Raw genomic sequence first — 57,671 nt, 5'->3', positions numbered from 1 at the left:
CCGGCCTCGCCGCCGAACTCGCCACCGAACTCGGCATCAGCGTCCACGCCTCCCTGTACGAGCGCGCCGAGGACGGCGGCCTCGGCTACAACACGGCCATCTGCGTGGACCGCGACGGCACCCTCGTCGCCAGGACCCGGAAGAACCACATCCCGGCCTTCCCCGGCTACCGCGAGGACCTGTGCTTCCGCCCCGGCGACAGCGGGTTCCCCGTCCTGGCCCACCAGGGCGCCGCCTTCGGCTTCCCCACCTGCTGGGACGAGTGGTTCCCCGAACTCGCCCGCGCCTACGCGCTCGGCGGCGCCGAAGTCCTCGTCCACCCCACCGCCATCGGCTCCGAGGTGGACCTCCCGGACTTCGACACCCGGCCCATGTGGGAGCACGCCATCAGCGCCAACGGCCTCGCCAACGCGCTGTTCATGATCGTGCCCAACCGGATCGGGACGGAGGGCCGGTCCACCTTCTACGGCTCGTCGTTCATCTCCGACCCGTACGGCCGGATCCTGCTCCGCGCCCCGCGCGACCGGGCCGCCGTCCTGGTCGCCGACCTCGACCTCGACCAGTGCCGGGACTGGCGGGAGTTCGGCCTCCTGCGCACCCGCCGCCCCGAGCTGTACGCCCCGCTGACCGCGGCGAGCCGCACCGACGCCTGACCGGACGCCCCGGCGCACCCCCGCCGGGGCGTCCCACCGCCCCGGCGGGGGTCTGCGAGTCGGCACTCGCGACACACCGGAGGTCGGACGCGCGCCGGGACTGACGTCAACTACCTGGCTCAGTAGCGAAGTTGACGCACCCGCCGCGCCGACCTCAGCCGGTGGCCGCCGGAGTGGGCGAAGCCGCGCCGGTGGGCGGGGCCTGGCAGGGCAGGACGACCATCACACTCACACCCTGGCCGGGCTTCGACGCACCCGCCGAAACGGTGTAGCCGTCGGGCTCGTGGACGGCATCGAACTCCCAGGTGGGCGCGGTGGACTGAGCGTCCGAACCGGACGCCGAGGAGGTGATCCTGAAGCCCTCGCCCGCGAGCTTCTCCCGCAGCGCCCGCAGCACCTCGGGACGCTGGTCGTCCGTGGCCTTCAGCAGGACCCCCGAGTTGAGCTGGTACGCCTCGCCCTCGTCGGCGATACCCAACCCCCGCCCCGGGCACCTGTAGTAGCCGATGAGCTTGCTCCACGGATCCCGCTCAAGGCCCGTCAGCTCGCGCACGTGGTCGTGGACCCGATCCGTCCGGGCCAGCGCTTCATCCCGGGACTCGACACGTGTGGGCGCGCTCGGCGTTTGCCGTCCTCCGCCCGGCGACCCCACGGACGAACACGAGCCGAGCACCAGGGCGCCCGACACCATCAACACGGCCGCGCGGGCCGCCCGTGCGGCCGCCCCGGACGGCACGGCCGTCGATCTCTTCAACAAGTGCAGTACTCTCCCCCGCTGACAGGTGTGCGTTGTGCCATCCGGATGCTACGGCACCACCGAGCAGGCTCCGCAGGTGGTACTGAGCACCTCGACGTGGAGCCCGGCCGTCGAGCCCCATGAGCAGGATCGGCGAGCTGTTCCACCGCCGGCCGCGTGGCCGGCCGCAGGTGCGGCGAGGGCCAGGGCGAGCCCCGCGAGCGCGGCTGCCGCCACCGGGATCGGCCGAACGGGTGGGCACCAGCGGCGTCGACATCTTGTGCGCACACGAAGGCAAATCGCCGTGCGTAACTGTGCGCGGGTCCGGCGGCCACACGGTCCGCCGGACGAGCCGACGGCCGCAGCCCTCGCCGCCCCGCACCCCGAACGGAGTCGCCCCCCCCATGCGCACCCCCGCTCTCGCCGCCCTCTCGCTGGCGGTCGCCCTGCCCCTGACGGGGTTGGCCGCCACCGGCACCGCCGCCGCCCAGTCCTCCGCCTCCCGAGCGGTGCCGATCACGGAGTGCGAGGGCGTCCCCAAGGTCCGCGACGCCGGCGCCGAGAACTACCTCTGCACCCGGAAGGAACTCGGCCCGGTCACCCTGCCGACGGACCCCGTGCTGACCGAACTACTGAAGGGCTACGACCGGCTGGGCGGGGTCACACCGGTGCGCTTCCTGGACTGGTACCGGGACTGGAGGGGGTGGAAGTACCCGGACCACAACGGCTTCACCGACAACAACGGCACCCTCGACATGACCGTACAGAGCATGACGGAGCACCAGAAGCTGGACCGCTTCGGGAACAGCGCCTACGGCTCCTTCCTCGCCCCCGGCGGCACGCCGTTCCCCCGGCGCGCCCTTCCGCCGGACTCCCTCAACGGAGGCGAGGACAACTACCACTGCTTCGAGGTGCAGAGGCCGTTCGACGTCCAACAGGGCCACATCGCGGGCGCCTTCTCCCAGCCGGGCAACGGACTCCAGCAGTGGCTCGACCCGACCCTGAAGCCGGGCGACATCCCGGGCACGTACGACGTCGCCGCCCTCATCACCGCCGGATACCTGACCGAACACGCCGACAAGGACTTCTGCCTGCCGAGCCACAGCCACGCCTGACCCCCACGCGGCCGGACCTGACCCCGCACGCCCGGCAAACGGCAACCGCCCCGCCCGGCAACCCGCTCGGCGGGGCTAGTCGAAGGATGGGCTGACCGAATCGGAGAGTCCGACCGCATCGAGGTCCTTCGCCAGCCAGTTGTAGGCGAGAGCCGTAGCGGGACTGTCCCCGAACACCGACAGAACCTCACGGACGACGCTCCGGCTCGACCATGCGGCCGATTCGGGGCGGAGGTGGCGGAAGTCGGCCTGGCCGTCGACGGAACCGGACCACGGCCAGGAGTCGGGCTCGGCACGGACGTCTTCCACCCGTGTGACATCGACGTGCGACGAGGAACCGAGCGGCAACGGGACGACGACACGCGAGAACATGGGCCCGAAGTCCAAGCCCCGGTCGGTCCCGGCGGGGGGCCAGCTGATCTTGCAGGCGAACCGCACCGGCAGCGCACCACCGAGGAACAAGGTCCGCCGGACGGGAGACAGGTACTCCGCGACGATGTCCTCGTAGACGGAGAGGGCCCCGGAGTAGACCTGTCCGACCAGGTCGATCAGCACCTCCTTGCTGTACGCACTCGAAATGTCGCCCGTCATCTGCTCCAGCGGGACGTCCGGTACCGGATAGGGGCGGTGGATCAACCCGTCACGCGTGATCGGGAGGCTCTGTTCGACGCACTGGTCGCGGAGTCGCGCCAACTGCGACCGCGGCACGACCTCGCCGCGCCGGAACCGCAGCAGGACGGCGTCCGGCACCTGGCGGAAGATCTCGTCGATCGTGGAGACGACGTCAGGGATCGGAACGGGACGGTGCGGCCATGTGCCACTCTGGTCGGTCAGCAGCCGGGAGAGGCTCCAAGCCTCTTCGAGGCGCGCGGTCGGGTTGTCGGGCAGTGGAAAGGCCCTGTGTTCCAGCACCTGTGCCATGCTGCTCTTCACCCAGGACAGGGAGACCCGCCACGGCCAGGCGGGGACATCGGACGCGACGGACACCGAACGGACCGAGGTGATCCTCAGCCCGTCCACTTCGCCTCGTTTCAGGTCCGGTGGGGCAGTGGTCTCGAAGAAGCGCTCACGGCCGTCGAAGGCCGTGGGGTCGGCGAACACGAGGCCGAGGCTGCTGGAACTCTCGCTGCCCGATCCGACCCCGATGGGGATCCCTCGGCCGGTTCCGTCCGAACAACTGAGCAGAGCGCTCGCGCGGCCGACTCCGCCGAGCCAGGCGTCGAGCGTCCCGGACAGGCGCCGGGCGCATTCGAGGGCCTCGGGGTGCGCGACCGTCGATCCGCGGCCGAAGCTCGGGACGGCCTTCTCGGTGATCCATGCGGCCAATCCCGGGTCGACGGCCGTCAGATCGCCCAGCAGAGCCGTCACGCGGTCCCAGGGGCCGCTGGAGACGACGAAGGCCAGGGCGTCCCGCCACCGGTCCCGGCGCTGCGGGGAGAACTCCACGAGCTCCGGCAGTCCGTGGTCCAGGACGTACTGGCCTCCGAAGTACTGTCCCAGCACCGGGAGGGCGAAGGTGAGCGTGCGCTGCCGGTGGACGACCAGTCTGGTCCGGACGAGCCGGAGCTGTTCCTCCCTGGTCCCGGCCTCGCCTGCCGGGACGGCACCACCGGAGTCCAGGGCGAGCCGGCCGAGTCGGCCGAGCAGGGTGTACGTGTCGTCACCGAGTCCCGGGGCCCGCGCGAGCGCCCGTTCGACGAGGGCGGCGAGGAACTCCCCTCGTGACTGGGGTACATCGGAGCCGGCCTTCCGGCAGTCGGCGGCGATCAGCGCGAAGAGCGGCCGGTGCAGTGCGTCGCGGATCTCGGGGTTGGAGTGCCATGCCAGCGTCCGTGGTGCCCCCACCCTGTCGAGGAGGTCGCGGAGTTCGGTGTCCGAGAGTGCGGGCAGGGTGAGGCAGTCAGTGCTCTGGAGGAGGCTGTCGGGGCGGCTGGTGGCCAGGACCTTCCGGCCGGACCCGCCGTAGGCCCAGGCCCGGAGGTCGTCGAGGATCTCCGCCGAGCGCCCGGCACCGAACTCGTCCAGGCCGTCGAGGAAGACCGTCACCTGGTCGTGGCCGCCGGAGAACCGTGCGAGCTGTTCGTCGAGCGCTCCCAGCAGGTCTGACCCACTCGACTTCACGGTGAGGTGGACCGGCAGCGGCGCGCGGGGGTCGTCGACGGCCCGCAGCACCGACGCCCGGTACTCGCGTTCCAGGGCAACGGTCTTCCCCGAGCCGAAGTCGCCGGTCAGAACGGCGATCCTGCGTCCGCCGTGGAATCGCTCGAACTCCCGGCACACGCCGACGGCGCCGTCGTCGGCCAGCTCCTCCGCCTGTTCGGGTGCCAGCCCCACGGCGAGCCAGCGAGTCACCAGCCGTCCCCGGCTGGCGGACAGGCCGGCGAGGAGCGCGTCCCTCCTGGCCGACCCACGCGCCGTGTCGTCGCCGGAGGCCGCCCGCCGAACCTGGCGCGCAGCGGCCGCAGCCCTGTGACCGAGGCCGGTCGGGTGAGCGAACCCGTCCTCGGACGAGGGGAGTTCGGACCTGCCGTTCAGCTGTCCGATGACGTTCGTGTCGATGTAGTGACCGTTGAACTCGTAGTGGTCCCCCAGGACGATCGTTCCCCCCTGTCCGGGGGACGACAGGATGCCGACCAGTTCGTCGAGGGGAACTCCCGACCATCCGGCCGCGGCATAGCCGTTCTGTGCGGCGACGAGCGCGGACTTCAGACCCAGTCGCCAAGGGAATTCCGCGACCAGTGACTTCAGGACACGGAGCGCTTCCGGGGTGCATCTGCGCGTCAGCGTCCGGGGGATGGCGTCCCGCCACTCCACGACCTGCTGCTCGACACCGATGAAATGGGCTCCCACGAGGTAGGCGGCTTCGGTCTCGGCGGACAGGGAGTGCAGCCAGCGGTAGAGCTCGGCCAGTTCGGCCTCTGCCAGCGGTGCTTCGATCCGCTGCCGGGCCTCCTCCGCGGTACAGGCCTGCGCCAGGCCGCGGCTGAACGACTCCGATCTGCCGGTCAGCGTCCGAAGGCGCGGCCACGCCCCGGGGGAGTCCGTCGTCAGCAGCGCCTTGGCCGCCCGCACCGCCAGCTCCCGTCCAGCGGGCTCCTGGAAGTCCGCCACCCCCTTCAGCACCTCGGCCACGAGAGCGTGTGCCGGCTCGCTTCCCGCCGGCAGCAACGCTTCGAGCAGCACCGACCAGGTGTCCAACGCCGCCCTGTCGTCACCCGCTGACTGTCCGGTCCCCTCGACCACCGACCGGGCCAGGCCCTCCATCGCGCGTGCCAACGGCGCGGACCAGTGCGGTTCCAGGAGCCGCAGGTTCCACGGGTGCAGCCCGTGCTCCAGGTCCGCTCGAACACGTCGTTCGACGGTTTCGGCGAAATCGTCCGGAGCGTGCTCGGCGGCGAGGCGCAGGAGCGCCGCCTGCACTTCGCGAAGTGCCTCCTCAGGTGCGGTCGGCGGACTGCACGCGACTGCCGCTGTCCAACGGGACCAGATCTGTTCGGAAACCTCGCCGATTCGGCCGGCCCGGTGCAGGAGGACGAGCGCCTGATGGCCCGCCCAGGCTCGCAGGTCCTGCTTGTCCGTGCCGAGCCAGGAGTCACGGTGGTCGTGCTCGGCCCGGAGGTAGTGCAGCGCGCAGTCCGGAATTTCGGCGAGCTGCTCGGTGGAGAACAGCGCGGCGCCCGGCCAGTCCTTGATGTCACCGCTGTCGCACGCCTCGGTCCTGCCGCCTTCGGGAGGCACTTGGAGGTTCCACAGCAATTTCCAGAAGCTGTCGGTGTCACCGCTTCGGGCACCGGCGAGTGCCGCATGCTGAAAACCGGACAGTTCGGCGGATGCGCCGGCCGTCTCGGACGAATCGCGTTCGGCTTCGGAGTTCATGCGCAGGAAGTCCGCCTTCTCACCATCCAGCGGAACCCCCTCGAAGATCCACTTCAATCGCGCCCAGGTCGGATCCTCCCGCCGCTCCCAGAGGAGTTCGAAAGCCTTCCGGTCGTCGTGGCGGTAGAGGTGGAGCGCGAGGGTCGCGTAGGCTTCCGCGGCCTCCGGCTCGCCGGCCCGCACCGCCCTCTCCCCCTGGTCCAGGACCCACCCGAAGTCCTCCGCCCTCGCCAGGCTGCACAGGGACCCACGATCCGGTGCCGCCCACCGGGGGCGGGTGAGCTCCCACAGCACCACCACGGACGATCGACCGTCGCTGAGGCTCTCCCTGACCAACGCGTCCACGAACGCCAACCGGCGGGACCGGGCCGCGGCGGCATCGCAGACGCCCGGCCCGGTGTCGTCCATGCCGCTCGGACAGGAAACCCGCGCATGCCGCCGGAGGCGCCCGGCGACGATCACCGCCGCCTGCGGACAGAGCGCCGCGGCACGCTCGGAGCTCAGCACGCGATCGACGACCGCGTCGACGAACTGCTCCACCGCCGGATCGTCCGAACCGGGGAACCCGGAGTCCCGGGCGACCAGCCGGCGCAGCAGACCGGCCGCCTGCTCCTCGTCGCAGTCGGCCACCAGAACTCGGAGGAACGCGCGATAGCTGCCGTACAGCTGGGTGTTCCGCGGTGGTCGCAGCACCCTCAGCACCGCCGCGAGGTCGAGATGACCGGGCCAGAGTCCGGTCAGCAGGACGCCTCGGAGCTCATCGTCCGGATCGACGCGCGCGGCGTACTCGTCGTCCTCCAGGGAACCGAGCAGGGGCCGCAGTTCAGTCGCGGCCAGCTCGGGGGCGCAGGCGAACGCCGCGCTCATGGCGAGCCGGCGCTCGGTCGCCGGCCAACGGTCGTCGCGGCACAGCGCGAGCAACGGGACCACCAGGGCCGGCGCGGCGCAGCCCCGGGCGAGCTGCAGAGCCACCCGTACCCGCGCCCGCATCGGCCAGTCGTCGTCCAGCGCGGTCGGGTCGCCCACCAGGGCCGCCCGGAGTTGCTCCCCCAACCGTGGGTGCAGCAGGCTCCAGCGGGTGAGCTGCCACCGGTTGGGGCTCAACTCCACCTCGGCCGCGTCCTCCAGGAGCCGGGCCACGATCAGCTCGCGCATCGCATCGGACCGCACCAGCGAGCTGTGGACGGTCACGCTCTCGGGATCCGCGTCGGCCAGCCATCCGACGTGCTCCGGATCGAGGGCGACCAGCCAGGCCGCCGTCTCGCGCAGGGGCGGAGGGATGCGGGCCGCGCTCGCGCCCGGGATGTCGACCAGGAAGAGCGCCTTCAGCTGCCGGCGCGTCAACCGTCGACGCACCAGGTAGGAGGCGGCGAGATAGGCCGACAGCGACGAATGCCGGAACGCGCTGCGTTCACGGTTGGTCGCGGTGAACAGGGCGGTGTGAAGCACCTCCCGCACCGCCGGCGGGGTGACCTGGAAGCGGTCCCCCGGCGCGGTCTCCTCCTCTCCCCCGGCCACGTCGTCGATCTCCAGGTCGAGCCGGTGCAGCTGATCGCGGTGCGCGGGCTCGTGCCAGAGCGTCCGTCGTCCCGACAGCAGCATCCGGGCGGCGATCCGGCCGGCGATCTCCACGCGCTGCTTGGGCAACGTCTGCGGTGGGCCCGGGGTGTTGCGTCCGGGATCGTGTTCGGCGGCCAGCAGCCGGGCACCGCTCGCGAAGAGTCCGTGGGGATCGCCGCTCAGGCCGTCGTTCTCCCGGCAGGAACGGACGAGCAGTTCCAGCGTCAGCGGCGCGCTGGCCAGGGCGCCCGCGCCGACCGACACCGCGGCGGTCACGAGTTCCCCGCCGTCCGTACCGGTGCTGTCGACCAGGCGCACGGCCTCGGCACGGGACAGTGGCGCGAGGTCGACGAACAGGCAGTCGCTGAAGTGTTCGGTGAGTACGTCGGTCAGCCGCGGGGGCCAGTCGGCGGTTCGGCAGGCCAGCAGCAGCCGCAGGCCCGTGGTGTCCCTGCCGTTCAGCGACCTCGCCAGGGCGCCGTGCAGGGGGAGCAGCCGGGGGCTCTCGTCCAGTTGGTCCAGCACGATGGTCAGGCGGCGGGCGGCTGCCGTCCGTGATGCCGCCCGGGGCGGCTCCGACGCCGTACCGTCGCCGCTCCGGCGGGGCTTGCGGGGCAGGCCGTCCAGGAACCGTCCGACCAGCTGCTGGTAGGAGTACTCGGTCAGCTCGGAGCCGTCGACCCAGACGTAGCTGTCCGAGGCCTCCGGATCCGCCGGATCCGCCGGATCCAGCGGTGTCAGGTCCTCGACCAGCCGCCGCAGCACCGTCGTCTTCCCGCCTCCGGGCTCGCCCAGCAACACCATGGCCCCGGCTCCCGCCACTTCCTCCGGCCTCAGCAGGGCCCCCGGGAGCACTTGACCGTCCACCGGCCGATATCCCGCCTCCTCGTCCAGGAAGCCGTCGTACCCGAGCGGAAACAGGTCCTCGACCGGATCGCTGCCCGCTCGGACCCGGCACAGCCGTTCGGCCTGGACCTGGAACAGACTCCTCAACGATCACCACCCGGGTGGGGCCGCTCCGCACGGCGACCTGCTTGTCTGCCCGTCACCGTTTGCCTGCCCGTCACCGTCGAACCCGTGAAGACTCCGTTGAACTCGTAGTGGTCACCGCCGTAACGGCGATCACCGCCGGTCCTGCCCGCAGGACGGTCCCGTGCTGCGGCGGACGTGGCGGCGGACGTGCCGCCACCTGGACCGGCCGACTGCCTCGGAGGGAGGCCGGCGATCACGGACGACACCGCGGCGGCAGCGGAAGCAGCCGCTCTCGATCGCGACCCGTCGGCGTCGACGGCTCGTCCGGCATCCTGCGCACGACCGCCCACCCCGCACACCACCAGCGTCTGGCGGGCACGGCGCAGGTACGCCACGGCGGACCCTGCGCTCCCGTCGGCGACCGCCACCGCGTCCTGGTGGTCGTTGCTCGACCGTTCGGCCACCTCTGCGGCCGTCACGTCGACCGTCACGTCGATCGGGACGTCTCCGGAAACGATGGGCTCGAAGTGGACGGCCGGTCTCCCGGTCAGGAGCACCCCCGGAGCGATCCGGTCGCGCCATCGCCCGTCGGCGAGAGCTGCCGAGGCATCCTGCACCAGGGACACCGGTGGCTGCCACGGCCGTGGAGAGCCGCCGAGCCCCTCGGAGTACGGGCCCACCGGTTCGTGACGCACCTCGGTGGCGACCACGACGTCGCCCAGCGCGATGTCGTCCTCCAGGCAGTTCACGACATCGACGAAGAACAGGGCCGCGGGTTCGGTTTCACCGACACGTTCGGCAATCACCGCGGCGGCCCGGTCGTACCCGCTGACGAGGACGGGCGCGACCCGCCACGAACTCCCGGCCAGCCGGCCGCACGCCACGAACTCCCCTGCCCCGACCGGCCATCGCTCCACCTCATCGAGCTGGCGCAGAACTGTCTGGTACATCACCGGCAGGGTCGTCAGCACGGTCACCGCTCCCGAATACCCGCCCACCCATGCACCCTTCGTCACCCTTCCTCCCTTCACCGCAGCGGTCCGGAGCGACCGTGCAGACGACTTTCGAGCTGCCAACTTCCCTGTATACCAGTCTTGTTGATCATCGCAATCGAATCCCGGCGTTTACCCATCGTTACCTCGAAACCCGCTAGTGTCCGGCCATGGCCAACCCCCCGGACACGCATCCCGACGAGGCGGCGGACGAGGAGTGCGGTGCCGGTACCGGTACCGGTACCTCGTTCGAGGACCTGGCCGACCTCCTGAGCGCCGGCGATCGGACCGGCCCGGTCATCTACGCGCCGCACGGAAACATCAACACCGGTTCGGTACACGGCGACCAGCGCATCCTCAACGAACACGCGGCTCATCATGAGGACCCTCACCTACACGTCCGCAGCGGCCCGATCCCACCGGCGGAGCTCGCCGATGCGCAATCGGGCTTCGCGGAACCGGACTGGTTCACCGGCGCCCTGGCGTCACCCGGAGCGCGGCTGTTCTTCCTCACCGGGCGGCCGGGGACGGGACGGCGCACCGCGGCCGTCAACCTGCTGCTGCGCCTGCTTCCGCGCCGCAGTCGACCGGACAGCACGCTGTGGGCCGTCGACGGCGGTACGGACCTGTCGTCGTGGCGGCCCCGGCGAGGAGCGGCCGGCGGCTACCTGCTGGACGACCGGCAGGCCCCACGCCCCTTGAGGCTCAGCACCGTGCATCATCTCCGGCAATCGCTGGACAGCGCCGACGCCTACCTGGTGATCGTCGTACCCGACAGCCCCGAACTCGTCCGAGGTCTGGAACACGAGCTCCACGTCAGCCCGCTGAGACACCGACCGCCCGTCCCCGAAGCCGTGTTCGCGACCCGCCTCGCGGCCGCAGTACCGGACCCGAACGAACGCGACCGGCTGCTCGGAGGCCTGGCGCCCGGTCTGCTGGACTCCCTGCTCGTCCCCGAACTGGTACCCGCCGAAGTCGCCGAGCTGGCGACGGCGGTGGCCACCTCGGCCGGGGAGCCCCCGACACTCGGCAGTCTGCGGGAGCGACTGGACCTCCTCGCCGACAGCGAAGCTCCCCGCATCGTCGCCGAGTTGCGCGCGAACCCGCACGCCTTGGCGTTCCTGCTGGCCGTCTGCGTCTTCGAGGGCCTCGACTACCGGGTCGTCCAGGAACAGGCAGAACGGCTCCTCGGCATCGTCGACGGCGCTCCTCGGACCGTGCCGAAGAACCGAGGCGACGGAAGCCCACAGCTCTGCACCGATCCCGGATTCGTCCTCGCGTGGCCGTGGGAGGAACTGCTGCACATCGTCCGCGCGGAGCGGATGCCGCCGGAGATCCGCACCGGGCCACCTCGCCCCCGGACGCCGGAGCCGGTCCGATTCACGCGACACCGGCAGGCGCAAGCCGTCCTACGACATGTCTGGCGCGAGTACAGCGACCTCGCCGCCGCGCTGACCACATGGCTCGAACACGTCCCCGACACTGCTGAACTGACCGCGGCGGCCGGCCGCGCCCTGGGCCTGGCCGCGGGTTGCGGCGTCGGTTCCCGGACGTTCCGGCGGATCGGCGCCCTCGCCGCGTCGGGACGCGGCGCCGACCGGGCGATCGCGGCCCATGCCCTGAGTGCGGCGGCCAACGATCCGGCTCTGACTGAACAAGTCGACTCCTTTCTGAACCAGTTGAGTCGGAGCCACGATCCGCGCCTTCGCGTCACCCTGGCCCACGTCTGCGGCACCTCCTTCGGACGCTCTCGACCGGATCGTGCCATGGAGCTACTCCTACGGGCCGCCCACGGGCCCGGCGGTGAACCCAGCCTGCCGGTCCAACGCGCCGTCCGTCCCTCCGTGGTGAGCCTGTTCACCTCAGGCAGCCGGCCGACGGTGGTGCGGCACCTGGCGAGCTGGCTGCGGCAGAGCGAGGCCGACGCCGAATCGGCCCTGCGCCTCTTTCCGCATCTCCTGGCGGATCCCCTCACCGAGGCGTCCTGGTTCCACCATGAAATCCTCGCCGAGGGCGATTGCCTGCAGCCGATCGTCGAACTGATCCGCCGCAGCCTGGAGCACGACGGGGTCTTCGACCTGACCTGTCGGCACCTGGTCCGATGGTGCCGCCCCGCTCCGACCGGTCGCCGGAGCGGGGCCGTGGAAATCCTGTTCCGCGAGCTGGCCCGGCACCCAGGACGCGGGACACGACGACTGGCCACCGTCCTCGCCCCGGACAGCGACCTCCTGCCGGCCGATCGCCGGAGCGAACCCGGGACGACCCGGGGCACATGACGGCCCTCACCCGCCGTACGCGGCCGGGCGGTTCGTTCGTCGGTGGCGCAGGTGTCGGTGGCGCAGGTGTCGGGGGCTCAAGTGTCGGGGGCTCAGGCGCCGTACTCGTAGCCGATCGTGACCCGGGCCGGGACGACCCAGAGGCCGAACTCGATGACGCCCTCGTGGTCCGACCAGCGATGCACCCCACCCAGGACCGGAGACCCCACGCGAAGACCCAGGGCCGATGCCTCTCGGGCATCGCACTCCCGGGCGTGCATGTCGTCCCGGGCATGCGTGATCGTCCGGCCGGACGCGTCGAGCACTTTCGCAGTGAGACCCGCGTTCTTGCCGGGCGCCGTCGAGAGCAGATCCGGCACCAGCGCGGCGAAGTGCGCCGGGTACCAGACGACCGCCAGCATGGTCCGGATCCTGGCCCGGCCCGCGATGTACTCGCGCCTGACAAGCTGATCGCCGGGATCAAGGTTGAAGATGTCCTGCACGTACAACGGGGGTACCACCAGCTCGGCGGCGGTGACCCGGCTGGTTTCGCCCTCCATCAGACTGGACCTGAGCCGCTGGACCGTGGTCAGCCGGTCCCGCCCCGTCGCGGTCGACGTCACCTCGTCCGCGACGAACGTGCCACGCGGGCTCGTCCTGATGAGCCCTTCCACCAACAGCTGGTTCAGGGCCCTGCTGACGGTTGCTGCGGCGACGTTCCACCGCTGGCACATCTCCCTGTTGGTCGGGAGCCTCTCGCCTGGAACGAGTTCGCCCGTGAGTATCGCCTGCCGGTAGTGGTCGGCGATCGCGGTGAACGTCTTGGGGCCGGCCATGCGCTACTCCTCCATCGAGGTGATAGTCACTCAGGAGCACACTAGTGCACCGACGTTGAAGCCGACAGCACTTCTCCTCGCTCTACCTTCTGACCTAGGACACAGGTTGAGTGCTCTAGGGAGTTCGCAGTGGCGGTTGACAAGAGGTCTCGCGCGACGACCTGCCGGCCGAAGGCCGGCGAGGTCGTCAAGGACCTTGCAGACACAGGCATCAAGCGCTTCCAGGTGGTGATCTACCTGGCCAAGGCCAGTCCCGCCTTCCCCGAGTTGGAGATGCGCAGCTGCCAGGAGTACGCGCTCGGCTTCGGGTGGGCGGTGGCCCTCACCGTCGTGGATGACGAGATGGAGAAGCCCCCGGAGCAACGTCCCCTGCTTCTGGCCGCCTTGCAGACGATCCAGAGCATGGGCGCCGGAGCGATCCTGATCCCGTCCAGGGCGACCGTCTCCCCCATCGACGGCGAGTTCGACGAGTTCTCCCGGCGGGTCGAGAAGGCCGGCGGGTTCGTCCAGGTGACCCGCCGATGAGCCGGCGGTACGGGATCGTTCCCGCCGACGCCGCTCACGGGGCCTCGTACCCGGTCTGGGTCATCCGGGACCACGAGACCGGTCAGCTGGTGAAGGCGCTGCCGCCCCGCTCCGAACCGCTGCGCTTCTACTCGTACGATCGAGCGGAGCGATGGGTGAGCGCCGAGGAGAAACCTCGTCCGGACTTCACGACCGCCGGGTGACCGTCCAAGCCACTCCAGGTTCCGGGGGCGGTCGGAGGGTTCGGAGTTCAGCGCACCGGCTCGGGCTGCGGCGAGGGGGACGGCTTGCCCGCCCAGCGGTGCAGGGCGGCTTCGAGGCCGGCAATGACGGTATCGGTGGTGGCGGTGTCGGTGGTGTCGCAGGCCCAGGCGACCACTCCGTCCGGGCGGACGAGGACTGCGGTCGGCGTCGCGTGGTCGCCGGGCACAGCGGTCACAGTGGCCACCCGCCCGGCCCAGCCCGCGGCGAGGCGGGTGAACGCGCCGTCCGCCGTGCGGTCGAGCAGCAGGAACCCGCCGCCGTGGCCGTGGTCGACCAGTCGGGAGCCGTCGCCCAGCCACAGGTCGGGGACGTGCCGCCCGACCAGGGGGTGGTCGCCGGGCAGGTCGATGCGCTGCGCCACCCCGGAGATCTTCTTGACCGCGTAGGTCGCGCCCGCCCCGGTGCCCAGCAGGTCGGCGACGACCTCCCGGAGCGCGGCCGACTTGGCGTCCCCGCGCATCACCCCGATCTGGGCCCGCGTCCAGTCCAGCACCCAGGCGCCGAGGGGGCGGCGCTCGGCGTCGTAGGTGTCGAGCAGCCCTTCGGGCGCCCACCCGGCGACGACGGCGCCGAGCTTCCAGCCGAGGTTCATCGCGTCGCCGACCCCGAGGTTGAGGCCCTGGCCGCCGAACGGCGAGTGCACGTGCGCGGAGTCGCCGGCCAGGAGCACCCGCCCCGAGCGGTAGGCCGCGGCCTGGCGGGCGTTGTCGCTCCAGCGGGTCGCGGTGCCACGCAGCGCGGTGAGCGTGACGTCGGTGCCCGAGACCCGGCGCAGGCTGCCCTGCACTTCTTCGAGCGTGACCGGCGCGGAGCGGTCGGCGGGGGCGCCGCCGAACTCCACGGTGACCACCCGTCCGGGCTGCGGCCCGCAGCGGTAGGCGCCCTTGGCCGACCACACCCATCCGTCCGCGAGCACCGTGGGGTCGTCGATGTCGACGACCGCCAGGTGTCCGGTGAGTTCGGGGTCGGTGCCGGGGAAGCCGATGCCCGCGAGGCGGCGCACGGTGCTGCGTCCGCCGTCACACCCGACCAGCCATCCGGTGCGCACCGTGCCGGCGGTGGTGGTGACGAGCACGCCGTCGCCGGTGTCTTCGAGCCCGGTGACCTCCACCCCGCGACGCACCGCCACGCCCAGGCGCGCGACGTGGCCGGCCAGCAGCGCCTCCAGCTCGCGCTGCGGCACCATCCGCGCTCCGTCGACGGCGGTGTGCGCGGCGAGGTCGGCGTCGGACCAGTCCACAAGGCCGGCGTCGAGGACCATCCCGGCGAAGTGCCCGGTGAAGCGGGGTGCGCGTGCCGGCCGGTCGCCGCCGGGCGGCTGGTCGACCGCGCGGGCGAACGACCCGACCCGTTCGAGCTGCTCCCGCTGGACTTGTTCGGCGGCCGGCAGCAGGCCGCGGCGGTCGAGTGCCTCGGCCGTCGGGACGTTGATCGCCCCCGCCTTCATCGACCGGTCCGGCTCGGCGAGTCGTTCGAGCACCTGCACCGTCGCCCCGGTGAGCGCCAGCTCGGCGGCGAGCACGAGGCCCACCGGCCCGGCGCCGACGACGGTCACGTCCACGTCCACGTCCACGTCCACATCCATGTCCTGGTGCTCACGGCTCACGAGCTGGTTCGAGTTCTGGTTCACATTCCTGGTCACGAACAGTGTTCTATAAACGAACGGCGTTCGTGTCAAGCTATGATGGTCCGGTGAACCCGAGAGAGCGACGCGCGGCACGCCACCAGCCGCCGAACCCCGACGCCGGAACCGACCCCAGGCCGCGGCGCCGCAAGGCCCCCCTCACCGTGGACCAGGTCGTCGACACCGCGCTGGACGTCATCGCCACCGAGGGCTACGAGGCACTGACCATGCGCCGCCTCGCCGGCGCCCTCGACACCGGGCCCGCCTCGCTCTACGCCCACGTCGTCAACAAGGCCGACCTCGACGAGCTGCTCATCGGACGGCTGTGCGCCGCGCTCGCCCTGCCCGAGCCCGACCCCGCGACCTGGCGGGACCAGATCCGCGGCGTCTGCACCCGGATCCGCGACCAGTACCTGGACTACCCCGGGATCTCCCGCGCCGCGCTCGCCATGGCCCCCACCGACCTCGAAACCATGCGCGTCAGCGAAGGGATGCTGGCGATCCTGCTCGCCGGCGGCGTCGCGCCGCAGGCCGCCGCCTGGGCCGTCGACGCGCTCCTGCTGTACGTGGCCGCGTACTGCCTCGAAGCCTCGATCGTGCGCCAGCGCGCAGCACACGACGACGACGCGTGGGTCCTCGACCGCGACGAACTGCTGCGCCGCCTCACCGCCCTGCCCGCCGCGGCCTTCCCCCACACCACCCGCCACGCCGCCGAAATCACCGCCGGCACGGGCCACGAACGCTTCGACTTCGCCGTCTCCCTGATGATCGACGGCCTCGGCCGCCGCTAGGCCCTGTCCGACTCCGTTCACACAGCTCCGCCCGCCGCCCCGGCCGGAGAACGAGGGCCGGAGCGACGGGCAGGTGAAGGTCAGGCCTGGGCGTTGCCCGGCCGGCGCCCGGCGGCGTCGGTGGCGCTGTCGAGGAGAACGACACCGGGGGTGCGGGCGGCGGCCTGGTAGGGCGCGGCGGCGAACTCCCCGGGGACGGCCTGTTCGCGGATCAGGTCGGCGATGGTGACGAACGCCTGCTGGTCCGGCCCGCGTGTGCCGGAACCGCGTGCGAGTGCTCCTGGAACGACTGCCGGAAGGCGCCCGGGCCCCCGGCTCCGATCCGTTCGTGCAGCGAACAGTCCACACCTCTGGTTGTCCGGCCGCCGCGAAGCAGTTCCAGTGAGCTGCGTCACAGGTGTGCCGGCAACCGGCGGATGTCCTTGGCGCTGGCGACGGGTCCTCCGCGCAGGTGCCGATTTGAGCGGCGGCACCTGCGCGGCGGCACCTGAGGCGCTCGGCCCGGTGGCAAGCGGCTGCCACCGGGCCGTCCCCCGAACGCCACGAGGTGTTCCGGCGAACCCCCCGTTGCCGAGAACTCTGCAGCGGCGGCGCATTGTCCGAAAGAGCCCTCTGGGCAGGACATTCAAGTCGGACAACGATGTGAGGGGGCGGGAGGGGCCTGCCAGGGGTGGTGAACGTGGACGCGCGGCCGAACGGGACACAGCGCAAGGCCCGACTGGGCAGACCGGAGCGGTTCGTCGATCCGCAGGCCGGTCCGGTGGAGCGGCTCGCCTGGGAGCTTCGCCAGTTGCGGGACCGGTCGGGCGCACCGAGCTACCGCGCGCTGGCGAAGGAGTCGCACTACTCCGCCAGCACGCTGGCGGAGGCGGCGAAGGGCGAGCGCCTGCCGTCGCTGGCCGTGGTGCTCGCCTACGCGCGGGTGTGTGGCGGGGAGAAGGCGGAGTGGGAGGCCCGCTGGCTGGCGGCTTCCCGCGCCGTCCAGGGGCCGGCCGCCACGGCACAGGACGACGATGAGGACCGCGCGGACGGGGGCGACCCCGCTCACTGCCCGTACCTGGGACTGGCCGCGTTCGGCACGGGGGACGCCGACATCTTCTTCGGCCGGTCGGAACTGGTGAGCCACCTGGTCCGGCACGTGGGTGACCACCGGCTGACGGCAGTCGTCGGCGCCTCCGGCAGCGGCAAGTCCTCACTGCTGCGGGCCGGGCTGCTCCCCCGGCTCGACGAGTCCTGGCACACCGCGCCGCTGGTCCCCGGCGACCACCCGCTGCGGGCGCTGGCCCTGGCGGTCTGCGCCCTGACGGGCGGTGACGCCGAGGCACTGTCCCGCGCGCTGGCCGACGAGCCCGCGGCCCTGGGGATCGCGCTGGACACCTGGCTGGTCACGCAGCCCGCCGACCGGCGCGTCGTCCTCGTCGTCGACCAGTTCGAGGAGCTCTTCACCACCTGCGCGGACGCCGGGGAGCGGGAGGCGGCCCTGGCCTGCCTGGCCTGGACGGCCGGCGACCGCACGGCCGTCGACGGGACGGCCGACGGCCGCACAGCCGGCGGCGGAGCGGCCGGGGCCGGCGCGGCCGAGGCCCGGGTACGGGTCGTCATCAGCGTGCGCGCCGACTTCTACGACCGCTGCCTCGCCCACCCCGCCCTGGCCGCCGCCCTCCGCTCCGGTGCCCAACTGCCGGTCGGCGCACCCACCCGGGCCGAACTGCGGGACATCGTCGTCGAACCCGCGGCCCGAGCGGGCGTCGTGGTGGACCCCGACCTGCTGGAGGCCGTCCTCGCAGAGGCCACCGGCCAGCCCGGCGCGCTGCCGCTGGTGGCCCACGCGATGCGCGAGACCTGGACCAGGCACCGCGGGACCGTCCTGCGGCTGGCCGACTACCGGGCCACCGGCGGCATGCGGGGAGCCATCACCCAGACCGCCGAGGCCATGTACGCCGCTCTCCCGCCGGGCCACCAGGAGGCCATGCGGCTGCTGTTCCTCCGGCTCACCGCCCCGGGCGAGGGCACCGAGGACACCCGCCGCCGCCTGGCCCGGAAGGAACTCGACGGCCTCGCCGACGCCGCGACCGTCGACGACCTCCTGCACCGGCTCGCCGCCGCCCGCCTGATCGTCCTGGCCGACGGCACCGTCGACGTCGCCCACGAAGCGGTCATCCGCGCCTGGCCTCGGCTGCGCCACTGGCTCGACGTCGACCGCGAGGCCCTGCGGACACACCGCCGGCTCACCCAGGCCGCCCTGACCTGGCACGAACTCCAGCGCGACCCGGGCGCGTTGTACCGGGGAGCGCAGCTCGCCACCGCCTGGAGCTGGTCCCGTACCCGCGGCGCGGCGCTCAACCGGCTCGAGTCCGCCTTCCTGGACGCCAGCACCGCGGCGGACGGCCAGCGCGGCCGTCGCCGGCGCCGGACGGTCGTGGCGCTGGCCGTCCTGACCGTGCTCTCCCTGGTGCTGGCGGTGACCGCGTTCGTCCAGGGGGAGCAGTCCGACGCGCAGCGCCGCGTCGCGGTCTCCCGCGAACGGGCCGCCCAGTCCAGGCAACTCCTCGAAACGCAGCCCGAGGCCGCGGCGCTGGTCGCGCTGGAGGGCTACCGGACGGCCCGCACCACCGAGGCCCGCGGCAGCCTGCTGAGCGCCTACGCCGCCTACTCCTCCAACCAGTTCACCGGTCACACCGGCACCGTGACGGCGGTGGCGTACGCGCCCGACGGCCGCACCCTGGCCACCGGCAGCGCCGACCACACCGTGAAGCTGTGGGACACCACCACCCACCGCATGCTCGCCACCCTGACCGGCCACACCGGCATCGTCAACACGGTCGCCTTCAGCCCCGACGGCCGCACCCTGGCCAGCGCCGGCGCCGACCGCACCGTACGGCTGTGGGACGTCGCCTCCGACCGCACGACGGGCATCCTCACCGGCCACACCGGCGCCGTCTCCTCGGCGGCGTTCTCGCCCGACGGCCGCACCCTGGCCACCGCCGGGTACGACCAGACCGCCCGGCTGTGGGACGTGGCGTCCCAACGCGCCCTCACGACGCTCACCGGTCACGCCGGTTCCGTACGAGCGGTGGCGTACGCGCCCGACGGCCGCACCCTGGCCACCAGCGGCGCCGACCACACCGTGAAGCTGTGGGACACCACCACCCACCGCATACTCGCCACCCTGACCGGCCACACCGGCGCCGTCGGCACGGTCGCCTTCAGCCCCGACGGCCGCACGCTGGCCAGCGCCGGCGCCGACCGCGCCGTGCGGCTGTGGGACGTGGCGTCGCACGACACCACGGCCGTCCTCAACGGGCACACGCAGGAGGTGAGCCAGGCAGCGTTCACCGCCGACGGCCGCACCCTGACCACGATCGGCCAGGACAACACGGTCGCCCTGTGGGACGTGGCCGAGCGCCGACTGACCGCCACCCTCCACGAGACCAACACCTCCGCCCCCGCGCTGGCGCTCTCCCCCGACGGCAACGAGCTGGCCACCACCGCCACCGACAACATCGTCCACACGTGGGACCTCAAGAGCCGCCAGATCGCCGCCACCTTCAGCGCGACGAACGACCTGGACACCCTCGCGACCGTCGCCACCTACGCCCCCGACGGCCGGACCCTCGCCATCGGCCACACCGACGGCTCCGTCACCTCGTGGACCACCGCTCCGCTGCGCCCCGCCGTGACCTTCGCGGCGCACAGCCAAGGCATCATGCACCTGGCGTTCTCCCCGGACGGCCTCCTGCTGGCCGCCGCGAGCTCCGACCGCACGGCACGCCTGTGGGACGCCGCGTCAGGCCGCCCGGTGGCCACCCTCGAAGGCCACACCGACCAGGTGTCGAGCGTCGCCTTCTCCCCCGACGGCCGCACCCTGGCCACCAGCAGCCTCGACACGACCGTGCGCCTGTGGGACGTGGCGACCCACCAGACGACGGCGGTCCTCCAGGGGCACACCAGCCTGGTCTCCAAGGCCGTCTTCGCCCCCGACGGCCGCACCCTGGCCACCGCCGGGTACGACGGGACGGTGCGCCTGTGGGACCTGGCCACGCACCGCACCCTCGCCGTGCTGTCGGAGAACACCAACGCCATATCTTCCCTGGCCTTCTCCCCCGACGGCCGCACCCTGGCCACCGGCAGCTCCGACGCCACCGTGCGCCTGTGGGACGTGGCGCAGCGCCGGACGGTCGCCACCCTCACCGGCCACATCAACACCGTCTTCTCCGTCGCCTTCAGCGCCGACGGCCGCACGCTGGCCAGCACGGACGCCAGCGGCACGGTGTGCCTGTGGGACGTGGCATCACAGCAGGTCACGGCCCTGCTCGTCGGTCACACCAGAGCCGTGCACACGGCCGCCTTCAGCCCCGACCAGAGCACGCTCCTCACCGCCGCCGGCGACGGAGCACGGCTGTGGCCCACGGACGCGGACCGGACCGCCGACCGCATCTGCGACCTGAGCCGGAGCAACCACTGGCCCGAATCCCTCTCCGGCTCCGCCACGGGCCGCGCCTGCCGGTGAGCGGCCTCGCGGCGGAACCGTCCGGGGCCCGGACGGCGGTGGGTGTCAGGACGGGAGGGTCCAGCGCTGGTTGGGGCCGCCGTGGCAGTCCCAGATCTGCAGCCTGGTCCAGTCGGCGCCGCTGCCGTCGCGGGCGTCGAGGCAGCGGCCGGAGGCCGGGTTGAGGAGGGTGCCGTCCGGGCGTGGCTGCCAGCGTTGGGCGCCGGTGCCGTTGCAGTCGTAGAGCTGGGCGGGCGTCCCGGCGGCGGTCCAGCCGTTGGTGACGTCCAGGCACTTGCCGAGGGCCCGCAGGGACTCGTCCTGCCCGACGGTCCAGTCCTGGGCACCGGTGGAGTTGCAGCGGTAGAGCTGGACGGCGGTGCCGTTGGCCGTGTCGGCGCGGTTGAGGTCCACGCACTGCCCGGCGATGCCGGTCACCCGGCCGCTCGGGCGGGGGGTGGCCCAGCTCTGTTCGGCGCCCCCCGAGCAGGTCCGCAGCAGCAGCCGGCCGTCGGCGGCCGCGAGGCAGCGGCCGGACCCCGGGTGGAGGAGCGAGGAACCCGGGCCCGGGCGCCACACCTGGTCGGCGCCCGCGGTGCAGTCCCGCAGCCGGACGGCGGCGCCGTCGTCCGGGCCCGCCGGGGTCAGGCAGCCGTCGAGGGCGCGGACGGTGCCGTCCGAGCCGAGCGTCGCGTCCTGGGCCGCCGTGCCCGCGCAGCCGGCCAGCCGTACCGCCTCGTTGCCGTCCGCGGCGGCGGCGGCCGCGTCCAGACAGGACCCGTCGGCACCGGTGATCCGCCCGGACCAGGTGGAGACGGCCGGAGAGCCCGGGACGTCCACCGCGCCCTGCAGCTTCGGCGCGCGCGAGGAGGAGCCGACCATGAGGCCGTACCGCCCGCCGGGCACCTGCCAGCCGTGCACCCCGGGATCCCAGACCGCGAAGGAGGAGCGGTCCAGCGGCAGTTCCACGTGCGTCGACCGGCCGGGCGCCAGCGTGACCTTGTCGAAGGCCTTGAGCTGCTGCGGCGGCTCGCCGGCGGCGGGCGGGAAGGAGACGTACAGCTGCGGCACCTCGGTGCCGGTCCGGGCGCCCTGGTTGGCGAGGTCGAAGCCGACCCGCACCCGGCCGGCGGCGTCCGGGCCGGTCACGGTGAGGTTGCTGTAGCCGAAGGTGGTGTACGAGAGGCCGTGGCCGAAGGGGAACAGCGGGGCGGTGGCGGTCGCGTCGTACCAGCGGTACCCGACCGCGAGCTGCTCGGTGTAGTGGTAGGCGCCGTCCGTGCCGGGGTACTGGGAGGCGTCCCGGATCGGCGTGGCCGCCGCCGAGGTCGGGAAGGTGACGGGCAGCCGCCCCGCCGGATCGGCGTCGCCGAACAGCACGTCGGCGAGCGCGGTGCCGCTCTGCTCGCCCGGGTACCAGGCCTCGACCACCGCCGGCACCGCGTCCAGCCACGGCATGGTGACCGGCCCGCCGGTGTTGAGCACCACCACCGTCCGCGGGTTGGCGCGGGCGACGGCGCGGATCAGCGCGTCGTCCGCCGGGGCGAGGTCCAGCGAGCCGCGGTCCGCGCCCTCGGTCTCCTCGTCGCCGACCACCACCACCGCGACGTCCGCCCCGGCGGCCACCGAGGCGGCCGCGGCCGCGTCGTCGCCCGGGTGGTAGCGCACCGAGACGCCCGCACCGGCCCGGGCGGCGATGCCCTGGCGCGGCGTCACGACCTGGTCGGGGTAGGGGGCGACGTGCGAGGAGCCGTAGCCGCCGGTGTAGGCGTGGTCGGCCCACGGGCCGATCACCGCGACGGACGACAGGTGGGCGGCGTCCAGCGGCAGCACCGGTCCCTGGTTGCGCAGCAGCACCGTCCCGGCGGCGGCCGCCGCCCGGGCGTCGCGCGCGCCGGCGGCGGGGTCGGCGGCGGGCGGCTGGCCCCCGTCCAGCGCCCCGGTCCGGACCATCAGCCGCAGCACCCGCCGCACCTGGTCGTCCAGGACGGCCGGGGCGAGCCGCCCGTCGGCCACGGCGGCGCTCAGGTCGGCGAAGTACGTCGTACCGCCGAACTCCTGGTCCAGCCCGCCCGCCGCGGCGTTCACCGAGGAGTGCGTGGCCGGGTAGTCGGAGCCGACCACCCCGTCGAACCCCCAGCGGCCCTTCAGCACGTCCCGCAGCAGCGGGAAGTTCTCGCACGCCCAGATGCCGTTGACCGGGTTGTAGCCGCACATCGCCGACCAGGCCCGGCCGTCCCGGACGGCCGCCCGGAAGGCGGGCAGCTCGATCTCGGCCAGCGTCCGCTCGTCCACCTCCGAGCTGTACGACTGCCGGTTGTTCTCCTGGTTGTTCGCCGCGAAGTGCTTCACCTGCGCCGCGACGCCCTGCGCCTGGATGCCGCGGACCTCCGCCGCCGCGACCCGCCCGGCGAGGAACGGGTCCTCCCCCAGCGTCTCGAAGTTCCGCCCGCCCTGCGGCACCCGCACGAGGTTCACCATCGGCGCGTACAGCACCTGGTAGCCGCGCGCCCGGGCCTCGCGGCCCAGCACCGCGCCGTAGGTGGTGGCGAGCCCCGGGTCGAAGGCGGCGGCCAGCGACACCGGCGCCGGCAGCGCCGTCGCCGGTTGCCCGTCCCGCACCCCGGCCGGGCCGTCGGACAGCAGCAGCGGCGGGATGCCGAGCCGTGGCACGCCTCGGACGTAGCCGACCGCGTACACCCCGTTCGGTGCGGCGATCCCCTCCAGCAGCGTCGCCTTCTCGTCGGTGGTCAGCTGGCCGAGGAGCGCTTCGATCCGCTGCTCCGGCGACGGCCCGACCTGCGACCACCCACCGGGCGACCCCCCGTCCTGGGACCGCCCGCCCTGCGGCGGCGGACCGCCCGGCCCGGCGACCGCTGGGACCATGCCGGAGCCGGAGGCGGCCGCCAGGAGGCAGCCGCTGAGCCCGAAACGGAGTATTCGCGTCCACGAGGAGATACGCCGCATGGCAGCACCTTTCGACGAAGGCGGGCCGGGCCGGGAGGGCCGGGAAATGTGACGGTCTATCGAATTTACGGCGCATTAACACTTACCGGCAGGTAGCGCGCAAGGGCGTGTCGGATGCACCAAGGGCGCAGACAGTCACCGAGGGGCGCGGTCGGGGCGCCCCGAGCGGAGGCCGCCCAAGGCGGCGGGGCGCCGTTGACGCTTCGTGTATCCGATGTCAACGCGACACCCCTAGACGGACGGTGCTGCGCAACGGCCGGTACGCCGAGTTCCTCGGCGCGATCGCTTCGCCCGGCCCCGGAGGTCGTCGCCGCAGGGCGCCGAGCCCCGAGCGGGCCGGCGCTGTCCATCGCGTGTCTACCGGCGCCTCGTACGTTCTGCCGCATCAATGTCACCGATCCTTGGGAGAGGACATGTTGCGGTTGCGAACGACCGTCCGGCCAGGCCGGGCACCGGGGGGCCCACCGCCCGGACGGCTGGTCGGAGGGCTCCGGCGGATGCTGGTGGTCCTGCTGGCGGCCCTCCTCCTGCCCATCGGGGCGACCGGGCCGGCGCACGCCGCCGACCCGCCGGACCCGGCTCGTCCTTACCTCCAGCTCATCGAGCTGCTGCGGGGGAACTTCACCCGCCCGTACCGTGGGGACTTCAACGTCACGCTCGATGACCCGAACCCCGTGATGGTCGACCTCTTCGATCTGGGACACCCGGATCAGGACCCCGTGCCGGGGATGGTAACCGGACTGATCATCGCGCCGCGCGACATGTACATCTGCGGCTTCTACACCGTCCGATCGGGCGTGAAGACGCTCTACCGCTTGGCCGACAGGGGCGTCGGCACATCGCGGACTGCCCGCGACAACTGGTTCGCGCAGCAGCAGCAGCGGCCGCCGCAGCCGCGACCAGGGGAAACCCCCCTCCGTGTCCAGTATCGCGAGCTCAACGACATCGGCGTCGAGTACGGCGACCTCAGGAACGAGTCCGCCACGGCAGGCAACCCCTTCACATTCGAGAACAGCTGGGTGAATGTCGATGCGGACGCGCTGAGGCGCGCCGTCGGAGTCCTGGAGAACGTCCGCGCCGGCGACGCGGCCCAGGCGCAACGGACACCATGGTTGCGCAGCGCACTGATGGTCCTCGTCGAAGCCGTGGCCGAGGGCACCCGGTTCGACAACGTCAGGAACGGCGTCGCGGCGGCGATGCGCAGCCGGATCCCGGCCCGCATCCGCGAGTACGAGCCCCAGATCCTGAACTGGGCCGCGCGAAGCAGGGACCTGTGGGACGCCAACCAGGACCCGAGCAACTCCTGGTTCGCCGCCACCGCGGCCGCCGTCGGACTGGCCGTCCTCCAGGTCCAGGCGCAGGGTCGGATCTGCCGAATACCGCGGTCGAGCGACGGCCCGTTCGCGTGCTCCCAGCCGCTGGTGGAAGCGAGTTTCAGCACCAGCCGTGATGTCTACCTTCTCCAAGGGCCGTTCGTCGCCCGCATCGCGGACTTCCCGACCAACGCCAGCCTGGCCGGAGGCAAGGAGGACACCATCTCCCACCTGTGGCCGGTCCTGGGAAACACACCATTCGCGAACGGCTTCGACGCGGCCTTCACGCTGCCGGAGGACCCGGATGAAGTGATGATGTTCCGGGGGGACCAGTACATGCGGATGAGGGTGGACCCCAACACGGGGACCGCAACGATGACCAAGCCGCCGACCACGATCGCGGACGGGTGGCACAGCCTGGCCGGCAGTGACAGCACCGCACCCTTCACCCAGGGGGTCGACGCGGCCCTGTCGGTGAAGGAGAACCAGGTCTTCCTCTTCAAGGGCGACACGTACGTGTCGCTGGAAGCCAACATCGGCGGTTCCACCGACCGCGTGCTCAACGGGCCCAAGCCCATCGGCGACAACTTCACCGCCCTGACCCGAGCCGGCTGGACCGACGGGTTCAACGCGGCCATCCGGTGGCCAGGCTCGCAGTTCTCCAACAGGGCCTATGCCTCCTTCTTCCGCGGGAACCAGTGGACCAGCGGATTCGTCGCAGCCGGCGGCACGGACGGCACCGTCGTCGTGGGCCCCACGGCTCTGCGCTGGAGCGTCCTTCAGGGCACGATCTTCGCCGCCGGCGACACCACCGGCATGCCGAAGATCCCGCGGATGGACGACAACGGCCGCCCGACGGACACCCCACCGCCGCCGCCCTCGGCGGCCGGTGTCTCGCTGGTCAACGACGGCACCGGCCGGGTGGCCGACGTCGACCAGGCGAACCCCGCCAACGGCACCAAGGTCAAGGCCCTCGGCGGGAACGGGAACCCGGCGCAGAAGTGGAACCTGGACCGCCAGAACGACGGCCGGTTCGCGATCCGGACGGCCCTCGACGCCGGACAGGTGCTGGACGCCAACAGCAACCGGTCGCAGACCGTGGACGGCACCAGCTACTACAGCGCGCTCTGGCGGGACGGCGGGGGCGCGAACCAGCGCTGGCAGCTCGACGCGCTGGACGGGCGGACGTACCAGATCGTCTCCTCGGACGGCGGCTGTCTGACCGACCAGGGCGAGGACAAGGCCCTGGCCTTCTGGAAGTGCGTCGGGGCCGCCGAACAGCGGTGGCACCTGGATGGCGGCGCCAGCACCGGCGACCCCGGGGGGCCGGACTCCGCGGGAGCCCCGTTCGACGACTCGCCCGACGACCGGGGAACGAAGCCCGCCTCCTCGGGCGACTGCCGGCCCGAGGGGATGGCCGCCACCCAGGGGGTGAACGCCCGGTACTGCGACACGTACGACGGCACCGGCCGCGAATGGGTCGGCAACAACCGCAGCCGCCGCGTGGTCGGTTACTTCACCGGATGGCGCGCCGGGGCGAAGGGCGATCCGCGCTACCTGGCGTCCAACATCCCCTGGTCGAAGGTCACGCACGTGAACTACGCCTTCGCGAAGGTGGAGAACAACCGCATCAGCGTCGGTGACGTGAACGACCCGAAGAACCCGGCCACCGGCATGACCTGGGACGGCGACCGGAACGCCATGGATCCGTCCCTCCCGTACAAGGGGCACTTCAACCTGCTGAACACCTACAAGAAGAAGCACCCGGCCGTGAAGACGCTGATCTCCGTCGGCGGCTGGGCGGACACCCGGAACTTCTACGCGATGGCCACCAACGCCGACGGCTCGGTGAACCAGGCCGGCATCGACGCGTTCGCCGACTCCGTGACGGACTTCCTGGACCGGTACGGGTTCAACGGCGTCGACATCGACTACGAGTACCCCGGCGCCCTGCCCGACACGGGCAACCCCAACGACTGGGACGTCTCCAACCCGCGCCGCAAGGGCCTCCAGCAGGGCTACAACGCGCTGATGAAGACCCTGCGGACCAAGCTGGACCAGTCCGGCACGGCCAAGGGCCGCTACTACCTGCTGACCTCGGCCGGGTCCGCCTCCGGCTACCTGGTGCGCGGACTGGACGCCGGCCAGGCGCTCCAGTACCAGGACTTCGTCAACGTCATGAGCTACGACCTGCACGGCTCCTGGAACAAGTTCGTCGGCCCGCAGGCCCCGCTCTACGACACCGGACAGGACAACGAGCTGGCCGCGGCCGGGATCTACAACGACCAGGCCGCGAACACCAAGGACTACCAGAAGAACGGCTACTTCAACACCGACTGGGCCTACCACTACTACCGCGGCGCCCTGCCGCCCGGCCGCATCAACCTCGGCATCCCGTACTACTCCCGCGGCTGGCAGAGTGTACAGGGCGGCACGGACGGCCTGTGGGGCACCTCCGCCATGCCGGACCAGTCCAAGTGCCCGAAGGGCGTCGGCGGCCGGGGCCCGGCCAACGGCCAGGACTGCGGTCTCGGCGCGACCGGCATCGACAACGTGTGGCACGACACCGAGGACGGCCGCGAGGTCGGCGCCGGGTCGAACCCGCTGTGGCACACCAAGAACCTCCAGGACGGCCGCACCCCCGGCTACCTGAAGTCCTACGGCGTCGACCCGGCCACCGACGCGGGCAAGCTGACCGGCGGCTACGCCGAGAAGTACTCGGACCCGCTCCAGGCGTCGTGGCTGTGGAACGACACCAAGAAGGTGTTCCTGTCCACCGAGAACGAGAAGTCGATCGACGCCAAGGCGAAGTACATCGCGGACAAGGGCGTCGGCGGGGCGATGATCTGGGAGCTCGCCGGTGACTACACCAAGCGCTCCAACGGCGAGTGGGGCATGGGCTACGACCTGACCACCCGGCTCGACAACGCCCTCAAGGGCGCGGGGGCGTCCGGCAACACCACCGGCGGCGGCAAGACGCTGCCCGCCCAGGTGATCGACGTCAAGGCCGAGCTGGTGGACTTTCCCACCAACGTCGCGGACATGTGGCCGATGCAGCCGAAGCTGCGGATCACCAACAACTCCAAGGTCGCCCTCGCCCAGGGCACGGAGATCTCCTTCGACCTCCCCACCTCCGCCCCGCCGGTGGTGAAGGACGGGGCCTGGAAGGAGATGAGCGGCATCGTCCCCGGCCACACGGGGCCCAACGCGGGCGGGCTGAAGGGCGACTTCCACCGGGTGACCATCAAGCTCGGCTACTGCGAGGACATCCCCGCCGGCAGGTCGAAGGACATCGACGTCAAGTACTACCTGCCCGTCACCGGCCCCGCGAACGTCACCTTCAGGATCGGCGGCACGGACTACGGCTCCACCGGCGACAAGCGCCGCGCGGTGACGACCGTCGATCCCCCGGCACCGGCCTCCGGGGCCCAGTGCCAGGCCGCACCGTGGCAGGCCCACGCCTACAACCCCAACCCCTCGTTCGCGTTCTGGCAGACCGGCGACAAGTGGATCATCGAGGACCGCAACAGCGGCAACGTCCTCGACCACCCAGGCAGTTGGACCGACGCCCACCTGTCGATGAAGCAGGCCGGCAACGCCAACCAGCTGTGGACGGTGAGCGAGGACGACCAGGGCTGGTACCACATCAAGTCCGCTACCAGCGGCCACGACCAGTGCCTCGGCGCCACCACGGCCAGGGGCACGCTCACGGTGCGGGACTGCGACGGGAAGGTCGACCAGTGGTGGCGGCTGGTGCCGCTCAGCACGGACCAGGCCACCGCGGGCAAGCCGATGCTGGACCGGTGGGTCACCGGTGGCGCCAAGCACGGCAGCTCCTACGCGCTGGGCAGCTTCGCCGACGGAACCGACTGGTGGAGGACCCCGGCCTACCTCGCCGCCCCCGCCAACAGCGCCACCGCCTCCAGCACGAAGATCATCGCCGGGGACACCGACGGCGCCTGGGCCTCGACGGTGTCGTGGAACGGCTTCTACTGGCGCGCCAAGTGGTGGAACAAGGCGACGGACGAGCCCGGCAGGAGCGACGCCTGGCAGAAGCTCGGCCCCACGCCGTAACCGACCTGCACCCTGAGGGGAGTTGACCGCAGCGGGCCCCGGCAGAGCATCGCTCTGCCGGGGCCCGCTGCGCGTCGACGCCGGGGCTGCCGGATCGTCCGGGTACAGGTGCCGGAGGGTACCGGTGTCAGGGGGTGCCGGGCCGGGTGGGCGTCAGGTCTGCGACCAGGAGTGCCAGCAGGTCCGTCGGCGCCTCGATGAAGCGGTAGTGGCCTCCCTCCAGGAGTTCGAAGGTCGTTTCGCCGCAGGCCGACCAGCCGGTCATCAGTGACGGCTCGATGCCCGTGTCCTCCGTCCAGCCGATGGCGGTGATCGGGGACGGCAGCCGGACCGGCTCGGCCACGTGGTACCGCTTGTTCATGTCGACGTCGTTGCGCAGGACGCCGAGATAGAGCGCGAGCAGGCTCGGTTCCAGGGTGCCGCCGAGTTCCGCGACGAGCCGGCGCAGTTCGCCGGCCAGCTCGTCGTCGTCCATGCCGAGGAAGCGGCCGTAGGGGCCGTCCTGCGGCGCGACCTCGGAGGAGACGAACACCCGGGTCGGGGCGGGGCAGCCCCTCTGGACCAGCCGTACGGCGGTCTCGTACGCCGCCAACGCGGAGCCGCAGTGCCCGAACAGCGCGTAGGGACGGTCCAGGTAGGGACGCAGCGCCTCGCAGAGGTCGTCGGCCAGCGCCTCGTAGGTGGTGTGGGCGGGCTCGCGCATCCGGTTCTCCCGGCCGGGCAGCTGCACGGGGCAGACCTCGACGCCGTTGGCCGAGGACGGCCACTGGCGGTACATGCTCGCTCCGCACCCGGAGTAGGGCAGGCAGAACAGCCGGGCCGGTGCCACCGGCGACGGCTCGCGCAGGAACCACTTGTTGCGGGTACGGGCCGTCGGAGCGTTCACTGATGACCTTCCGGGTGGGGTTTCTTCTCGGGTGCGGCTGCGGGGTTCGAAGACGGGCCCTACCGGGTCCGCGCGGTGATCGGCAGGTGGGTGAAGCCCGCGATGATGTTCGAGCGCATGCGTCGTGGCGCCCCGGCGAGTTCGAAGCCGGTGAACCGGCCGAGCAGTTCGGCGAACAGGATCCGCAGGGCCACCCGTGCGACGGTGTGTCCGATGCAGTAGTGCGCGCCGACGCCGAACGCGATGTGTTTGTTGGGCCGCCGACGGATGTCGAAGGTGTCCGGGTCGGCGAACACGGTCTCGTCGCGGTTGGCCGACCCCAGCCACACGACGACCGCGTCCCCCGCGGGGATCGGCACGCCCCGGACCTCGACGTCGCGGGTGGCGTGGCGCATGAAGTGCTGGGTGGGCGAGGCCCACCGCAGGGCCTCCTCCACGCCGCTGCCGAGCAGCTCCGGGTGGGCCGCCCAGTCGTCCAGGACCGCCGTCCCGGCCAGTTCGACCATCGCCGCGATCGGCGGCTGGGCGGTGGTGACGGTCGCGCCGAGCAGCAGGCTGTAGCAGTTGGACACGATCTCGCCCGGCGACAGCCGGCGTCCGTCCAGTTCCATCGTGAGCAGCACGCTGATCAGGTCGTCGCCCGGTGCGCGCCGACGCGCGGTGACGATGTCCTGGAAGTAGGCGAACAGTTCACGGTGGGCGGTCACGAGGGTGGCCCGCGGTCCGGCGGCGAGCTGGAACTCGGGGTCGTCCGCGGCGATGCAGGCGTGAGCGAGCCGGACCAGCCGCGGCCAGTCCTGTTCCGGCAGCGCCATCATGGTGCCGATCACCGCCATCGGCAGGGTGGCCATGGCGGCGGCGAAGTCGAACGGGCCGCCGTCGGCCAGCGGCCGGAGCAGTTCGACGATGACCCGGCGGATGGCCTCCCGGTCGTTCTCCACCGTCTTGATCGACAGCGCCTGCTGCAGCGGGCCGCGCAGGTGCGCGTGCCGGGGCGGGTCGGTCACGGCCATCTGCCGGCCGCCGGCGGGATCGCCCTGGCCGAGGAGGTTGAGCAGGGTGCCCTGTTCGGAGGTGAACGTGTCGTGGTCGCGGAGCACCCGGTTGGCCTCGGCGTAGCCGACGACCGACCAGTAGCCGATGTCGCCGACCGGCTGCCAGCTGACCGGGGCGTGGCGGCGCAGCCGTCGCCACACCTCGTGTGCCCCGCCCGAGTGGTAGAGGTCGGGGTCGATCAGGTCGACCGGCTGCGGGGCGAGGACCGGGCATCGCGGGGTCGGGGGAACGGCCGTCATCGGGGCTGCTCCTGCCGTGCCCCGTCGGCCGGGCCACCCGCTGTCAGGCCGTCCGGGCGCGCCGCCGGGCCGTCCGGGTCCGCCGTCCGCATCCGGGCGGTGAGGGCCGTCGCCAGTTCGGCGACGGTCGGCGAGAGGTACAGGATCTGCGCGGGGAGGTCCACGTCGAACTCGCGCTGGGTGGCGACCAGGAGGTCGGTGGCCAGCAGGGAGTGTCCGCCGAGGTCGAAGAAGTCGTCGTCGACGCCGACCGGTTCGATGCCGAGGATGTCGCCCCACAACTCGGTCAGTCGCGTCTGCACCTCGGTGACGGGCGGGACGAACTCGTTCGCCACGTTGCGCGGTACCCGGGTGGCGCTGGGCAGGGCCCGGCGGTCGATCTTGCCGTTGCGGTTCACCGGCAGTTCGGGACGGACGAGGATCGCCCAGGGGATCAGGTAGCCCGGCAGCCTGTCCCGCAGGTCGTGGCGCAGCCGCCGACCGAGGTCGGCGTTGCCCGCCGGATCGGGCTGCGTGGGCACGACGTAGGCCAGCAGCCGGGTGCCGCCCGCCGGATCGGCCTGCGGCAGCACGACCGCGTGCCGCACCTCGGCGAGCCGTTCCAGCTCGACCTCGACGGCGCGCGGTTCGGCGCGGTAGCCCTGGACCTTGACCTGGTCGTCCGCGCGCCCGACGAACTCCAGCGTGCCGTCCGGCAGCCATCGCACGAGGTCGCCGGTCCGGTACATCCGGGCCCCCGGCTCGGTCCCGAACGGGTCGGGCAGGAAGCGTTCGGCGGTTGCGGCGGGGCGGCCCAGGTAGCCGCGGGCCAGGCCCGCCCCGGCCACGTACAGTTCGCCGCACTCGCCGGCGGGCACCGGCCCGAGGTCGCCGTCGAGCACCGCGACCCTGGTGCCGCTGATCGGGCGGCCGATCGGCACGCTGCGCAGCTCCGGGAGGGTGCTGCTGGTCCAGCAGGTCGTGTACGTGGTGTTCTCGGTCGGCCCGTAGCCGTTGGTGAAGAGCAGCTCCGGGTAGCGGGCCAGCAGGTGCTGGACGTGGCCCGGCGAGGCCACGTCGCCCCCGGTGAGGACGTGCCGCACGTCGGCGAACGCCTCCAGGTGGGAGCTCACCATCTGGTGGAAGAGCCCGGTGGTCAGCAGCAGGACCGTCACGCGCTCGGCGCGGACGACGCGTGCGACGTGCTCCAGCGTGATGGCGACCGGGGGGAAGAGGACCAGCCGGCAGCCGTTGACGAGGGGGGCCCAGATCTCGAACGTGGACGCGTCGAACGCGACCGGCGCGAGGTGGAAGAAGACGTCCTCGGCGCGGACGTCCACCCAGTCCGCACCCCGGACGAGCCGGTCGATCGCCCGGTGGGGCACGCCGACGCCCTTGGGCTCGCCGGTGGAGCCCGAGGTGTAGCTGACGTAGGCGAGCCGGTCCGGGTCGCCGGGGCGGGCCGCGGCCGCCGGCCCGGTGGCCGGCTCCTGCGCCGGGCCGCCTTCCGTCACCGTGACGACGGTGGCGGGCAGCTGTTCCCCCAGGGCCTCTCCGGCGATCACCATGCCCGCGCCGGCGTCCTCGAGCAGCAGCGCGTGGCGGCCGGCCGGGTCGTCCGGTTCGAGTCCGAGGTACGCCCCGCCCGCGATGAGGACGGCGAGCAGGGCCACGATCAGCTCCGGCGACCGCGGCACCAGCACGCCGACGACGTCCTCCGGCGCCAGTCCGGCCGCTCGCAGCCGCCCGGCGAGCCGGTTGGCGCGGTCGTTGAGCTGCTGGTAGGTCAGGGTCCGTCCGTCGCAGGTGACGGCGGGCGCGTGCGGGGCCCGCTCCGCCTGTTCGGCGACCAGCTCGTGGATGGCCCGCGCGTCGAACGGTGGCCGTCCGCTGCCGACGAACGCCGGGATGTCGGAGGTGAGGACCGTCTTGGTCAACTGCTTCCCGCTTTCCTGTGCTGAAGTGTCCCCGTCGGGGTTGAACGCGCGACCGCGTGGGCCGTCGCCGTGGCCGTCGCCGTCGCGGTGGCCGTCGCGGTGGCCGCTGCGCAGCACGTGGTGCGCGGTGTCACCGGGTGCGTCCACCGCCTCAGACCGCCGGCACGTGGAAGAAGGTGTCCCGCGCGGCGATGCGGCCCTGCGGCGTCATCCGGAAGAAGTCCGCGAACCGCAGCTCGACCTCACCGCCGTCGTGCAGCACGCCGCGGAACAGGCCGTGCACCGCCACCTCGTCCTCGGTCGTGACCACGGTGGCCAGGGTGTGCACACCGGTGCGGATCACCCGCTGGTCGCGGTAGAAGCGTTCCAGTTCGGCGTGCCCGACCATGGGTTGGTACCCGGGGCGGTGGTAGCGGGCGTCCGGGGTGAACAGGGCGACCAGCGCGGTCACGTCCCCGGCGTCGACGAGCTGGTAGTACCGGCGGACCTGGGACACCCCCAGCGCCGGGGCCGTCAGGGTTTCCGGGGCCATCGGGGTCTCCGGTGTCGCGGATGTCGCGGGTGTTGCCGGCGGTGCCGGCGTTTCGTCGGGATGGGAGAGGGTGTGGACCATGCCGAGGTGCTTCCTGTGATCGCTCGATCGCTGTCAGAGTCGTGTACGTGGTGAGAGAGCCGGTACGGCCGCGGCGTCCGGGGCGTCCGTGAGCGCCTCGACCAGGCGCGCCGGCGTGGGTGCCCCGAACAGGGCGCCGAGGGTGAGTTCACGGCCGAACCTCACCCGCACCCGGTTGACCAGCCGGGTCGCGAGCAGGGAGTTGCCGCCCAGCGCGAAGAAACCGTCGTCGACGCCCACCGCGGGCCGGCCGAGCACCTCGGCGAACAGCGCGCACATCGTCCGCTCCGCCGGGGTTCGCGGCCCGGGCCCGGACGGTGCCGGTGCGAGCTCCGGGACGGGCAGCGCGGCCCGGTCGATCTTGCCCCTGGGCGTCAGGGGGAAGGCGTCGAGCGTGACGATCGCCGAGGGCACCATGTAGTCCGGCAGCGCCGCGCGGGCGTGCTCCCGTAGCGCCGCCGGGTCGAGCCCCGAGTCCCCGGCCGGGACGACGTAGCCGATCAGCCGCCGGCCGGGCGAGGTGCCCGGGCCGGCGACCACGGTCGCCTGGGCGACGGCCGGGTGCCCGGCCAGCACCGCCTCGATCTCGCCCAGTTCGATGCGGAAGCCGTGGAGCTTGACCTGCTCGTCCGCGCGGCCGAGGAACTCGAGCTCCCCCTCGGCGTTCCAGCGGACCACGTCGCCCGTGCGGTACATCCGCTCGCCCGGTTCACCGAAGGGGCACGGCAGGAACTGGCCGGCCGTGCGGCGGGGGTCGTTCAGGTACCCGCGCGCCACGCCCGCACCGGCGACGTACAGCACGCCGACCACCCCCGGCGGCAGCGGCGACAGCGCCTCGTCCAGGACGTACACCCGCCTGTTGTCCACCGGTCGGCCGAGGGGGACGACGTCGGGCACGGGCTGACCGGGGCGCAGCACCCTGCGCGTGGTGAACGTGGTGGCCTCGGTCGGGCCGTACCCGGCGACCACCACGGAGTCCGGGCACCGTGCCAGGACGCGCCGGACGGCATCGGCCGGCACGATGTCACCGCCGGTCCACACCTGGCCGACCCCGGCCAGCGTGCCGGGTGACTCCTCGGCGAACACCCGGAACAGCCCGGCCGTCAGCCACAGCGCCCCGACCCGGTGGTCGACGATGAGCCGGTGGAGGTCCGCGAGCGCCAGCTCGCCGGGCGGGGCCACCACGACCCGGCCCCCGTTGAGCAGCGGCACCCACCACTCGTAGGTCGAGGCGTCGAAGGCGTGCGGGGAGTGTGCGAGGACCCGCGGGCCGTCCAACTCGCGCCAATATCCTTGCGCGGTCAGGCTGATGACGTTGCGGTGGGTCAGGGCCACCCCCTTCGGCGTGCCCGTGGACCCCGAGGTGTAGAGGACGCACGCCAGGTGGTCCGGGCGCAGCGGCACGACGGGGTCGGTGGCCGGCTCGTCGGCGAGGCCGGGGTCGGTGTCGACGACCACGACCGGTGTGCCGTGGGACGGCGCGTCGTCCCGGGCGGCCCGGTGGGTGAGCAGCACCGCCGCCCCGGTGTCGTCCAGGACGCGGCGCAGGCGGGCCGCCGGGGCCCGGGTGTCCAGCGGCACGTAGGCGCCGCCGGCCTTGCTGATCGCCAGGACCGACACCACCACGTCGACGGAGCGTTCCATGAGCACGGCCACCGTGCTGTCGCAGCGCACGCCCAGGGCGATGAGCCGGTGGGCCAGCCGGTTGGCCCGGTCGTTCAACTCCGCGTAGGACAGGGTGGTTTCGCCGCACACCACGGCGGGCGCGTCGGGCGTGCGCGCGACCTCGGCCGCGAAGGCCAGCGGCACCGTCGGGTGCGGCAGCGGCTGCGTGGTGCGGTTGACGGCCACGACGGTCCGCTGCCGCTCCTCGGGGGTGAGGAGGTCGGGCCGGCCGATCGGCCGGTGCGGATCGGCGGCCACCGCGTCCAGGAACCGGAGGAACCGCTGCTGGTGGGCGGTGAGTTCGGCCTCGGAGTAGAGCGCGGGGTTCGCGTCGACGTCGAGCCGGGGCGCGGTGCCGTCGGAGCGGTCGTAGACGGAGAACGAGAGGTCCTCGACCGGCCCGTTGGACAGGTTGTGCACGGTGGCGCGGACGCCCGCGAAGTCCAGGTGGTAGTAGAAGGACATGATGTTGACGAGGGGCCCGAACAGGACCCGCTCCGACCGGGCCGGATCCAGCTCCCTGCGCAGGTCCTCGCTGCGGTGGCGCTGGTGCCCGCGCAGGGCGGCGACCTCCTCGGCCACCTGTCGCGCGAGTGCGGACAGGCCCTGTTCCGGGTGCACGCGCAGCCGCAGCGGCACCACGTTCGCCACCATGCCGGGGACGGCCTGCACGGAGGAGCCGGTGCGCCCGGTCACCGGCATGCTCAGCACGATGTCCCGTTCGCCGCTGAGGCGGTGGAGGTACGCGGCGACCGCTGCGGTGAAGGCGGTGGGCCAGCTCGCCCCGGCGGGTCGCGCGGCCCGCCGCAGCGCGGCCACGGTGGGCGCGTCGAGGGTGCCGGTACGACGCAGGAAGCCGTCCGAGGCGGCCGCCGAGCGGCTGGCGAGGCTGACGGGATCCGGCCGGCCGGCCAGCCGGGCCGCCCAGAACTCCCGGTCCTGTTCGGGCTGTTGCGACGCGTGGTAGGCGGCGTCGTGCGCCAGCAGCAGGCTCAGCGGCCCGAAGGCCGGCCGTGCCCCTCCCCTGCCCTCGACCAGTCCGGTGTAGGTCTTGGCGACGCGGCGCGCGATGAGCGACATGCTGAAGCCGTCGACCACGATGTGGTGGACGCGCTGGTACCAGAGGAAGCGGTCCGGCGCGACGGCGAACAGGGCCTGGCGGAACAGCCGGTCCCGGGTGAGCCCGACCGGTGTGGACAGGTCGGCGCGCATCCAGCGCTCGGCCGCCCGCAGCGGATCCGGTGTCGAGGTGAGGTCGACGTGGTCCATCGACCAGTCGGGCGACGGGGTGACGACCTGCCGGGGGCCCTCGGCACCGTCGGTGAGGCGAACGCGCAGGGACTCGGTCTCGTCCACCACGCGCCGCACGGCCGTCTCGAACAGCTCCGGGTCGATCGGCCCGGGGATGTCCACGTACTCGCCGGTGTTGTAGACGGGGCTGCCGGGGCGCAGGTGGTGGGCGAACCAGATGCCGGACTGCGCCGACGACAACGGCAGCTCGTGTCCGTCGCTCATCCGAGCTCCTCCAGGATGGCCGACAGCGCGTCGGCGAAGGGTGCGGCGTGGGGCGGCGACAGCATGTCGTGGTGGTTGCCGGGCACCTCGACCACGCTCAGCGCCCCCTCGGTGCGGTCGCGCCACCGGGCGGGGACCACGACCGGGGCGGCGAGCACGGGGTGCGCCTCGGCGCTCGTGAACAGGTGGATCGGTGTCCGCAGCCGCGCGGTTGAGCGGTAGCGTCGGGCGGCGTCGCCGTTGGTGGTGAAGACCCGTACCATGCGCCGCAGTTGTTCGGTGCGCACCCGCTGGGGAAGGCGCTCGCCGGCGTGCGCGTCGTGGAGCAGCAGGGAGAGGGCGTCCTGCTCGTCGAGCTCGTCGAGCTCGCGGAGGTCTGCGACGGCTCCGGTGGGAAGCCCGGAGGCGAGCGCGAACCGGGCCGTCCCGTGCGGGTCGTGGCCGTCGGGCTCGCCGGTGGCTCCACCAGTGGAGCCGTCGGTGGATCCGTCGGTGAACACGGGCGCTCCGACGTCGATGATCCCGAGGAATCCCGGGGGGTTCCCCTCCTCCTCCAGCAGGCGGGCCATCTCGAAGGCGACCAGCCCGCCGAAGGACCAGCCGGCCAGCAGGTACGGACCGTCGGGCAGGACGGACCGCAGCTCCCGCAGGTAGCGCTGCGCCTGCTCCTCGACGGTGGCCAGTGGCGGCTCGTCGGTGTTGTAGCCGACGGCCTCCAGGCCGTAGACGGGCCGGCCGCCGGCGAGCGGTTCGGCGACGCCCTCGACCACATGCTCGCCGAGGTGCTCGGCCAGGGGAAGGAGGGAGCACACGTCGCCGCTCTGCGGGTGCACCAGGATCAGCGGCGCCCTGCGGTGGTCTCCTTCGGCCAGCGGGACCACGAGCCGGCGCAGGGCCTGCGAGGCGTTGGGCAGTTCCGCGCACAGACCCTCGACGGTGGGATGGCGGAACACCGTGTTCAGCGGCACGGTGACCCCCCACTCCCGCCGGATCGCCTCCACGAGCTCGACCGCCCTGAGCGAATGCCCGCCCAGCGCGAAGAAGTCGTCCCGGACGCCGACCCGCGGGGTGCCCAGCACGCGCTCCCAGATCCTGGTCATCAGGAGTTCCAGCAGGTCCCGCGGCGGTAGCGCAGCCGCCTCGTGGCCGTGGCGGGCCGGCTCGGGCAGGGCCCCGCGGTCCACCTTGCCGTTCGTGGTCAACGGGATCCGGTCGAGTGCGGTGAGCGTCGTGGGCACCATGAACTCGGGCAGGGTCTCGCGCAGGGAGCGCCGCAGGACGGCCAGGTCACCGGGCCGGTCCTGCCACACCAGGTAGCCGGCCAGTTCGGCGTCCGTCCCGGTGCCCCGCACCGTCACCGTGGCCCGGGCGACACCGGGCTGCGCGCACAGCGCGGCCTCGATCTCGCCCAGCTCGATGCGGTACCCCCGGATCTTCACCTGTTCGTCGGTGCGGCCGAGGAAGGCGAGGCTGCCGTCCGGCAGGTACCGCGCCAGGTCGCCGGTCCGGTACAGCCGGCCGCCGTCGGCGCCGAACGGGTCGGGCACGAAGCGCTCGGCGGTCAGCCCCGGCCGGTTGGCGTACCCGCGGGTGACGCCGACCCCGCCGATGTGGATCTCGCCCGGGACGCCGACGGGCACCGGGGCGCCGGCCGGGTCCAGCAGGTAGATCCGGAGGTTGCCGAGCGGCCGGCCGATCGGCACGGACCCTCCCGGCCGGGCCAGATCCCGGTCGGCGTCCACGCGCCGGGTGACGCAGCCGACGGACGCCTCGGTGGGGCCGTAGCCGTTCCACAGCGTGGAGACCCGGTCGAGGAGGCGCCGGGCCAGGGCGGGCTGGAGCGGTTCGCCCACGCAGATCGCCTGGAACCGGCCGCCCTGCCATCCGCCGTCCAGCAGCAGGAGCCAGGTGGCCGGTGTGGCCATGAGCGTGGTGACGCCGAACTCGCGCATCATCTCCGTCAGGCGCGGGCCGTCGACCGCGACCTCCGACGGCGCGATCACCACGCTCGCGCCCCAGGCCAGGGGCATGAGCACCTGGGGGACGATGACGTCGAAGGAGATCGAGGCCACCGAGGCGACGACGTCCTCCCCGCCGAGGTCCAGCTGCCGGCCGCGGACCACCAGGTAGTTGACCACGCCCTCGTGCGGGACCAGCACCGCCTTGGGTCGGCCGGTCGAACCGGAGGTGTAGATCGAGTACGCCAGGTTGGCGGGCGCCGCGAGCGGCGCCAGCCGGTCCGCGGGCAGGGCCGCGATGAGCCCGGCCTCGTCGTCCGTCCACACCGTCGCGGCGCCGTGCCGCGGCAGCCGGTCGGCCAGGGAGCGCTGGGTGAGCAGCAGCGGCACCTCGGCGTCGGCGAGCATGAACGACATGCGCTGCGCCGGGAGGTCCGGGTCCAGCGGCAGGTAGGCGGCGCCCGACTTGAGGACGGCCAGCAGGGCCACGACGAGGTCCGCCGAGCGCGGCAGGCACACACCGACCAGGCGTTCCGGCCGTGCTCCCCGGGCTCGCAGGTGCCGGGCCAACTGGTTGGCCCGGCGGTCGAGTTCCCGGTAGGTCAGTCGCTGGGCGCCGCAGCGGACCGCCACCGCGTCGGGGGTCAGCCGGGCCTGCTCCTCGACCAGCTCGTGCACGCAGAGGTCGGCGGGGAAGGGTTCGTCGGTGGCGTTGGCGGCCACCAGCAGCGCTTCGCGCTCGGCCTCGGTGAGCAGGTCCAGGCGCGAGACGGGACGGTCGGGATCGCCGGCCGCGGCGTCCAGCAGCCGGAGGTAGTGGCCGACCAGCCGTTCCACGCTCGCGCGGTCGAACAGGTCGGTGTCGAAGGCCACGGTCCCGGTGGTGCCGGCTGTCCCGGGCGTGCTGCTCGGCCGGTCGGCTACCACCAGGCTGAGGTCGACCTTGGCCGTGCCGTTGTCGACCTCGATCTGTTCGACCTCCGCCCCCACCAGCCGGAGGGCGGCAGCCGGGTCGGACAGGCCGGCGAACATCACCTGGAACAGCGGGTTGCGGTCGAGACCGCGGGCCGGCCGCAGCTCCTGCACCAGCCGTTCGAACGGCACGTCCTGGTGCGCGTAGGCGTCCACGGCGGTGCCGCGGACCCGGTCGAGCAGTTCGGCGAAGCTCGGGTCGCCCGAGAGGTCGGTGCGGACGACCACGGTGTTGATGAACGAGCCCACCAGCGGGTCGAGTTCCGGACGGGTCCGGCCCGCGACCGGTGTGCCGACCGCCACGTCGCACTGCCCGCTGTAGCGGGCGAGCAGGGCCTGGAACGCGGCGAGCAGCGTCATGAACATCGTCGCGCCGTGCCGACGGCCCAACAGCCGCAACCGGCCGGCCAGTTCCTCGGGCACCGTGAAGGTGATCCGCTCGCCCCGGCCCGCGCGGACCGGTCCGCGTGGACGGTCGGTGGGCAGGTCCAGCGGCGACAGCCCGGACAACTGCGTGCTCCAGTAATCCAGTTGGCGCTGCAGGCGTTCGCCGGAGAGCCGGGCCCGCTGCCAGTGGGCGAAGTCCGCGTACTGGATCCGCAAGGGGGCCAGCTCGTGCTCGCGCCCTTCCAGCCGGCTCCGGTACATCGCCGACAGGTCGTCCCACAGCAGCGGCATCGACCAGCCGTCGACGGCGATGTGGTGGACGACCACCACCAGGACGTGTTCGCCCTCGTCGACCCGCAGCAGTGATGCGCGCAGCAGCGGGGCGGCGGCCAGGTCGAACGGGCGCAGGATCTCGGACTGGACGAGGTCGAGGGCCAGCCGCGTCCGGCGTTCCGCGGGCTCGGTCCGCAGGTCCGTGACGGGCAGGTCGAACGGCCGGGCCGGCTCGACCGAGGGGCTGGGGAGCCCGCCCCGCTCGGGGAAGACGGTGCGCAGGACTTCGTGGCGCCGCACCAGCTCGGTGAGACTGTGGCCGAGGGCCGCCACGTCCAGCGGTCCGCGCAGCCGGAAGACCTCGTGGACGTTGTACATCGCGGGGCCGTCGGACAGCCGCTCGATCAGCCACATGCGTTCCTGGGTGAACGACGTCACCTGCGCACCCGCCGGGCGGGGCGGGATCGCGGCCTCCGGCTCGCGCTCGGCGGCCCTGTTCCGGGCCGCGCGGACGCGTTGGTCGAGCAGGGCCCGTGCGGTGGCCGGCGCCGGACCGGCCGACGGGTTGGCCCCGGGCGCGGAACCGGTCGGCCGGCCGGGCTCGGGGCGACTGTGCTGTGCCTTCACGGGTGACGGGCCTTTCCGGCGGGAAGCGGTTCCGCTTCGGTGGCGGCGCCGAGGTCCGCCAGCAACGCCGCGTCGATGCCGTCGGCGAGTTCGGCGACGGTCGGGTGGTAGAAGAGCAGGGCGACGGGCAGTTCGAGGTCGAGTGCCCGGCCGAGCCGGGACATGACCTTCGACGCGAGGAGCGAATGGCCGCCCAGCTCGAAGAAGTCGCTGTCCACGCCGCCCGGGGTGACACCGAGCACCTCGGCCCAGGTCTCCAGCACGAGGAGTTCGGTCTCGGTGGCGGGCCCGGGTTCGGTCTCGGCGGCCGGCTCGGGCTCGGCCCTGCGGGTGGCGGGAGCGGGCCGGCTCACGCGCAGGCCCGGAGGGGGCTCCCACGCCGATATCGGCCGTTCGGGGCTGTCGACGAGCTGGTCGAGCAACGCCCGGAAACCCTCGGAGAGTTGCCGCACCGTGTCGCGGTCGAAGAGGTCGGCGGCGTAGCGGATGACGCCGGTGAGGCGATCGCCGCCGTCCGTCAGGGAGACCTCGATGTCGAACTTCGCCACGTCGTTCGGTATCCGATGGTCATCCACTTCGAGCCCCGGAAGGCCGGACGGGAGCGCGGGCGGATCCTCCAGCTGGAACATGACCGTGAACAGCGGGTGTTGGCCGAGATCGCGCTCGGGCCGCAGCTCCTGCACCAGCCGCTCGAAGGGGACGTCCTGGTGGGCGTAGGCCTCCACCGCGCCCCGCCGCACCCGGGCGAGCACGTCGGTGAAGCCGGGGTCGCCCGACAGGTCGGTGCGCAGGACGAGCGTGTTGACGAAGAAGCCGACCAGCGGCTCCACCTCGATCCGGGTCCGCCCGGAGATCGGTGTCCCGACCGTCACGTCGGCCTGTCCCGTGCAGCGCGCGAGCAGGACCTGGAAGGCGGCCAGCAGCGTCATGAACGGCGTCACCTCGTGGGCGCGCCCGAGTGTGCGTACGCGCTCGGCGAGGTCCGCCGGGATCTCGATCTCGACCTGGTCGCCCCGGCCTGACCACGCCGCGGGGCGGGGTCGGTCCGTCGGGAGCACCGACGGGTTCAGGTCGGCCAAGTGCTCTCGCCAGTAGGCGAGTTGGTCCAGCATCGCCGCTCCGGCCTGGTGGCTCCGCTGCCAGTCGGCGAAATCGGCGTACTGGACGGGCAGGTCCGTCAGGGCGATCGGCCGGCCGTCGACGGCGGCGCCGTACGCGGCGGAGAACTCCTGCCACAGCACCGACAGCGACCAGCCGTCACAGGCGATGTGGTGGATCACGAGGAGCAGCAGGTGGTCGTCGGGGGCGATCCGGATCAGCCGGGCCCGCAGCATCGGAGCGGTCCCGAGGTCGAACGGGGTCGCCAGATCGGCGGCCACCAGTTCCCGGGCCCGCCGCCAGGCCTGTTCCGACGGGGTGTGCGTCAGATCGGTGATCGTCGGCACGAAGGTCTCGACCGGCTCCGCGACGTGGCGCGGGCCGTCCTCGGTGTCGACGATCCTGCCGCGCAACACCTCGTGGCGGCGCACGACTTCGGTCAGCGCCCGGATGAGCGCCCCCTCGTCCAGTCGGCCGCGCAGCCGTACCGCGGTCGGGACGTTGTGGTCCGGCAGACCCGGGCGCAGCCGGTCGAGGAACCACAGCCGTTGCTGGGCGAAGGACAACAGGGTCGGAGCGTGCGCGCGCCGATCGGGACCAGGCATGACGGATCCACCTTTCACGGCGATCGGGAACGATTCAGCGCCCCGGAAATCCCCTCGCCGATTCGCTACTTGGCGAACAGTACGGCGGATACTAGGTGGCTCCCGTCTCACTCCGCAAGATCGAGAACCGGGTTGCAAGCATCAAGACAATATTTACGCCAGTCCCCTGGAATCCTTATGTAGATCGAACACGCTCGACGGCTAGCATCGGCCCGGATGATCCGACACCCTCTCTGACGTGCCGTCATGGCCGGTATCGCGCACCCCACTTCCATGGACGGGCACCACGTGATAATTCTTCTGTCTCCAGGGGGCGACCGGGTGGGCCCCTTTCCTGTCGGGCCTTCATTGTTCGGAAAAAGATCGGTGAACCCGTTGCATGAACTCATCCGTTGTCTATGAACCCACCCCGTTGCATGAACTCGGAGAAGTCGTGATGCAGCAGCAGAGTCTGGTGGGTTCATTCGTCTCGCACGCCACCGGCCACCCCGGCGATCCGGCGCTGATATGGCGCGGAGAAGAGACGACCTACCGTGAGCTCCACCAGCTGGCGGAGCGGGAGCGCGTCCGGATCGCCGGGCTCGCCCCGGGCGGGGACGAGCCGGTCGGCATCCCGGCCGCCAAGTCGCCCTCGACGATCGCCCTGATGCTCGCCTGTCTGCTGGAAGGGCGGCGCTTCCTGCTGCTGCCCGCGCCCGCGCCGGAGGGGAGAACACCCCACACGCTGGTCGAGCAGGCCGGAATCCGGCACGTCCTGTCGCCGGAGAGCCCCCGGTCTCCCGGACCCGGGCCGGGTGCCCCGGACCGGCCGGCGGAACCGGAGGCGCCGCGCCGTACGGAACCCGCCGACGTCTCCTTCATGTTCACCACCTCCGGTTCCACCGGGCGGCCGAAGATCGTGCCACTGAGTACGGGGGCGGTGGACCGCTTCACCACCTGGGCCGGCGAGCGGTTCGGCATCCGCCGGGGAACGACGGTCCTCAACTACGCGCCGCTCACCTTCGACCTGTGCCTGCTGGACATCTGGACCACGCTCAAGTACGGCGGCCGCGTCGTCCTGGTCGATCCGGCCCGGGCCACCCAGCCGAACTACCTGCTGGACCTCGTGTCCCGCCACGCGGTCCAACTCGTCCAGGCGGTACCGATGTTCTACCGGCTGCTGGTCGACGCGGCCGCCGGGAGCGGCCGCCGGCTCGACACCGTCGAGCACGTCGTCTTCACCGGCGACAGCATGCCCGCCCGCTGCCTGGCCGAACTTCCGCAGCTGTTCACCGGCGCGCGGCTCCACAACGTCTACGGCTGCACCGAGACCAACGACAGCTTCCTGCACGAGGTCGACGGCACCGAGCCGGCGGACGGCCCGGTGCCGATCGGACGCCCGCTGCCCGGAGTCCACGCGGTGATCGTCGGTGCCGACGGCGCGATCGTGACCGGGCCGGGGACCGGCGAACTCCACGTCGCCACGCCGTTCCAGACCGACGGCTACCTGGACCGGGAGCAGAACGCGGACAGGTTCGCGACCCACCACCACGACGGGCAGACGCGGCGCTACTTCCGCAGCGGCGACCTCGTACGGCGCGACCGGGACGGCCGCATCACCCTGGAAGGGCGCAACGACCACCAGGTCAAGGTCCGCGGCGTGCGGGTCAACACCCACGAGGTCGAGCAGGTGCTGCTCGAACATCCCGACGTCGTCGAGGCGGCCGTGGTGACCGTGCCCGACCAGGTGGCCGGCCGCCTGCTGCGGGGCGTGGTCCGCCGCGCCCCGGACAGCCGGCTCAACTCGCTGGCGCTGCGCCGGCACTGCGCGCAACGGCTTCCGCTCACCGCCGTCCCCTCGACCCTGCTGATCGTGGACGACCCGCTGCCCAGGACGCCCACCGGAAAGATCGACCGCACGCCCCTCCAGCTCGCCTGCTCCCCGTCCCAGCCAAACGAAGGACCGGCCACGTGAAACACGCCGCGGTAGTCACGCAGTTCATCATCGAGGAGTTCCTGCCGGACGTCGGCGCGAACGAACTGGACGCCGACTACGACCTCGTGGACGGCGGGGTCATCGACAGCCTCGGCCTGCTCAAGACGATCGCCTGGCTCGAGGACTGCTTCGACCTGCGCGTCGAGGAGATCGACCTCGACCTCGACCCGGACAGCTTCCGCTCGGTCGGCTCGATCAGCAGGTTCATCGAGCAGGCCCAGCAGCACCGGACGGACGCCCACTAGCCATGCACGAGGTGCTGCGAGCGCTGATCGGCCGGGACCGCGCCGTCGTCGACCAGGAGATGTGGGGGTCCTTCTGGGACCAGCTGCGTGACGGTGCCCTGCGCTCCGGCGAGACGGTGGCGCTGCTGTCCTCGCTGTCCACCCGGATGCCCGATCGGGACACGCTGGTCGCCATGCTCCGCTCGCTGGACGAGCGCCGGCCCGCCGTCGCCGCGCGGCTGGACCGCACGGCCAACATCGTCGGCACCGGAGGCGGTCCGGCCACGTTCAACATCTCCACCGCGGCGGCGTTCGTCGCCGCCGCCCTGGGCGTGCGCGTCGTCAAGACGGGATCCCGCGCCTACACGAGCACCTGCGGCTCCCACGACCTGCTCGACCGCCTCGGCATCCGGACGACCACCTCCTACGAGCAGACCGACGACCTGCTGGAACGCTTCGGCATCGCCTTCCCGGGGAACTTCGTCTACCCGCGGGAGGTGGCGCTGCTGGCCCGGAGCATCGTGCCGATGGACCTGCGGATGATCGGCGGATTCATCAACTCCGTCGGCCCCTTCCTGGCCGCGGTGCCGGTCTCCGCCCAGCTCGTCGGCGTCTCGGACCATTCGCTGCTGCCGGTTCTGGGCCAGGTCGCCGCCACCGTGGCCGACCGGAGGATCTGGCTGTGCACCAACGAGCTGGGGGTCGACGAGCTCGTCGGCTCCGTCGACAACGTCGTCCTCTCCAATGACGGCACGGACGCGATCCGGCTGCGGGCCGAGGCTCCCGGGGCTCCCGCAAACGGCACCGACCCGATCGCCGGACTACGGCCGACCGGCGAGGGCGAGGACGTGGTCGACCACTTCCTCGCCGTGCTCTCCGGCGACGGGAAGGCTCTCGCGACACGGACCGTCCGCCTGAACGCCGCCGCACTGGCCGTCGCGAGCGGGCTGATCGACGGCTGGCCGGAGGCGATCAGGGCGGCCGACGACGCCCTCCGCAGCGGCGCCGCCCGCGACCTCGTCGACCGCCTGCGCGCACACCCTGCGCGCCGCGCCATAGCCACGGCGCGTGCGCGGTGAGCGGGTTCTTCGCACGCCGGCCACCGGACCAGCCCGGTCTGGCGATGTTCCTCAACGCCGGAGACCCCCCGCTGCCCGTCCTCGCCGACGTCATGCGGATGCTCGACGACTGCCGAGTGGACTGCCTGGAGCTGGCGGTGCCCTTCCCCGACTCGGTCACCGACGGGCCGGTCATCCGCCGATCGGCGCAGCGGGCCCTGGCCGACGGCGTCGGACTCGACGAGGTGCTCGGACTCCTCAGCGGGATCCTGCCCCGGCTGCGCCACCTGCGGGTGGCACTGCTGGCCGACTGGAGCCACACGGTCAGAGACCTGACCGTGCCCGGCTTCGTCCGGCGGGTCGCCGACTCGGGCGTCGACGGCCTGCTGGTCCACGGCCTGCCGCCGCGGCTACGGGCCGGCTACCTCGAAGCGGTGCGGGAGGCGGGGCTGCCCGCGGTCGCCACCTGCTACGCCGCGTCGACGGCCGAGGTCAAGGCCGCGGCCGCCGAGTCCGCCACCGCGTACCTGTACCTGGTGGCCCACTACGGCCGCAGCGGCGGCAGGCTCACGGCCGACCGCCAGGAGCTGGCCGACGCGCTGGCCGCGCTGCGCACGACGACCGCCGTACCGATCGCCGTCGGATTCGGCGTCCGCTCCAGGGCGGACATCGACCTGCTGCACGGCCTCGGCGCCGACGCCGCGGTCGTGGGCAGCGCCGGGGTCGCCCGGATCGAGCACGCCCTCGCCGAAGGGGCCGACGTGGTCGAGGAGCTCCACACCTTCGTGCACACCGTCTCGCCGTACTCGGCACACCGCTGATCCGGCGAAGCGCCGACTCAGCAAGCCACCCGTCCAGCTACCCGCCAGGAGGCACACCCGATGATCGTCCGACGCCTTGACGAGGTGACCACCGTGGACTGGGGCAACGGGCTCAGCCGCAGGTTCCTTCTCGAATCCGACGGCCTGGGCTACACGATGACGGACACCACCGTCCGCGCCGGCACCAAGTCGAGGCTGGAGTACCGCCGCCACCTGGAGGCCTGCTACTGCATCGAGGGCACGGGCCAGGTCGTGAACGCCGACGGCACGTCCCACCCGATCGAGCCGGGCACGCTGTACGCGCTCGACCTGCACGACGCCCACTTCCTGATCGCGGACCAGGACACGGACCTCCGCCTGGTGTGCGTGTTCTCGCCCGCGTTGCGCGGCGACGAACGCCACAACCTCGACTCGACCGATTTCTCCGAGTACTAACAGGACTGACAGATGATCAGCTGGAACGCCGACCAGGTCGCCCTGGGCGAGGGCATCGCCCAGTGGTGCGAGGAGCTCAGCTCGGGCCATCTCGAAGGGGACGCGGAAGGCGCCTTCCCGTGGGACAAGTGGAAGCTGATCCAGCGGTCCGGAATCCTCGGCCTGCCGTTCGACGAACGGTGGGGCGGGCTGGGCCAGGACCTGCTCACCACCATGCACGTACTCGAACAACTCGGTACCGGGTGCCGTGACGGCGGACTGAACTTCGCGGTCGCCACCCACCTGGTCAGCGTCGGAGTACCGCTGCAACGGTTCGGCTCGCCGGAGCTCAAGGCGCGCCACCTGCCGGGGATCTGCTCGGGAGAGACGATCGGGGCGCACGCGATCAGCGAGACCGAGAGCGGCTCCGACGCGCTGGCGATGAGGACCACGGCCACCCGCGAGGGCGACGACTTCGTGCTGCGGGGCGGCAAGGCCTTCATCACCAACGGCCCGGTGGCCGACGTGTTCGTGGTCTACGCGCGCACCCACCCGAAGGCCGGCCCGCTCAGCATCACCGCCTTCGCCGTGGAGCGGGACACCCCGGGGCTCGCCGTCGGGCCGCCCGTCGCCACCATGGGGCTGCGGACGGCGCCGCTGGGCGAACTGCACTTCGACGACTGCCGGATCCCCGCGTCCGCCGTGATCGGCCGGGTCGGATCCGGGTTCCTGGTCCTGGACCACGTGATGAAGTGGGAGATCCTCTGCTCCTTCGTCATCAACACCGGGCAGATGCGGTACCGGCTCGACCGCTGCGTCGAATTCGCCAAGCAGCGCGTCCAGTTCGGCCATCCGATCGGCTCGTACCAGTCGATCTCCCACAAGCTCGTGGACATGAGCATCGGCCTGGACACCGCGCGCAAATGGCTCTACGACACGGCGGTCAGGCTGACGGAGGGCGAGAACGTCACGAGGGACATCGCCGTCAGCAAGGTCCTCGCCAGCGAGAGCAACCTCGCCTCCGCACTGGCCGCCGTGCAGATCTTCGGCGGCAGCGGCTACCTGGCCGAGTACGGGCTGGAGAAGGACGTGCGCGACGCGGTCGCCGGCCCGATCTACTCGGGCACGTCGGAGATCCAACGCAACCGCATCGCCGCCATGTTGGGGTTGTGACACCTGATGCTGGTCAAGATCTGCGGAGCCGCCTCGGCCGAGGACGTGGCATCGCTCGACAGCGCCGGAGCCGACTTCGTCGGCCTGTGGCACGGCGTCCCAGGGGGACGCGCCAACCTGACACTTCATCAACTCACTTCTCTCGCAGACGCCGTGCACCGAACGGGGCGAATGCACCCGGTCCTCGTGACCTTCCTCAACGACGCCGGGACACTGCGCGCGGCGACGGCCGCGGCCCGGGTCCAGTGGGTCCAACTGCACGGCTACCAGCCGCCGGGACTGGTCCGCGCCCTGAAGGGCACCACGGACCTCACCGTGGTCAAGGTGCTGCACCTCGGCGCGGACACCCGCGCGGAGCGGTCCCTGATCTCGGCGTACGAGCGGGCCGGAACGGACCTCTTCCTGCTGGACGCGGTGGCCGGGGACGGCCGGATCGGCAGCACCGGGCAGCCGGCTGACTGCGGGGCCGTCATCGAGATCGCCGACCGCCTCTCGCGGCCCTTCCTGCTGGCCGGCGGCATCTCGGCCGACAACCGGGAGGACTACCGGGCCGTGCTGGACCACCCCCTGTTCCTCGGCATCGACGTGGACACGGCGGCCAGGGACGTCGACGGACGGCTGAGCACCGACCGGGTCACGGCCGTACGGCGCGGCTGGCGCGATCCGAAAGCGAGGGCCTAGATGACGGCCGCGTTCATCGAGGCACTGCTGGACGCCCGCCGACCGGTGATCATGGAGCTCAAGCGGCAGGACGCCGCCGGACACGACCTGTTCGGCGACAGGTCGGCCGCCCGGCTGGTCACCGACTACCAGGGCGTCGGCGCGCCCTGCCTGTCCGTGGTCACCGGCCGGTGGTTCGGCGGCACCCCGGACCTGCTGCACGAGGTCGTGGCGGCGACGGACCTGCCCGTGCTGCAGAAGGACTTCATCACCCGCCGGAGCCAACTGCACCAGGCCCGCGAGAGCGGCGCGTCCGCGGTCCTGCTCACCGCCGCGCTGCTGCCGCGCACCGCCCTGGGCCATCTGGTCGAGCTCGGCCTGAGCCTGGGCCTGACGCCGTTCGTCGAGGTCACCACCGAGGAGGAGATCAGCCGCGTGCCGCGCGCCGAGAAGTGCGTGGTCGCGGTGAACAACAAGGACATCGCCACCCGCGAACGCGGCGCGGGCGACCTCGGGCGAAGCTCGTCACTCCTGCCCGCGGTGCTGCGCAGCGGCACCCGGTGCCCGGTGAGTGCCGGGGCCATCCGCCGCCCCGACGACGCCGCCCGCCTGCTCGACGAGGGCTTCGCCGGCGTGCTGATCGGAACGGGCCTCCTGCGCGCCGCCAGCCTGCCGGCGTGGCTGGACGGTCTCGACGCCGGTCTCGACACCCACCTCGACCCCCACCTAGACACCCGTCCCGACACCCGTCCCGACGCCGAGCGCGAACCGGCTCCCCCCGTCCGCCGCCCGGCGGACCCCCCGACCACCGACATCTGGAGGTAACGGCATGACCAGCGAAGCATCCGAGCAGTGGAAGGTCGTCGTCAACGACGAGGAGCAGTACTCGATCTGGTCCGCCGACCGCGAATCGCCGGCGGGCTGGCACGAGGTCGGTGTGCGGGGTGCGAAGGACGAGTGCCTCGCGCACATCGAACACGTGTGGACCGACATGCGCCCCCGTAGCCTGCGCCTGCGGTCCGTCCCGGAGGACGGTGCGCGGTGAACCGGACGCTCGCACCGCACGTCGCGCGCCCGCCGGCCGAGCCCCTGCTCACCACCACCCTGAACCTGCCGGGCTGCCAGGCCCGGGGCTGGGTCGTCGTCGACTCCATGGTCGACGGCCTGGCCCTGGGCGGCACCAGGATGACCCCGACGGTGACCGAGCAGGAGCTGGCCGGGCTCGCCAGGGCGATGACCCACAAGCTGGCACTGGTCGGCCTGCCCATCGGTGGCGCCAAGGCCGGCATCGCACCCGATCCGGGCGCCACCGTCGAACGGCGGGCGGTGATGCGGGGGTTCGGCCGCGCCGCGGCCCCGCTGCTGAACGGCGGGGTGTACCTGGGGTGCGACCAGGGCACCACCTACGCCGACCGGCAGGTCGCCTTCGAGGCCGCCGGGTACGACGTCACCCGCCGCCCCGGCACCACCCGCCTCACCGTCGACTGGGCCGAACTGTGGGACCACATGGCCGACATCACCGGGTTCGGCGTGGCCGTCGCGGTGCTCGGCGCCCTACGGGCCTCCGGTGCGCGGACCCCTCAGCGCATCGCGATCCAGGGCTTCGGCACCGTCGGGCGCGCGGTGGCCGGCCACCTGGCCGCGCACGGCCACCTGGTGGTGGCCGTCGCCGACGTCCGGGGCACCATCGAGGACCAGCGCGGACTGCCCGTCGCCGAACTCACCGCACTCACCAGCAGCGACGGCACGATCGACCGGAGCCGGCTGCCCGCCCGGGTCACCGTCCACGGGCCCGGGCAGGCGTGGCTGCACGTCGACGCCGACGTGCTGGTGCTGGCGGCCTCCGCCTCCGCGGTCGACGAGGAGGCGGTGCCGGCGGTCCGGGCCGGCCTGGTGGTCGAGGGCGGAAACCTGAGCTGCACCCCGCCCGCCCGCCGGTCGCTGCGCGAGGCCGGCCACACCGTCCTGCCGGACGTGGTCGTCAACGTCGGCGGAGCGGCGGCGACCGGGTGCGTGCTCGCCGGGCTGGCCCCGTCCGACCTGCCGCTCCCGCAGCTGTCCGCGTGGCTGCGCGAGTGGGTCTCCAGCAGGGTCGCCAGGAACTGCGAGCTGGTGCAGGAGCTGAGCGCCTCGGGCAGCGCCGATCCGGTCGCTCAGCTCCTCGGTTCGCGGGGAGCCCCGGTCGGCGCCTCCGGACCGGAGGTGCCGGCCGAGCGGTGACCGGCCGCAGGACGCGCCCTCGCGGCCTCAGTCGAACGAGGCTCCAGTCGAACGCGGCTTCACTCGAACGCGGCATCACTCGAACGCGGCTTCACCAGAGGCGAACCGCACCCTTCGCGGTTGCTAGCCTCCCGGAATGACCGCGACCTTCGACGAAGCCGTCCGCGCCCGGCTGCGGGCACCCAACATCTGGTACGTCGGCACCGTGTTCGCCGACGGAGCACCGCAGGTCAGCCCGATGTGGGTGGATCTGGAGGGCGAGGGGGAACTGGCGTTCAACACCTCGGTGGGGCGGGTGAAGGAGGAGAACCTCCGTCGCGACCCGCGCGTCTACCTCTCGCACGCGGACGCCACCGACCACTTCGACCGCGTGCAGATCAGTGGCGTGGTGGCCCGCTTCGTCGAGGGCGGGGAGGCGCACGACCGGATGGACCGGCTGGCCCGCAAGTACCTGGGCGTCGAGCGCTTCGAGTGGATCATGCCGGGTGAGCAGCGGGTCGCGGTGATCGTGCGCCCGCTCAAGGTGCGGCACATCGTCGGGGTGGAACGCTTCCGTCCCGGCGGGCCCGTCCAGGTCCCGGTCAAACGTCCTGCCCGCCACTCGTGCGGGTGAGATCTCGTGTCATCGCCCCGTGTCCGTGGGCCAGACCGGGAGACATGGCCAGGTTTGCAGGCCGCACACCGAAGGATCGTCATGGCGGAAGAGCTGTACGCGACGTTGAAGAGCAGCCGGGGCGACATCGTGGTCCGGCTGCTGCCGAACCACGCCCCGAAGACGGTACGGAACTTCGTGGAGCTGGCGAAGGGCGACCGCCAATGGATCGATCCGAACACCGGGCAGCCGAGCAACGCCCCGCTGTACGACGGGACGGTGTTCCACCGGGTCATCGAGGGCTTCATGATCCAGGGCGGCGATCCGCTGGGCAACGGCACGGGCGGGCCCGGCTACGAGTTCGCCGACGAGTTCCACCCGGACCTGGCGTTCACCAAGCCGTACCTGCTGGCCATGGCCAACGCCGGGCCGGGTACCAACGGATCCCAGTTCTTCATCACCCTCGCGCCCACCACGTGGCTCACCGGCAAGCACACCATCTTCGGCGAAGTCGCGGACGAGGCCGGCCAGAAGACCGTCGACGCCATCGCCACGGCGGACACCGACCCCCGCAACGACCGCCCGGTGCAGGACGTGGTCATCGAGAAGGTCGTCATCGAGACCCGCTGACGGCCCGCAGCTCCGTCTCGCCGATGCAGCGACTCATCAGCGACCGGAGCGACCGAAGCGACTCAAGGTTGGCAGTCAGTGCGCGCGTGCGCGGCCGGCCGCGCCTGAACCCGGCTCCCCTCATCAGGCCCCTCGGGTTCGATCATCTAGGCTGGCGCGGTGACTGATGAGCAGGAGCGGGTGCAGCCGTCGGGAGTGTGGGCCACGGCGGTGGGGGTGGCCAGGGTGCGGGCGCTGGAGACCGAGCGGGTGGACGCGTTGTTCCGCGACCCACTGGCCCAGGCCTTCGCCGCCGCTGGCGGCCTGTGGCCCTCCTCGCCACCCCCGGCTGACGAGGCCGCGCGCCGCCGCCGGCTGGCCGTGTCGTTCTCCATCGTCATCAGGACGAAGTTCCTCGACGATCTGTTGCGGCGGGCCTCCGCGTCCGGGGTCCGGCAGGTCGTACTGCTCGGCGCCGGCATGGACAGCCGCGCCTTCCGGATGGACTGGCCCGAGGGCACCCGGCTGTTCGAGGTCGACACCGCCGCGCCACTGGACTTCAAGGCCTCGGTGCTGCGCCAGGAGCGGGCCGTCGCACGCTGCGAGCGGATCACCGTCACGGCGGACCTGCGTGAGGACTGGCCGGCCGCGCTGGCCGCCGCAGGGCACGACCCGGCCGCGCCGACCGTGTGGATCGCCGAAGGACTGCTGATCTATCTGCCCGAGGACGCGGTGGAGTTGCTGCTGGCCCGGATCGGCGAGCAGTCGGCGCCCGGCAGTCGGATGGGGCTCACCTTGGGCTCGCGCGGCGTGATCGAGCGCTTCGGCGCGGACTCCGTACCGGGCTCGGCGGCGTCCATGTGGGTCTCGGAGATGCCCGACGACCCGGTGGACTGGCTGGCCGGGCACGGCTGGGAGGCCGACGCCCACACCCTGCGTGAGCGCGCCACCGCCTACGGCCGCCCGGTCGACACCCCGCCGCAGCGCGAGGAGCAGCCGGGCGGACTGGTCTCGGCGGTCCGCCGGTAGGGCGCCTACCGGTTCCCCGGATCATCGACTCCGAGCGGGCCCGATCCGCCCGACAGCCGCCCGACAGCCGCCCGACCGCTGTCACTTCACGTATGTGCGGGACCGCGGCCGCCACGACCGGCACGTTCCGGCACGTTCCGGCAAAGGGTTCGTCAACGGTCATTCCTGAACTCCCGGATCCCGCAGGTGGCATGGCCACCGGGTCCGGCCGGACCGGCATCCGCCGTGGTCGGGAGGTGGAGGGGAGTTGGCGAAATCGTGTCCATGACCAGCCCGACCCCGTTGACCTCCGGTACGACCGGGCGGTTGGCTCGCCCCGAGCCGGCCGGCGGGGGCGGGAGGCGGTACGGCCCGAGACAAGGGGAGGACGGTTCAGGTGGAACGGACGAACGCGGGGACCCGCGGCCGGTGGGCGGTACGGGCCGGCAGCGTGCTGGCAGCCGCACTCCTGGCCGCCACCACGGCCCAGGTCCAGGCCCAGGCCGCACCGCTCCCGGAGGGCACCGTCACGGTGAACGTCGCCCCCGACGGCACCCCGGCCGACGACTGGTCGGAGCCCCTCGGCCTGAGCGCCGACGGCCGCTACGCCCTCTTCACCTCGCTGGCCGCCAACCTGGTGCCCGGCGACACCAACCGCCTGTACGACGTGTTCGTCCGCGACCTGTGGACCGGGCGCACCGAGCGGGTGAGCCTGGCCGACGACGGCGGCCAGCTCGACGGCTCGACCAACCAGGCGGCGATCAGCGCCGACGGCCGGTACGTGGCCTTCAGCACGAACGCCACCGACGTCATCCCGGGGCGGCACGGCGACGGCCGGTTCGACGTCTACGTCCGCGACCGCTGGACCGGCCGCACCGAACCGCTCACCGCGGGCACCGGCGCCGGCAACTCGCTCGACCCGGCGATCAGCGCCGACGGCCGGTACGTCGCGTACACCTCGGACCGCCCCGACCTCGCCCCCGGCTCCCGGCCCGGCGTCCAGAACATCCACCTGGCCGACCGCCGCACCGGCACCACCCGCCTGGTCAGCACCGGCCGCGGCGGCGCCGCCGCCGACGGCGGCTCGGTCGAGCCCTCGCTCAGCGCGGACGGCCAGACCGTCGCCTTCCGCTCCAAGGCGACCAACCTGCTGCCGACCGCGCCCACGCCGCCCGCAACGGCCATGACGCCCACGACAACCACGACCGCCACCAAGCCCCCACCCGCACGGCAGCTCTTCCCGCTCTACACCTACGACGCGCGCACCGGCCGGATCCAGGGCGCCAGCATCGACGCCACCGGCACCCTGCGCGACGCCGCCAAGGCCGGACGCCTCAGCCCCGACGGTCGCTACGCCCTCTTCCGCGTCTTCGAGCGCGAGCAGGACACCGTCCAGGTCTGCCTCTACGCCCGCGACCTGCGCACGGGCACGGTGACCACGGTCTCCGCCGTCGACTCCCAGCCCGCCGTCATGACCGCCGACGACCGCTGGGTCTACTTCGCCTCCGACTCCGCCGCCCTCGTCCCCGGCGACACCAACGGTGTCGCGGACGTCTTCCGCCGCGACCTGTGGACCGGCCGGATCGAACGCGTCAGCACGGCGGCCGACGGCGGCCAACGGCCCGGCGCCTCCACCGCCCCCAGCGTGGACGCCCTCGGCACGACGGTCCTGTTCAGCACCCTGAACGGCGCCGGCGCGGAGCTCCTGGCCCGCCGCCTGCCGCCACTCTGACCGCGGTCCAACTCCCCGCTCCGGCGCTCCCGATGACGGCGACGGTGCAACGCCGGAGAGGGTCCAATTCGGTTGAGCGGCCGACACGGCTCTGGTAGCAATGTGACATGATACAAGGCCTCAAAGTCGCCCTCCGCGCGCGCCACGAGAGTGACGTAGCCGTTCTCCAGACCGAGCTGTACGACGACGTCGCCACCCGCTCCCGGGCCGACACCCGCCCCTGGCGGCCCATCTCCCCGGGCGCGGCAGAGTCCCCCTACGCGCCGGCCCCGCCCTCGGAGGCCGCGGCCTGCTTCTCCGTACTGGACCTGGCCTCAGGGGAGTTGGCCGGAGAGGCCGTGCTCTGGGGGATCGACACCCACAACCGCACCGCCCACCTCGGGATCGCCCTGCGCCCCGGCCTGCGCGGCCGGGGCCTGGGCACCGATGTGGTCAGGGTGCTCTGCCAGTACGGCTTCGCGGTACGCGGCCTGCACCGGCTGCAACTGGAGACCCTCGCCGACAACACCCCGATGATCGCGGCCGCCCGCAGGGCCGGCTTCACCCTGGAGGGAACACTCCGCCGCTCCGCCTGGGTGTGCGGCGAGTTCGCGGACGAGGCCGTCCTCGGACTCCTCGCCGAAGAGTGGAGGCCATGACGCTCACCGCGTGACCCGGCGAACGCCGCCGGGTCACGCGGGGGCACCTCTGACGGCTGCTCCGCTGGGCTCCGTCGATCCGCGGGACCGTCACCACCGGCTCCAGCAGCTCCTGGTGGGCCCGAGGCCGTTCCGCAGGGGCCTTGCCAGACACTACGGTCACCGTACTATGGTGTGGAGCGTGAAGAACAAACGCTCCATGCAAGAGCCGACCTTCCTGCTCCTCACCGCGCTGGCCGACCGGCCCCGGCACGGCTACGCGCTCGGGGACGAGGTCGCCGCGATCTCCGAAGGCCGGGTACGGCTCGGCGCCGGCAGCCTGTACGGCACCCTCGACCGGCTCCTGGCCGAGGGGCTGATCCACGTCGAGCGCGAGGAGACGGTGGACGGGCGCCCCCGGCGCGTGTTCGCCCTCACCCCGGACGGTGAACAGTCGCTCAGGGACGAGGCCGAACGCCTTCGCTCCGCACTGCGCGAGGCCGACCGGCGTCTGACGCAGATCCGGACCCGTCCCGCAGGAGGCGCGGCATGACCTCGAAGCACTCCTTGAACACGCGCCTGCTGCAACGGGCCCTCCGGCTGTACCCGGCGTCCTACGGCGCCGGTGCACTCGCGGAGGTCGCCGACCTCGCCCGGCACCGGATCGCCCGCTCCGGCTCCGCCGCGGGGCTGCGCGAGGTGGCCGACGTCGCCGGGCACGGGGCCCGGCTCCAGCTGGGCATGGTCTCCCACCGGCCGCCGGGCCGGGCGTTCGCCACCGCGGCGCCGCTCGCCGCGCTGCTGGCCGGAACGTACGCGGCGACCTACCTGTGGCGGGACCTGCGGCTCGCCATCAGCCCCGAGTCCGCCGACTTCCCCGCCGGAGTCCCGGCGGGAGGCGCGCTCCTGGCGGTGATGTCGCTGCTCGTCCCCGCTGTGCTGACGGCGTGCGCGGCCGCGGCCGGCCGCTGGCCGGCCGCACGGGCCCTGGCCCTGGTGTCGCTGGTACTGGCACCGCTGTTCTACGCCATGTGCCGCTTCGGGCTGTGCGACCTGGACTTCCGCACCGCAGCCGAACTCGGCCTCGGCATCCGGGGGTTCGGGCTGATCGAGCTCAACACCCTCGTCCTGCTGGCCGCCCCGCCGGACCGGACCCGCAGGACCGGTGCCGGGCTCTGGCTGGTCACCGCCGCGGCCACCGCCTTTGGCATCGGCGTCACGATCACCGGCGAGTCCACCGCGCGGATCCTCACCTCCGGCTTCGGCATCTGGGCCCCGCTCGCCACCGGGGTCGCCCTGGCCTTGACCACCCGGACGGCCGGGAACGCGGCCCTGGCCGCGGCCGTCCTGGCGGCGCCTCCCGTACTCACCCCCGTACTCCTCGGCGGCCAGGCGTCGGTCGCGGCGATGCTGCCCCAGCTCCTCGTCCCGGCCGCCTTCGGCTATCTGACGGCCCGAATCGCGATCCTCCTCATCGCCCGTCTCCCCCGAACGGGCCGCCTCTCCCGCCCCTGACCGGCCTCACACCACACCCACGTCGCCCTCCTCGACGGAGGCAGCGCCCCAGGGGGTCTGCGGGCGGGCCCGGTCACCGGACGCTGGAGTCTCCCCGCTTCGGCTGCACCCGCCTCGCCACAAGCGTCGGTCCCGGCGTCTCCCGGCGTCCGGGCCGCGCTCGCGCGGTGCGGGGGTCAGTTCACGTCCATCAGCCGGTGG

At 72.6% G+C, this 57,671-nt stretch carries 38 protein-coding genes (1 of these 38 running past the window's edge); 25 read left to right on the top strand and 13 right to left on the bottom strand.

The genetic code is table 11. From position 1 onward, the window contains the following. Positions 1-653, top strand: partial view of a nitrilase-related carbon-nitrogen hydrolase gene (locus ABT015_RS02110; protein ID WP_350875785.1) — the 3' portion only. 292 nt of this gene lie to the left of the window's left edge; the window shows 653 of its 945 coding nt (coding positions 293-945); its start codon lies off the left edge, out of view; its stop codon occupies positions 651-653. 154 nt (positions 654-807) lie between these two features. On the opposite strand, the gene ABT015_RS02105 is transcribed toward ABT015_RS02110, so the two are convergent. Then, complete coding sequence (locus ABT015_RS02105) at positions 808-1,206, bottom strand: response regulator transcription factor (protein ID WP_350875783.1); 399 nt, start codon at positions 1,204-1,206, stop codon at positions 808-810. 587 nt (positions 1,207-1,793) lie between these two features. Between ABT015_RS02105 and ABT015_RS02100 the strand changes: the two genes are divergently transcribed. Next, positions 1,794-2,504, top strand: coding sequence for a TNT domain-containing protein (locus ABT015_RS02100; protein ID WP_350875781.1), 711 nt, complete (start codon positions 1,794-1,796; stop codon positions 2,502-2,504). Positions 2,505-2,579: 75 nt separating this feature from the next. Here ABT015_RS02100 and ABT015_RS02095 read toward each other — a convergent pair whose 3' ends face one another. Both ABT015_RS02095 and ABT015_RS02090 read right to left on the bottom strand, forming a co-directional pair. Beyond that, positions 2,580-8,933, bottom strand: coding sequence for a hypothetical protein (locus ABT015_RS02095; RefSeq protein WP_350875779.1), 6,354 nt, complete (start codon positions 8,931-8,933; stop codon positions 2,580-2,582). Continuing rightward, on the bottom strand, positions 8,930-9,883 hold the full coding sequence (locus tag ABT015_RS02090) for a phosphorylase family protein (protein WP_350875777.1): 954 nt from the start codon (positions 9,881-9,883) through the stop codon (positions 8,930-8,932). Before ABT015_RS02090 ends, ABT015_RS02095 begins: the two co-directional genes overlap by 4 nt. Before the next feature lie 191 nt (positions 9,884-10,074). Between ABT015_RS02090 and ABT015_RS02085 the strand changes: the two genes are divergently transcribed. Further along, positions 10,075-12,180 carry a hypothetical protein gene (locus ABT015_RS02085; RefSeq protein WP_350875775.1) on the top strand — a complete coding sequence of 702 codons (2,106 nt, stop codon included), beginning with the start codon at positions 10,075-10,077 and terminating at the stop codon, positions 12,178-12,180. Between the two features lie 92 nt (positions 12,181-12,272). On the opposite strand, the gene ABT015_RS02080 is transcribed toward ABT015_RS02085, so the two are convergent. Continuing rightward, on the bottom strand, positions 12,273-12,995 hold the full coding sequence (locus tag ABT015_RS02080; RefSeq protein WP_350875773.1) for a GntR family transcriptional regulator: 723 nt from the start codon (positions 12,993-12,995) through the stop codon (positions 12,273-12,275). Positions 12,996-13,124: 129 nt separating this feature from the next. Here ABT015_RS02080 and ABT015_RS02075 point away from each other — a divergent pair, with 129 nt between their 5' ends. Further along, entirely contained in the window at positions 13,125-13,520 is a 396-nt protein-coding gene (locus ABT015_RS02075; RefSeq protein WP_350875771.1) for a hypothetical protein, read from the top strand. Next, a complete protein-coding gene (locus ABT015_RS02070; RefSeq protein WP_350875769.1) occupies positions 13,517-13,723 on the top strand; it encodes a hypothetical protein in 207 nt (68 codons plus the stop codon). Before ABT015_RS02075 ends, ABT015_RS02070 begins: the two co-directional genes overlap by 4 nt. Positions 13,724-13,770: 47 nt before the next feature. On the opposite strand, the gene ABT015_RS02065 is transcribed toward ABT015_RS02070, so the two are convergent. Next, the gene (locus ABT015_RS02065) at positions 13,771-15,369 is read right to left on the bottom strand and encodes an FAD-dependent monooxygenase (protein ID WP_350876320.1); all 1,599 of its coding nucleotides are present in this window, start codon (positions 15,367-15,369) and stop codon (positions 13,771-13,773) included. 107 nt (positions 15,370-15,476) lie between these two features. Here ABT015_RS02065 and ABT015_RS02060 point away from each other — a divergent pair, with 107 nt between their 5' ends. Both ABT015_RS02060 and ABT015_RS02055 read left to right on the top strand, forming a co-directional pair. After that, positions 15,477-16,199: a TetR/AcrR family transcriptional regulator gene (locus ABT015_RS02060; RefSeq protein WP_350875767.1), complete on the top strand. Its 723-nt coding sequence runs from the start codon at positions 15,477-15,479 to the stop codon at positions 16,197-16,199. A 679-nt stretch (positions 16,200-16,878) separates the two neighbouring features. Continuing rightward, positions 16,879-20,709, top strand: coding sequence for an nSTAND1 domain-containing NTPase (locus ABT015_RS02055; RefSeq protein ID WP_350875765.1), 3,831 nt, complete (start codon positions 16,879-16,881; stop codon positions 20,707-20,709). Between the two features lie 45 nt (positions 20,710-20,754). Here the strand turns inward: ABT015_RS02055 and ABT015_RS02050 are convergent, their stop codons facing one another. Then, positions 20,755-23,655: a glycoside hydrolase family 3 C-terminal domain-containing protein gene (locus ABT015_RS02050; protein WP_350875763.1), complete on the bottom strand. Its 2,901-nt coding sequence runs from the start codon at positions 23,653-23,655 to the stop codon at positions 20,755-20,757. 497 nt (positions 23,656-24,152) lie between these two features. On the opposite strand from ABT015_RS02050, the gene ABT015_RS02045 reads away from it, so the two are divergent. After that, positions 24,153-29,042 (top strand): glycosyl hydrolase family 18 protein, encoded by a 4,890-nt coding sequence (locus ABT015_RS02045; protein WP_350875760.1) that lies wholly within the window; start codon positions 24,153-24,155, stop codon positions 29,040-29,042. A 127-nt stretch (positions 29,043-29,169) separates the two neighbouring features. On the opposite strand, the gene ABT015_RS02040 is transcribed toward ABT015_RS02045, so the two are convergent. The 7 genes from ABT015_RS02040 to ABT015_RS02010 all read right to left on the bottom strand — a co-directional run bounded on the left by ABT015_RS02040 (position 29,170) and on the right by ABT015_RS02010 (position 42,852). Continuing rightward, positions 29,170-29,928: a thioesterase II family protein gene (locus ABT015_RS02040; RefSeq protein ID WP_350875758.1), complete on the bottom strand. Its 759-nt coding sequence runs from the start codon at positions 29,926-29,928 to the stop codon at positions 29,170-29,172. Positions 29,929-29,987: 59 nt separating this feature from the next. After that, a complete protein-coding gene (locus tag ABT015_RS02035; protein ID WP_350875756.1) occupies positions 29,988-31,223 on the bottom strand; it encodes a cytochrome P450 in 1,236 nt (411 codons plus the stop codon). Next, entirely contained in the window at positions 31,220-33,286 is a 2,067-nt protein-coding gene (locus ABT015_RS02030) for an amino acid adenylation domain-containing protein (protein ID WP_350875754.1), read from the bottom strand. The genes ABT015_RS02035 and ABT015_RS02030 overlap by 4 nt, the downstream gene beginning before the upstream one ends. 4 nt (positions 33,287-33,290) lie before the next feature. Beyond that, entirely contained in the window at positions 33,291-33,671 is a 381-nt protein-coding gene (locus ABT015_RS02025) for a nuclear transport factor 2 family protein (protein WP_350875752.1), read from the bottom strand. 114 nt (positions 33,672-33,785) lie between these two features. Further along, on the bottom strand, positions 33,786-36,932 hold the full coding sequence (locus tag ABT015_RS02020; RefSeq protein WP_350875749.1) for a non-ribosomal peptide synthetase: 3,147 nt from the start codon (positions 36,930-36,932) through the stop codon (positions 33,786-33,788). Continuing rightward, positions 36,929-41,149, bottom strand: coding sequence for a non-ribosomal peptide synthetase (locus ABT015_RS02015; RefSeq protein ID WP_350875747.1), 4,221 nt, complete (start codon positions 41,147-41,149; stop codon positions 36,929-36,931). The genes ABT015_RS02020 and ABT015_RS02015 overlap by 4 nt, the downstream gene beginning before the upstream one ends. After that, positions 41,146-42,852 (bottom strand): condensation domain-containing protein, encoded by a 1,707-nt coding sequence (locus ABT015_RS02010; RefSeq protein WP_350875745.1) that lies wholly within the window; start codon positions 42,850-42,852, stop codon positions 41,146-41,148. Before ABT015_RS02010 ends, ABT015_RS02015 begins: the two co-directional genes overlap by 4 nt. Positions 42,853-43,288: 436 nt before the next feature. Between ABT015_RS02010 and ABT015_RS02005 the strand changes: the two genes are divergently transcribed. The 17 genes from ABT015_RS02005 to ABT015_RS01925 all read left to right on the top strand — a co-directional run bounded on the left by ABT015_RS02005 (position 43,289) and on the right by ABT015_RS01925 (position 57,470). Beyond that, positions 43,289-44,806 carry an AMP-binding protein gene (locus tag ABT015_RS02005; RefSeq protein ID WP_350875743.1) on the top strand — a complete coding sequence of 506 codons (1,518 nt, stop codon included), beginning with the start codon at positions 43,289-43,291 and terminating at the stop codon, positions 44,804-44,806. Next, positions 44,803-45,072, top strand: a complete 270-nt coding sequence (locus tag ABT015_RS02000; protein WP_350875741.1) for an acyl carrier protein — start codon at positions 44,803-44,805, stop codon at positions 45,070-45,072. The genes ABT015_RS02005 and ABT015_RS02000 overlap by 4 nt, the downstream gene beginning before the upstream one ends. A gap of 2 nt (positions 45,073-45,074) precedes the next feature. Continuing rightward, a complete protein-coding gene (locus ABT015_RS01995; RefSeq protein WP_350875739.1) occupies positions 45,075-46,130 on the top strand; it encodes an anthranilate phosphoribosyltransferase in 1,056 nt (351 codons plus the stop codon). 44 nt (positions 46,131-46,174) lie between these two features. Next, a complete protein-coding gene (gene trpA / locus ABT015_RS01990) occupies positions 46,175-46,930 on the top strand; it encodes a tryptophan synthase subunit alpha (RefSeq protein ID WP_402447991.1) in 756 nt (251 codons plus the stop codon). 60 nt (positions 46,931-46,990) lie between these two features. Next, entirely contained in the window at positions 46,991-47,365 is a 375-nt protein-coding gene (locus ABT015_RS01985) for an ectoine synthase (protein WP_350875735.1), read from the top strand. A gap of 12 nt (positions 47,366-47,377) precedes the next feature. Further along, positions 47,378-48,517 carry an acyl-CoA dehydrogenase family protein gene (locus ABT015_RS01980; RefSeq protein ID WP_350875733.1) on the top strand — a complete coding sequence of 380 codons (1,140 nt, stop codon included), beginning with the start codon at positions 47,378-47,380 and terminating at the stop codon, positions 48,515-48,517. Positions 48,518-48,523: 6 nt separating this feature from the next. Further along, entirely contained in the window at positions 48,524-49,198 is a 675-nt protein-coding gene (locus tag ABT015_RS01975; protein WP_350875731.1) for a phosphoribosylanthranilate isomerase, read from the top strand. Then, entirely contained in the window at positions 49,199-50,002 is an 804-nt protein-coding gene (locus ABT015_RS01970) for a beta/alpha barrel domain-containing protein (RefSeq protein ID WP_350875729.1), read from the top strand. It abuts the gene before it with no gap. 4 nt (positions 50,003-50,006) lie between these two features. Next, complete coding sequence (locus tag ABT015_RS01965) at positions 50,007-50,222, top strand: MbtH family protein (RefSeq protein ID WP_350875727.1); 216 nt, start codon at positions 50,007-50,009, stop codon at positions 50,220-50,222. Further along, complete coding sequence (locus ABT015_RS01960) at positions 50,219-51,397, top strand: Glu/Leu/Phe/Val dehydrogenase dimerization domain-containing protein (protein WP_350875725.1); 1,179 nt, start codon at positions 50,219-50,221, stop codon at positions 51,395-51,397. Before ABT015_RS01965 ends, ABT015_RS01960 begins: the two co-directional genes overlap by 4 nt. A 136-nt stretch (positions 51,398-51,533) precedes the next feature. Further along, positions 51,534-52,010, top strand: a complete 477-nt coding sequence (locus ABT015_RS01955) for a TIGR03618 family F420-dependent PPOX class oxidoreductase (protein ID WP_350875722.1) — start codon at positions 51,534-51,536, stop codon at positions 52,008-52,010. Between the two features lie 81 nt (positions 52,011-52,091). Then, complete coding sequence (locus ABT015_RS01950) at positions 52,092-52,619, top strand: peptidylprolyl isomerase (RefSeq protein WP_350875720.1); 528 nt, start codon at positions 52,092-52,094, stop codon at positions 52,617-52,619. 195 nt (positions 52,620-52,814) lie between these two features. Next, positions 52,815-53,627: a class I SAM-dependent methyltransferase gene (locus ABT015_RS01945; RefSeq protein WP_350876318.1), complete on the top strand. Its 813-nt coding sequence runs from the start codon at positions 52,815-52,817 to the stop codon at positions 53,625-53,627. Between the two features lie 376 nt (positions 53,628-54,003). Next, complete coding sequence (locus ABT015_RS01940) at positions 54,004-55,338, top strand: TolB-like translocation protein (RefSeq protein ID WP_350875718.1); 1,335 nt, start codon at positions 54,004-54,006, stop codon at positions 55,336-55,338. Positions 55,339-55,445: 107 nt separating this feature from the next. Then, on the top strand, positions 55,446-55,976 hold the full coding sequence (locus ABT015_RS01935; protein ID WP_350875715.1) for a GNAT family N-acetyltransferase: 531 nt from the start codon (positions 55,446-55,448) through the stop codon (positions 55,974-55,976). 199 nt (positions 55,977-56,175) lie between these two features. Beyond that, the gene (locus ABT015_RS01930; protein WP_350876316.1) at positions 56,176-56,508 is read left to right on the top strand and encodes a PadR family transcriptional regulator; all 333 of its coding nucleotides are present in this window, start codon (positions 56,176-56,178) and stop codon (positions 56,506-56,508) included. Beyond that, positions 56,505-57,470, top strand: coding sequence for a hypothetical protein (locus tag ABT015_RS01925; protein WP_350875713.1), 966 nt, complete (start codon positions 56,505-56,507; stop codon positions 57,468-57,470). The genes ABT015_RS01930 and ABT015_RS01925 overlap by 4 nt, the downstream gene beginning before the upstream one ends. The last annotated feature ends 201 nt before the right edge of the window (positions 57,471-57,671 follow it).

The organism is Kitasatospora sp. NPDC094016 (assembly GCF_040304045.1).
Classification (GTDB): Bacteria; Actinomycetota; Actinomycetes; order Streptomycetales; family Streptomycetaceae; genus Kitasatospora.
Note: the sequence above shows the minus strand (reverse complement) of the source record. Positions and strands in the feature narration are given on the sequence as shown.

What these genes read in the sequence shown, in the direction of transcription:
- ABT015_RS02050 (WP_350875763.1), bottom strand. Translation starts at nt 23,655, where the DNA reads ATGCGGCGTATCTCCTCGTGGACGCGAATACTCCGTTTCGGGCTCAGC.
- ABT015_RS01985 (WP_350875735.1), top strand. Translation starts at nt 46,991, where the DNA reads ATGATCGTCCGACGCCTTGACGAGGTGACCACCGTGGACTGGGGCAAC.
- ABT015_RS01925 (WP_350875713.1), top strand. Translation starts at nt 56,505, where the DNA reads ATGACCTCGAAGCACTCCTTGAACACGCGCCTGCTGCAACGGGCCCTC.
- ABT015_RS02080 (WP_350875773.1), bottom strand. Translation starts at nt 12,995, where the DNA reads ATGGCCGGCCCCAAGACGTTCACCGCGATCGCCGACCACTACCGGCAG.
- ABT015_RS02045 (WP_350875760.1), top strand. Translation starts at nt 24,153, where the DNA reads ATGCTGGTGGTCCTGCTGGCGGCCCTCCTCCTGCCCATCGGGGCGACC.
- ABT015_RS01930 (WP_350876316.1), top strand. Translation starts at nt 56,176, where the DNA reads ATGCAAGAGCCGACCTTCCTGCTCCTCACCGCGCTGGCCGACCGGCCC.
- ABT015_RS02085 (WP_350875775.1), top strand. Translation starts at nt 10,075, where the DNA reads ATGGCCAACCCCCCGGACACGCATCCCGACGAGGCGGCGGACGAGGAG.
- ABT015_RS02025 (WP_350875752.1), bottom strand. Translation starts at nt 33,671, where the DNA reads ATGGCCCCGGAAACCCTGACGGCCCCGGCGCTGGGGGTGTCCCAGGTC.
- ABT015_RS01995 (WP_350875739.1), top strand. Translation starts at nt 45,075, where the DNA reads ATGCACGAGGTGCTGCGAGCGCTGATCGGCCGGGACCGCGCCGTCGTC.
- ABT015_RS01965 (WP_350875727.1), top strand. Translation starts at nt 50,007, where the DNA reads ATGACCAGCGAAGCATCCGAGCAGTGGAAGGTCGTCGTCAACGACGAG.
- ABT015_RS02005 (WP_350875743.1), top strand. Translation starts at nt 43,289, where the DNA reads ATGCAGCAGCAGAGTCTGGTGGGTTCATTCGTCTCGCACGCCACCGGC.
- ABT015_RS01935 (WP_350875715.1), top strand. Translation starts at nt 55,446, where the DNA reads ATGATACAAGGCCTCAAAGTCGCCCTCCGCGCGCGCCACGAGAGTGAC.
- trpA (WP_402447991.1), top strand. Translation starts at nt 46,175, where the DNA reads ATGTTCCTCAACGCCGGAGACCCCCCGCTGCCCGTCCTCGCCGACGTC.
- ABT015_RS01970 (WP_350875729.1), top strand. Translation starts at nt 49,199, where the DNA reads ATGACGGCCGCGTTCATCGAGGCACTGCTGGACGCCCGCCGACCGGTG.
- ABT015_RS01950 (WP_350875720.1), top strand. Translation starts at nt 52,092, where the DNA reads ATGGCGGAAGAGCTGTACGCGACGTTGAAGAGCAGCCGGGGCGACATC.
- ABT015_RS02020 (WP_350875749.1), bottom strand. Translation starts at nt 36,932, where the DNA reads ATGAGCGACGGACACGAGCTGCCGTTGTCGTCGGCGCAGTCCGGCATC.
- ABT015_RS01975 (WP_350875731.1), top strand. Translation starts at nt 48,524, where the DNA reads ATGCTGGTCAAGATCTGCGGAGCCGCCTCGGCCGAGGACGTGGCATCG.
- ABT015_RS02035 (WP_350875756.1), bottom strand. Translation starts at nt 31,223, where the DNA reads ATGACGGCCGTTCCCCCGACCCCGCGATGCCCGGTCCTCGCCCCGCAG.
- ABT015_RS01955 (WP_350875722.1), top strand. Translation starts at nt 51,534, where the DNA reads ATGACCGCGACCTTCGACGAAGCCGTCCGCGCCCGGCTGCGGGCACCC.
- ABT015_RS01980 (WP_350875733.1), top strand. Translation starts at nt 47,378, where the DNA reads ATGATCAGCTGGAACGCCGACCAGGTCGCCCTGGGCGAGGGCATCGCC.
- ABT015_RS02070 (WP_350875769.1), top strand. Translation starts at nt 13,517, where the DNA reads ATGAGCCGGCGGTACGGGATCGTTCCCGCCGACGCCGCTCACGGGGCC.
- ABT015_RS02100 (WP_350875781.1), top strand. Translation starts at nt 1,794, where the DNA reads ATGCGCACCCCCGCTCTCGCCGCCCTCTCGCTGGCGGTCGCCCTGCCC.
- ABT015_RS02065 (WP_350876320.1), bottom strand. Translation starts at nt 15,369, where the DNA reads ATGGATGTGGACGTGGACGTGGACGTGGACGTGACCGTCGTCGGCGCC.
- ABT015_RS02010 (WP_350875745.1), bottom strand. Translation starts at nt 42,852, where the DNA reads ATGCCTGGTCCCGATCGGCGCGCGCACGCTCCGACCCTGTTGTCCTTC.